A 57,671-nucleotide genomic window follows, 5' to 3' on the forward strand; every position below is an offset into this window, starting at 1 on the left:
AGGTTATATTCAAGGAATTAACGGCGATCTATAACAAACGAGACACAAGCATCAATTACATCATACTTTGCGTACAGACATTCAAAGAAAACCTTTTGCAATCCATGGTTAATCGATCTTCAGAAGAATGGCATCATATATCCGGTTTCAAACATTATCATGGAGGCTCTCTAGGATTGAATATGAATTCTCTAGCGCGTATTCAATTTACCGGCCATCTGATCTTGAAAAAGCAAGCTCTCTATAATCGTGTCTTCAAACGATTTCTTTCTAACTACAGAGCTTCTGTAGCAAATCTCATCGAATATACCCGCTGTCAAATCATAGAATCTTCTCAAGAGCTGAAGAATTCTCTATCAAGATATTTATGCGAAACTATGACGCAATTGGAGGTTCCAGAAAATGAAATCTCCTCCGTTTTATCCTCTTTATTTTACGATGAGCACTTTGAATTAAATAATACCGGAATTGCCTTTATTCTTATCATGCAAGGAATTCTAACTACAGAAGCACAGACAACTATCGGAAAAATAGCACAAAGGCTCCCCAATCTGTTTCGATGTCTTCGATAGTCACGGAGATAAAGAAATCTTAACTATTCAAATAAAAACTTACAAAATAAAACCTCTTAATACCAACTACATAGAGATGGAAGAAGTTGCAAATAATTCGGCGTTCTTTTAAACTCTTTTAGCCTTTTTTTTAAAAGGCACGAAAATGACCCCTTTAGGGAGAATTTTTCAGCATATTTTTCATTTAGGTAAACTTTATGTCGCTAGAACACAATAATTTCCATGCTGCTTTTGCACCACCACCAGCTTCTGCATTGCACGGAACTTCTTTTATAAAAACTGCGAATCAAAAGACTTCTTTTAGATCTATATTCAATGCATTAAGCACTAGACTCGGATCTTGTCTTTGTTTAAATCCAGAATTTCGCTCTGGAGCGGGATGGGGCTTTACCTTCGTTTTATCCGCCATTATCACAGTTCTTCTTTGTATTTTGCTTCTTCCTATAAAATTAATCCTCTTAGGATTAAGCTGTTGCCCCTGCGCTTCTAGACCTCCCGTAAGAGGAGAGGAAATTCAGGTAATTCCTCAACTACCTCCTCAACCTCCACAACGACCTCTATCAAGTAGACAAAGCTCCGATTCCGGAATTTCTGGAGGGTTGGATTCGGGTAGATTTTCTCCGAGCTCCTTTATACCTATCCATCCAGAACCTTTAACACCTCCGCCCTCTACGCAATCATTAGGAGTAGTTCCTGAAGAAGTTTGCCTAAGAGAATATCTAGGAGAACACTATCCCCAAAGAAACTTATCAAATATCAATCTAACAGACTTAGGAATCTCTATTTTACAACCTGAAGATTTTCCTGAAGGAACAAATATTCTTGATCTTCCCGCCTCCTTATTCTTCCCAGAAGGAGCTCCACCACCTCTTTTCTTAAATCAACAAGATATTACTGCGGCAACACCTACATCCCCTCAACCCTCCATCGCATCTCAAACGACGATTGCCCCACAAGCAGCAGATCAGACAGCCCCTCAACAAGATGATACAATAAGCCTACCAGAATCCCTGGCCGCTATTCCACCTCTCGAAACGGCTCATATCATACGGGAAGTTGATCAAACACTCACAGCTCAAGAATTTTTAAATAGCGCTTATCCAAATATGGATCATAGTGCACTTATTCATGGCGCTCTTATAAATGTACAACTTCAAGGCATTCCTCTTGAAAATAGTGAAGATATTCTTGGTCTTCCAGCTCTTATTGCTTTCCCAGATCTAGTTGCTGGACAACCCGTACGACCGACATTCTTAGATCTCGACAATATGCCAAGATCTCTTTCCGCTGATCAAGAGATAGCTCCTCCTCCCCCTACTGCAGCAGATCCCATCTCTCCAAATGATCCTAGATACATCTTTCTACAGAATCACTTCCCCGAGTTATCTCCCGAATACTATAGCCAACATATCAATCTGCTTGCTTCTTTAGCTGGAGTAGACTCTGACAACTTTGACCTTCTTCAATTACCTCTTGAAGTATTCGTTGAAGCACCAGCACCTCAACCTGACTACAGTCCTATTTCTCCAGAAGAAGCCCAACAAAGATACAATGATGTTTCTGCAGAAGAGCACGCAAGAAGAAGTAACGATTTTATCCGTTATCTTATAGAAAATTCACCACAACGTTGGACCTTCTTAAACAGACTGAAAAATAACATCTCTGCATCAACTTCAAGCTTAACCCTGCGTAGAGAATGGTTTAAAATGTTGGATGTAATATCTAACAAGACGAGCCCTGAAATCACGGATCGCGAAGTACAGGATGTTGCCCGTGCATGTCTCTTCAAAATTAATTCCATCTTAAAGGATCCTACCGTTGCTCCTGAGAGAAAAGAAGAGCTCTTAAAATACGTAGCTTCTTATTACGATAGCTCTCCAGATGTGTGGGTAGAGGCAATACAACAAGAAGTATTCCTACAAAATACGCTTAATCCACAGATAATTTCTATGGAGGAAGCAGGAGCAGCTGCAGCTGCGGCTAGCGTACCAATTAACCAAATTCTACCTCCATTTAACACTCAAGCAACAGATCAAGAAGTACAGGGTTATACACAATTATTAAGAACTACTCTATCTCGCCCAGTGTTGACAAATATGGATAACATCCATCTCGCCCCGACAAATGATGAATATTTAGAATCATTAACGAGAGGTGTTCCTAGTAGCTGGGTAGACATCCACGAACCACTACAAACTCGTATCGAGCAAATCGCCCAAAACCAAAACACACGCAATAATTGGAGAGCTATTTTAAACTGTTTAGCATCGGGCACTGTGGGGTCTATAAGCTCAAGAGAAGCTCAAGCGCTTTCCCGCTCAACCATGTACCAACTTCTTAAACTCCTAAACAATCCAAATATACCAAACGAAAGAAAATTATTGATCATCAACCACGTAGCTTTCTACAGAGATAGATGTCCTCCTACATGGGTAAGAGTTGCCGGGCAAGAATTGCAAACCATTTTCAATTCTAATGACACCTCAACAAACATTGTATTTTCTTGGGTACAAGCCTTTAAAGAAGGTCTGGTATCAGAGATCTTTAGAAATGAAGGTGAATGGCATATGATGACGGCCTTTAAGCATAATCACGGCGGCGAACTAGGTCTAGATAATACGGGAATCATTTTAGATCAATTCACCTTGGCCATAGCAGGTAGACGCTACACGCAACAACATGACAACTATCTTAGCTTATTCCGAAATGCGTATCAAAACAGTGGTAGCGGTCTAGTTGACTCTGCTTTACAACAAGTTCTCACAGGATCTGAAGATCAGATCCGAGCTATAAGAAATGGTATCCTTGCTGATTTAGAAGCCGCAGGCATTCCTGAAATACATCGCGCAGGGATTATGATGGAAGTCTTCTTCCCAGAAGAAAATGACTACAAACCATCTAGAGAAGCAATTGTCTACCTACTACTAAAAGAAGGAGTTATCACCACACAAAATAACAACTAATAAGCCTTCTGACACTTGTGCCTATCTCCCACTGACACTAAAGGGACATAACACCCTGTTATGTCCCTTTAGTCTTTTACCTCAGATAAAAAATCATCCCGTACACGTCTATACATTCCAGAAAAAGATGATCTTGTTATGCTTAACGTTCTCTTCACAGTTTCAATCTATAACGATTCCAACCTCTATACAAATCTCGGGATCCTCCTCCAACTAAAAACAATTTCAATCTTTTAGACTTCTTAATTAAAGTTAATATAAAAAACTGCATTATAACGACTTATAGAAATGATGTTTTTTAAGTTAGAATCAAACTGATATAATGATAGAATATTACAACGACAAACTAATTTCACCCCTAGAGAAATGCATTATCAATGAGCGTGTCCCTGAATCCAAATAATTCTAATCTACCGGTATCCTCCCCTCTAACTCCTTCATGTTACAAACGCGTAACTACTTTCATGAAACAACTCACCTGCTCTTATCTATTCTCTAAACTCTTTCAAGAAATAACCGATATTGTAAGGCTACATCCGAAACAATCCTGTCTAAATCAACTACTCGTTGTGCTAGTATGCGTGATTTGCCTTCTACTTTCTCTTGTGATTTACGTTCTGCTTCTCCCCATAAAATTGCTCACCCTAGCAGCCACGTGTGCCTGTGGAAGGAAAACAGAAGCTATTCCCCTTCTTCCGGAAAAGCCAAAAATCTTCAAACCATTAACAGAAACCCAAGAGGCCTTTGTTGAAGAGGTAAAAAGAGAAATACTCCAGAAAATATCTGAAGAATTTGAAATCAACATGTCACCAGATATCTTACGCCTAATTCCCCTTCCCTCGCCATTCTTAAACTCACTAGCCACAACGTCCTACTCAAAGAAATTATGCGATTACAACAAGCTTACAAGCCTAATTCATCGTCTAAATTGTTGGGATGCCGGTTGGGGAATTATTATGAAGTACCTCACCTCCACACTAAAAGAAGATGGATCCCATCCAGACACACATACATTTCCCATTATGATGCATCATCTTATCTTAGCTCTAGAGGACCCTAATATTCCTGAGAAAAGTAAACGCGCCGCCCTTCAAGAAATCTCTTCCTACGCAAATACATGCAAACCCACTTGGGGCGAGACAATTTTTAGATCTATCAACAATCTCTATAACACACGAAATTCAGGAAGAGATCAGATCCTACTGTGGGTACAAATGTTTAAAGAACATTTGCTTTCTCAACAACAACTGGTCACTCATAAAGAAGAATGGCATGAAATCAACGGTGTAAAAAATCTATACGGCGAACAACTTGGTTTAATCACCGATCATTTAAATAAGAATCTCTCAGGCCTAACCTTACGTCAGACATCAACAGTTCCTTACAATCGAGCAAGATACACAGACCTTAAAAATAACTTTGTGCAAACTTATAAAACGTCTCACTGTGAATTAGTACAGCATATCCATAACGCGTTCTTATCATCAGAACCAGGAGTACAAGCACGTGTTTATAATTTCCTACTCGATCAAGTAGCTGATGTTATCAATCTTCCTGAAACTACAGCACATATCGATTTAGTCGTGGATTGCTTCTATGACGACACTTACGAACTCAAGCCAGAAGGAATCCTCTACCTACTCTATATTATGGATATCATAATTCCTAAAACGACTACCTAAACTTTTCTAAAGAAAAAAAAGCGTCATGTGACATGCACACAACGCCTTTTTGGTTTTCAAATACGTTTTTAATACTCTCTAGAATATCAAACGTATACCTCCATTCACATCATAAGATACCGTGTGTTCTCTCCATTCATAGGTAAACCCTAAGAAAGTAGAGAAGTAGGAACTCCACTCCGTATCATTACTAAACTGTGCTTTCATAAACTTTCTAGAAAGATCAGAACCTACCCCCTCCCAAGAATAAGAAGCTGCAGGCAAATTGATAAGCACTGTAGGTGCTTTACGATAGACATCTAAAGCATAGGAGAAACTTAAGCTATTCACTTCTGAACGCTGCCCTCGAGAATAGTTATGCTCCAAAGTAATCCCAAAAGGAATCGCTATATTTTGTAAATGCCCTTCAGCAAATGTTCTCACTTCACTACCTACTTCCGCAAATGTAGGAAGATCAATGTAAACATATTCAGCTTCTACGAAAGGTACCACAGCCGAAACAATCGATGAGATAAACCTACGTGAATTCACAATATAGCGATAATCCACATGAGCATCTGCTAAGATACCGCGGCTATTCCACGATCCTTTAGATCTACCAATGTTTGGTGTAGGATATGTTGTATTCAAGTCGTTTTGAATATCACTATAGATAAACATCCCCTTGAATAACCAAGAACCCGCAAAGATACCGACATATCCCGTACCTAAGTAACCACTTTGGTCACTACGTGATGAAAATGACTGACTATCAGTGTAACCAAAGAACTGCGCAAAGCTTCCTCCTATCAAGAAATCTTCTATCAACTGTGTATCTAAACCTAAAGCATAGCCGCCAGCACGATGAGTAAAGCCGTCCACTCCAGCAATCGTTGCACAATTGGAGAATGTTCCCATTCCAGATCCCCAAATGTTTGTTGAGAAATCTAATTCCATTCTTTGTGCAGTAATATTATGAGATAAATGCTGTTGTTTTAAGGCGCGCAAATCTCCGCATTGTCCCCATAAAGTGTTCAATACGATAGAGCCTCCTTTTTCAGGATTTAACTTATAGCTGGTAGGCTTCCAGTTGATCGTTAATTTACCGTTAACAACCTGAGGATCTGACCATTTTCCCATATGCCCATAAGTGTCGTCCGTAATTTTAGGAACAGAAACGTTAATACGTAACTCTTCCAAAGCATGGTCTAAATCAGGAACATCCGAGACTGCTGAGGCACTCCTAAATGAAAGCAATGTGATATCAGTCTCTTTATTTAATAAGGCATGGTTTTCATAACCAACACCTGCAGAATCCACAAGATTCAAGTCTAAAGATCCCGAACCGATTGTTGTGCCCTTAGGAACGATAATCTGTGGAGGTAAAGGAGCAGCTTCATCCTCACTAGCAACAAAAGAAGCTAGATCTACACCAATAACACTGATGTCTGCCAAAGTCTTCTCTTCAGGATTTCTAGCAGAATCATAAGCACTATAGTAAGATCTTGCAGAAGGACTTTCAGGCTTTTCTTCAGGCTTAGCATTAGGATCGAAAATACGTAATACAGTTCCTGCTGAGAGCAAGATCTCACTACCTTTCTCTTGTTTTAAGCCACACAACCACAACTCAGCATTATCAGATAAAATAAGAGTTCCTGATTCTAATACAGCGACTTGAGGAATCTTAGATGTCGCATAGGCAAAGCGAATGTTTCCAGAATGAGAAACTTCAGAATCATCTTTAGCCTTAGAATTCAATACTAATGTAGGATCATTTAAAATATCCTCACGACCTTCTAGGCCTTGTCTTAAGGTTAAATCTTCAAAGATAATGGCATCTGAAAAATTAACCGTTTTTTCCCCAGAAGCAGATACCTCAACTAATTTCGACTCTTTTCCGGCAAAATATAATCCATTAGAGATATCTTCAGAATTTCTATTTCCTTGGAAAACAATATCTCCTCCTAGAGCCTCTAAAATCACAGTTCCCTTTTCACTAATACGGACAGCACCACCTGTAGGAGCGTAGTTATTATAAAAAGCTACAGAACCTGCATTTTTATTGATAATTAAGTCTTGGGTATAGATAGCACCACCACCGAACAAATTATGCTCAGGATGTTTTGAAGCCGTAGTGCTATTTCCTGAAAATACTACGTCTCCAATGTTCTCTGTAATAACGACTTTAGTATTATCATTCACTACCTTAGAAGCAAAACGCTCTTGATCTTCTGGGGTTAAAGAACCTGTTAAAATCGCACCACCGAAACATCCTGAAGAATTCCCTGAGAAAAGCACCTGATCTTTATTTTCACGAATAACCACTGAAGCTTTAGCAAAAATGGCACCGCCGCCACTATGATGTCCTGTAGTGTTGAGTTGACCTTCTTCAAGATTATCTACACGAGAATCGCCAAAAACTAAATTATCCTTAAATTCTACTTTCCCAAGGTTTTTAGAAATAGAAACATCACCTGCAGCACTAGCAAGCGCTCCACCAGCAGTCACAGTTCTGTTGCCAATAAAAGATACTGAAGATTCATTATTTTTAATGTTTAGAGCATCTCCTAGAGAACAAACGGCACCACCAAGGAAATTCGAATAATTGCGGAAAAATTGTACTTTTCCATTATCAGCAATAGTGACAACTTTAGATAGGACAGCACCACCGCTACTATTCTCACCAGAGACATGGTTATTAGTGAATGCAAGTTCTTTATTATTTTTCAAACCGACTTCATCTATCCCAAATAAAGCACCACCGCCTAGAGGATTCTCTTTTTGTGCCTTATTATCTCTAATTTTCATGAAATTATCTGAGAAAGATAGTACACCAGAGTTATCTGCTATCTCTATACGCTTGGCAAAAATTGCTCCACCGCCGCGAACCCCTAAATCTACAGGAGATGACTCTTTAGGAGCTTCTGGAGCACTTTCCCCTTCAGAACTTGCAGCAACTTTAGGAAATGGAAGAATTGTCCCTTTATTATAAGAGAAAGTAATCGCTCCTGAGTTATCTACTATTCTAACAGCCTCATTAGCAAAAACCGCTCCACCACCTATACAGGTACTGTCGGATTCACATTGACCAGCGGTATTCTTAGAAAAAGTAACCTCTCCAATATTGCCTGAAACTAAAACATTTGATCCGTATAGAGCACCACCACCAATATGACTATGTGTCTCTTGAGATTCCAATAGGTTCTCATTAGATGCAAAATTTACAGCCCCCGAATTATCAACAATCTTGATATCCCCAGATCCTTCCAGAGCTTCTTCAGAACTCGTATAAGGTTGCTGAGCAGATAAACAGTGAATAGCTCCACCACCCATCTTGGAAGTATTACCTTCAAAAGTGATATTTCCAAAATTCTGACCAACCTCTACTTGATTTTGAGAACTAATGGCTCCACCTACGACTTGAGCAGAGTTTTCCTTAAACAAAGAATTTCCGATGTTCTCTACAATTCTTACATCCCTAGATAAAAGAGCTCCTCCAGAGGATTTAGAGGTGTTTTTGCAACAATGGATGCCTCCATTGTTTAAGAAACTAATTCTCTCTCCAGAAGCTAAGGCCCCACCACCTAAAAATAAAGAACTTTCAGGAGAAATTAAAGCCTGGTTATCTACAAACTCTATCAATCCTACGTTTCCAACAAAATCAATAGACTTAAAAGCAGATACAGCGCCTCCAGATAGAGCGCGGTTACTTGTGTAGCGGATATCTCCACGATTTACAGAACAAACAAATGCTCCACAGGCTACAACTCCACCGTTCGCCTTGTCTGCATGATTACCATCTAGCAAAACATTCCCAGAATTGGCTGTAAAGATGATTTCTCCAGTAAAAAATCTGGATTTATGTGCTTCACCATGCACCTTATGCGCGTTAAAAGCACCTCCACCTTTGGAAAAATCTACGACTTCAGAAGATGCAAGATCTAAATCGGTCTTACAAGACACTGCAGAAACGTCATGGCAACCATTTATAGCAATACTACGTCCTGAAACAGCTCCACCACCTGCTTGAGACTCACAACCTTCAAAAAACAGTTTTTCTTTAAGGTGTTCAAAAACAACATCTTCATCAGAATAGACCGCAGATCCTGCTGAGAGCGACTTTAAATTAGAAAAAGATAGTCCTGATGTAGATCCCACTCCTACAAGAGCAACACCTAAGAATCCAGGCGTAGTTTCATCCACAACACAATCTGATGGGTTTTTATAACAAAAAGCTAAACCTTGACTGGAATCATCCACAAGATATTTTCTCTCTGCATCTTCGGCTGTAGCAGACTTCTTGGAGCTTTTAGACAACTCGCCATCTATACTCTTCCATGATAAAGAATCCGATATCTCAAACAAAGTACTGGCATTGACTAAATGCTGTCTTTGACCGCATTCTGAGCCTAAAATAGCAACAGAACATGAAGAAGCATTCTCTATAAAAGAAGTCTCTACAGGCGTATTTTCTTCTTTATTTTCTTTCTGAACCTCTTGTGTATCAGTAGATTTTACTTTTCTAAAAACACCCGCAGAAGTCGTTTCTAATTGGGTTTTCAAAGAAGAATCACTCAAAAACGCCTCTGAAACTGTCTCATAACCATATAATCTATGATTATTAGCAGTCATCCCAGTAGAAACTAATATTGCTAAAACTACGGAATGGGAAAATGTAGATTTTGGAAATCTTGATACCTTTTTTGCGACCATCGTAAACCTAATTCAGAGATATTTCAGTGTTCGTTTTCAAAAGGTTTATCACTATCAATACGATCCCGTCAATAGAGAAAGAGGTGAAATAGACAAACTTAAAGATTAAGATAAACTAGATAAAATGCGCTCACAAACACGTGCACGCGCTAAATCTATAGATCCGGAAATGCCATTAAATAAAGATTTTCCGCAAGCTTTCCCATGACACTTTATTACAAGCTTAGACAGCCCACAGACCATTGAGCCGGGATAAATTGTATAATCTAGATGACGTGTGACATCAGATTCTAATTTATCCCCTAAAATATGACGCAGAAAATCAAAAACGCCTTCTGCTGTTTTTAAGAAAATATTCCCTGTGAAGCCGTCAGCAACCACAATATCCACACTACCACCGAAGACATCACCACTTTCAATATTCCCCAGAAAGGCATCCTGAAAGGTTTCTTTAAGAATGCGGTATGTTTGTCGGTGTGCTTCTGTTCCCTTACGCTCTTCAGAACCAATATTTAGCAAACCTATAGTAGGACATTCTGCCTTCCCAAGACACTGTCGATAGGCTAAACCCATACGCGCAAAACCTAACATCTCTTCAGGATTTACAGAAACATTGGCACCAACATCCAATATAACCGCACAACCACGCATAGTGGGCACACGGACAAGCAAAGCGGGACGACGAACAGTAGGAAATACAGGAATTTTAGCTCGAGATAAGGTAATCAACGCAGCAGTATTTCCCGTGGAAATAAATGCGTCTATCTTATCTTCTTTAAGATAGTCTAAACCTAGAGCCATGGATGAAGACTTTTTTCGAATAGCAGCCAATGGAGAATCATCCATGGCAACAAAGCTTTCTGAAGCAATGATTTCAGGATATTCTTTATGTGTATAGCTACTGAGGATTTGTTCCTTCACCTCACGAGAAGCGAAGGCAATAAAAGAAATGTGCGAGTTCGAAGCTCTAGAATTGAGTACATCGATTAGCACTTCCCAAATAACAAGAGGAGAATGATCCCCTCCCATCAGATCTATGCCAATTTGCACGTTCATAACACAAATATATTGTTATTTCTTTTCTACAGTCATAACGGCTTTCCCGTTATAAAAACCACAAGAAGTACAGATTGTATGAGGAATAAAAGCTTGCTTGCAGTTGTTGCAGACAGCCGCATGACGTGCTTTTTTCGCATGATGACTTCTTCGGATATTTTTTCGCGCATTGCTATGTCGATTGCGTGGTACTGCCATATCTCTCACCTTTTATAAATTATCAAAAGGGGTTTCCCTTTTGATTCTTTTTCTATCTTCTAAAAATTGTACGATATTTCCTCTTTCAGGGCAGCTTTCTTTCTCACATTCTTGAAAATGATCGCTCTCCAAGAGGAGTTCCTGTCTAATTAAATCTTTACAATCAAACACACCCGATTTCGCATCTTCGTGACAAATCAAATGTGAAATTTCTATTGAATTCACAGAGTATAAGAATTTTTTATCACAAATACAACAACGCAATCCTAATTGCGTCGATATACTTAAAGATAAAATCCACTGTTCATTATCTATTTTCTCTAAACTTCCTGAGACTTCGATCGGATTGGAGAAAAGCTCCTCCTCTCCTAGCTCACAAATCTTTTCAGGGCTTAAAGAATATTTTATTACCTCTTTTTCTCCAGGAAACTTTAGTCTGCAAATATATAACTTTAAATCGTCAACGTTTCCCATAAGAAAATCTCAAGCTATGCTTGGATATGCTGTGCATTTTGAAAATAGGAGTTTACCAAACAAGGTAATTATAGAAAACAAAGACGTGCTTTAAATCTATTGAGACAATAAATAAAGCTATCATTTTTAATTTAAAAGAATCAATAAACCATTTCTGTAGAATTTTTTACCTATTTTTTTTATAATTTTTTCCGCAGTCAGTAGACAAATATCTAGGAAGTTTAGGACCGCTTCTACAAACAAACCTACCCGAATCATATCCAAGCAATAGCGGGAAAGACGGATTAGGCATCAAGGAAGACCATGGAAAACGACATCTTGTTAAATATAGAGTCTAAAGAAATTCGCTACGCTCATTTAAAAAACGGTCAGCTTTTTGATCTCATTATTGAAAGAAAAAAAATTCGCCAGCTCAAGGGCAACATCTATCGAGGTCGCGTAACTAATATCTTAAGAAACATTCAATCTGCTTTCATTAACATTGATGAAAGAGAAAATGGTTTCATTCACATTTCAGACGTATTAGAAAATTCTAAGAAGTTTGAACAAATGTTCGATATGGATTTCGATGTTCTCCCCAAGGAAGACAGTGAAAAACCAGAAGCACCAATAGAGGAATTATTAAAGTTAGACAGCCCTGTGTTAGTTCAGGTAGTTAAGGAACCCATAGGGACCAAAGGTGCACGTCTAACCTCAAATATTTCCATTCCCGGACGTTATTTAGTTTTACTCCCCAACTCTCCGCACCGCGGTGTGTCTAGAAAAATTGAAGACCCCCACATGAGAGATCAGCTAAAGCAGCTTATTCGCTCTTTTGAAATGCCTCAAGATATGGGTCTGATTTGTCGCACAGCCAGCGTGCTTGCTTCTACTGATGCATTGATAAATGAAGCTCATGACTTACTAGCAACTTGGAAAGGTATTTTAGAAAAATTCCACTCCACAGATCAGCCTTGTCTACTTTATGAAGAGACCGATATCCTGAAAAAGGCTGTAATCACCTGTATTGATAAGAATTATAAACGTTTACTCATTGATGATTATTCTACCTATCAAAAATGTAAGCGTATGCTCAAAAAATATTCCCCTGATTCTTCTGTAAAGATTGAATACTATCGTGATTCAATCCCTATGTTTGAACGATTCAACATTGAAAAAGAAATTGACAAGGCAACAAAGAGAAAAATCTGGCTTTCTAGTGGCGGTTATCTATTTTTCGATAAAACAGAAGCGATGCACACAATTGATGTGAACTCAGGGAGAAGTACACAATTAGAAAGTGGTGTTGAAGAGACTTTGGTTCAAATCAACCTAGAAGCAGCAGAAGAAATCGCTAGACAACTACGTCTACGCAATGTTGGAGGCTTGGTAATCATTGATTTCATAGATATGAAATCGCGTAAAAACCAACGTCGTGTTTTAGAACGTCTAAAAGAACATATGAAATACGATGCTGCACGCTGTACTATTTTAAGCATGAGTGAATTCGGTCTTGTAGAAATGACTCGTCAGAGAAATCGTGAATCTTTAATGCAGACACTATTTACAACGTGCCCCTATTGTAGCGGTAACGCAATTATCAAAACTCCAGAAAGTGTGGTTATTGAGATTGAAAGAGATCTCAAAAAAGTGATCAATCATAAAGAACACACGCATCTATGTTTAGTTGTTCATCCGGAAATTGCTGGTTATATGAAACAGGAAAAAGACGATGATGAACTCATCCGTTTGGCTAAACATTTAAAAGCTAAATTACAAATTAACACTTCAGACTCGCTTCATCTCAACCATTACCAATTCTTCTCATTAGTTACAGGAGAGAGTATTGAGTTATAGGCATGGTTATGCATTTTTCTAGATATTTACTACAATCCTTCGGCAATCAATCCCTGCCCGAACCTTTGTATCAGAAGTTTCAGATATATCATCAAAACTATCTTGATGCAGCGACAAAGAAATGTTCTTTGGAAAAAGCTGAGGAGTTATGTCTACAATGGCTGAAGATTGTCATTGAGGATCTGAAAGATCCTTTCATCTTTCCTCCTTACCATAAGAAAATTCGCTCGCCGATAGATTTATTTGATTTCGGCAAGCAATTTTTCTCAGTTCTTGTAGATGATGAGAATTCTAAAGTTCATAATCTTCATCATCTAGATCAAATTCAAGAATTTATAGATCGCAAAGACAACGTGATTTTACTTGCAAATCACCAAACAGAATGTGATCCCCAGCTGATGTACTATGCTTTAGGGAAGACTCATCCCGAACTAGTTGAGAATATGATTTTCGTAGCAGGAGACCGCGTAACTTCCGATCCCCTAGCCCGTCCATTCAGTATGGGCTGTGATTTATTATGCATCTATTCAAGACGTCATATTAATAATCCCCCTGAACAAAAAGAAGAGAAGCTACACCACAATCAAAAGAGTATGAAAACGCTGAGAACTCTACTTAATGAAGGAGGCAAGTTCATTTATGTAGCTCCTGCAGGAGGTAGAGATAGGAAAACCCCAGAAAATCTTCTTTATCCCTCAGAATTTCAACCAGAAAGTGTGGAAATGTTTCGTTTATTAACGAAGGCATCGGGAAGACCCGCTCATTTTTATCCATTCGCATTAAAAACTTACGACATTCTCCCACCACCACCAACGATAGAAGATGCTATTGGAGAATATCGAGCAATTTTCTTTGCTCCTCTTTCTTTTAGTTTTGGAGAAGAGATTTTATTAGATCACCTATGTTCTGAAGAGGAACTTTCACAATGTGACAAGCGCAGACAACGAGCATTAAGATCAAAAAAAGCATTTTCCATTTTAACGCAGCTATATGAGGAATTATAAGAATGAAATGGAGGGCTCTGTCTGTTACCCTACTCCTATCTCTACTAGTCACATCATGCAAACAGCACACGCGAACCATCCCCGATCAGTGCCCACTAAAAATCCTTACCCCATCAATAGCAGATCAAAAAACCGCCAAGGTTGTTTGTGCGAATGGTCTTCAGCTTCTCATAGTTTCTAATCCCAGTATTTCTAATTCAGGAGCGGCTCTAGCAGTAAAAACAGGAAATTCTTCTGACCCTAAAGAATTTCCTGGATTAGCGCATTTAACAGAACATTGTGTCTTCTTAGGAAATGAGAAATACCCAAATAATGAAGGTTTTTCTCATTTCCTAAGTAATAATAACGGCATTCACAACGCCTATACTAGTTCCTACACAACAAGTTATCTATTCTCTATAAAGAACTCAGCATTCCCTGAAGCTATCAATCAATTCGTACATTTATTTATCCAACCTATTTTCGATCAGGAAGACATTGATAGGGAGAAAAATGCTGTACATCAAGAATTCGTGATGCATCCAAATAATGATCTTCGTCGTGTACATCGCATTCAACAACTTATTGCTCCTCAAGGGCATCCCATCCAAAGATTTGGATGTGGGAATGCCTTTACCTTAGCAAAAGTAAAATCTCAGGATATGCATGCGTGGTTTCAGCAGCATTACCATCCTGAAAATATGATTGCTGTTATCCATACAGTGGAGCCAATAGAAAAAGCTGTAAAAATCTTTCCGAAAATCTTCTCTAAAATTCCCTCTAAGAAAAATAGTCTTAGCAAAAAAACGTTCTCCCTCCCTGAAACAGACCTCTCAGCAGGGAAGCTTTATATTAATTCTGCTGTCGAACCTACAGCAAGTATAAAGATTTACTGGCATTTATATAATACGTCCCAAGCTCCTTTTGGTTGTTATGCTGCCCTTGCCTACGTATTAAATCATGAAGCCACGGGTAGTTTAGTTTCTTTATTAAAAAAAGAAAAACTCATTACTGGATTTGATTCTGGATTTTATAAAACATCGGACAGCACAGGGAATTTTACCATATACTATCAGCTCACTGAAAAAGGCGAGAGAGAGTACTCAAAGGTATTACTTCATACTTTTAAATATCTACATCAGATCCAAGAAGAAGGAATCCCTGCATATTGTTTGAAAGACATTTCGACAATTAATACTTTAGAATATTGCTACAGTTCAAAAACAGATCTCTTTAGAACTCTTCAGGAACAAATTGCAGATCTTATAGATGAGGATTTATCAACCTTTCCGTATCAGTCACTTGTCTATCCAAAATACTCTCCTGAGGAAGAACAGAATATTCTGAAAATTCTTTCAGATCCCTATCAAGCACATTATGTATTATCAACAAAAAATCCTGAAAATTGGCAAAAGGCAATAAAGCATCACGACACCATTTTCAAAATGGACTATTATGAAGCATCTCTGCCAGATTTAGAATCTTACAAACAGGCTTTTGCTCAAGAGCGCATGGCTCTACCTCAACCGAACATCTATATTCCGAAAAATATTGAGGTTACAGGTATATCTAGAACAGAAAATAACGAATTCCCGTTCAAACCTCAATTAGCGTATAAGGATAGCGGTCTTACCCTCTACTATTGCGAAGACTATTTCTATACGATGCCCAAGCTCACTATAAACTTGCGCATGCGCTCTCCTAATATCTCTAGAAAGAATATTCGTTCCTTAATCGCTACAGATCTATGTTCTCTAGCCATTAATGAAAATCTCCTTAAGGAATACTATCTAGCAGCTCAGGCTGGTCTTTTCTTCTCTACCTCCTTACGTGGAGATGGATTGAACTTAGAAGTTTCAGGATACAACGCTACAGCGCCAATCTTATTGAAATCTATTTTATCCTCGTTAAAACCTTCTATAGAGAAAGAGAGATTCGATATACATAAGCAGCGGCTTATAGAAACGTATCAAAGAAAGATCTCAGAATGCCCTATACGCGCAGGTATGGATAGACTTTGGTCTTATACCCTAAATGATGTTTACTCTTACCAAGATAAATTAAGCGCACTTCAAACAATGGATTTTGAAGAAGTAGAAAACTTCTCAAAAATCCTATTTGAACAGCTCCATGTTGAGGCTATGGTTCTTGGCCCACCTTCAAAGAAGCAGGAACAAGAATTAGTGACTATCGTTAAAGACTTTGTCTCTGCATATCCTACATATGAAGCAGATGCTTTCTACTATCAAAGACAGGACAAAAAAATTTCGAATATAAAAATCGACTATCCTCTATCAGGGAATGCCATGCTGCTAGTTTTACAAGATACGCATTCCTCTTCTATTGAGCATATTGTCGCTACAGAAATGATGTTTAAATGGCTGCATCACATAGCTTTTTCTCATTTGCGAACAGAACAACAATTAGGCTATGTCATAGGAGCATGTTATCACGAACCTTTATTGTGTCCTTCAGGTCTATTCTATATCCGTTCTAATGCCTACACACCTCAAGAGCTTGTAGCAAAAACAAAAACATTCATTGAAGAAGTTGCTCTATCTCCAGAAAAATTTGGTATGTCTGAACAATATTTTTCTGATTTAAAAGATGCTTACATAAAAAATATTACAGACCCCACACATTCATTAGAATCCATGGGATTAGCATTATTTTCGTTAGCCTTTGAAAAAGCTTCTGTGCAGTTTTCACAGCCTAATCAAAAGATTACTGCTGCCAAAACTATGAGTTATACGACCTTCAAAACCTACTGCCAGGAATTTCTAAATCAAAAATTAGGATCAGAAATTCCTGTATACATTCATGGGAAAGACCTTTAGCTCTTTCCTATCTGAAAAAGCAGTAAATGAATTCAGGAATATCTCTGAGAAACCAAAAGGTCATCAATGATATGATTGATGGCCCTAAGGCAAATAAGAATAGCCATCCTAAAGATAGTGACGAGGATGGAAATGAAGGCCTTAAGATGAGATATCCCACAATGTTCGGCATATTCGAAACAATTGTAAGTCCCCCTGCAGACATGCATCCAGCAATAACGAGGTACAGGAAACAGTCGGTAGCTACGGGAAGATTATGAACAAGATAGTTTACCAAGGCATTATCTAAGAATATAGATAGGGTATATGAGGTAATAATATAACCAAAATCTGACATTCTATGCATGAGCTCTAAAACCCACCATTCTTGAAGTTCTCCGAAAATCACAAGCCCAGCATAAAAAAGTCCTACAAAGCATACTTTCGAAATATTAATTGAGTGCTGATAGAAAATCGTAAACTTCTGAAATCCTAAATAAAACAGAAAGATGGCAGCCATTAATAATGGGACTGATCGTGCTAGGATTACAGAGCCAACAAGAATAATATGAACGAAAATAATCCATTTAGGGACGCGTTCATTCATCATAGAAGGATTGATTACTACTTTGGGGAAATTATTAAATTCCTTTCTAAAAATAAGATAGTAAATAGTTGTCGATAGTAAGATGGCAATTATAGATTTCCAGCAAAAATATTTTAAAATAAAGCTATTGTTCCATTTTACTGAGGGTAAAATAATAAATAGAGCTCTAGAAGATAGTGCTGAGGTTAATCCTCCAATAGATATATTAGAAAATAACAATCCCATCGTTGCATAAGCAAAACGCGGGGATGGGGAAAACTTATAAAAATTTCTAACCAGTAACGTTGCAGCAATAATCATAGCTCCTGTTTCTTTAAGAAGCGCTCCGGATAATGGTGCGGCTATCATCAACGTCCACCACCAACATCGCGGAGACTGCCGACCTATTTTTGCAATATTTGAAAAAATACATTCTGAGAAATAAACAATAGGGCGCGATTCAAGCAGAATGAGCATGATAACAATAAAAAGAGAAAATACATAATTCCTGCTATTGAAATAGCTCATGGTCACTCTATACCCCTCAGAATAGAGAAACCATAGAAATAAGGGGGCTGCCCAAAGAACGAAAACTAGCTCTACCCTACTTATCAATCGATAGAATTCACTTAACCAAAGGTATTTCTTCCATCTTTCAGGAAATACCATTTTCTTATGTTGATACAGTTGACACCTGCCGAATAACCAAGGAGTAAGAAAGGTATGCAATATCGAAAAGAAAAAAAGTAAAGCCGCCCCTGTCTTCAATGATGAAGAATACTGAGGTAAAATCATAAAACAACCTAGGAGACGCTAATTCTTATAATTAGCAATAGAGATATCTTGAGTAAAAATAAAGACTCAAAAATCTTTTCCAAAAAGCGAGTTAAATAATTAAGAATTTTCTCTCTGTAAAAAATAGAAAGTGGGAAAGAAATTGTAAAAAATTTTTTATTTCTATAAGTAAAAGAGATAGATGAGGGTCTAATTATGTCACATACAATTACACTACTGACTACTGATAACAATACTGAAGAGATTAAAAAAGCTCTTCAAAAGATTACTGCTGCTTCTTCATGTGTTCTTGGATCTTCACGTGAGCAGGAAAATGCTGATCAGCCTTATGACGTTTGCCAAGCTGAGAGCACTCTTTCTGTAGAAGCAAGTAAGATCGCTTCGGTTGCTGAAGGCACCTTACTATCTTGCTGCTGTAAATAAATTATCGGAATTCAGAAACCATCCACTGCTTTGCTTGCGTAGGCTATTTACAAGCAAACCGTGACTATCTTGGATAGTAGTATGAATAGCTTTTGCTACCGAAGGATCTGTTTCCATTTCTCTGGGATAGCTTACAAATAAAGTTGCCCCAGCTCCAGACATCCCGACATGAGCATGAAAAGGACTCCACATCCTTTTTAGCATTTGTTTTTTCTCTTCAAGGTCCTTGCGGAAACGAAATACGGACTTCTCTAAATCATTATCTCTCTCGTACAAGGCTATGGCATCTTTCCGATGAGAGAAGTCTTCAGGATGCACATAAGAAAAAGCATCTTTAGTTAGTACTCCTTGATCAGAAAAATACAGGACATATCTCTCTTCACAATTGTAATCTTCATAAGGAAGAATCTCTTCACCACAGCCTACACCTATGGCAGAACCTGAAGAAAAGAATAAAGGTACATCCATACCGATCTTTTTCCCTAATTCTTGAAGCTCATCATTGGATAATTGTGTTTGGAAATGCTCATTTAAAGCATAGAGTGCTGTTGCAGCATTGCTACTACCTCCGCCTACACCAGCTCCTATAGGAATGCGTTTATGCAATCTCCAGGCTACAGGATCATTTACCTGGGTGTAGTCTCTAAAAATCTGAAGACTTTTCCATACGAGATTCTGTGGAGTACTTAATTCTGGGAGATTACAAATAAGAGTGTCTTCATTACTCCTCTCTAAGCACAGAGTATCTCCGAAATCAATAACCTGATATTGGGTAGTCATCTCATGGAAACCACGTGACGTCTTACCATGAAGCTTTAAAAAAAGATTGAGCTTTGCCGGAGAAAAAAAATCCATAAAACCAATTTTTTATAGGGGAGAAGTAAACTTCTCCCCCCTAAATGTCTAGTTTGATTCTTCAGCAGCAGGCTCTTCTTGAGTGGGCTGTTGATTAAGAACGGCGACATAAGAACTTTCAGAAGACACTTCAACAAATAAAGTTGCAGTAACATCTTCTTTCAGTTTTAAAGGCACGCTTTTCTTCCCAAGATTTTTAATCGCATAGTGGGAATGTGGGAAATTCTTACGTGTAAGAATAATGTTTTTCTTAGCTGCCTCATCGATAATATCACTAATCGTGACAGAACCGTACATATTGTTATCTGGGTCTACACGAACCTGAAACTCAAGAATAACATCTCTGAGGGCTTCTGCTAATTTTTCAGATTCCGCTCTATCTTCTGCGGCGCGTAATAACCGTTCTTCTTTCAGCTTCGCTTGTAAACGTAAAGTTCCAGCTCCCGCTATAACGGCTTTCTTTTGAGGCATAAGATAGTTTCGGACATATCCAGGACGCGCGGTTACGATATCGCCACTACGGCCTAAACCATCAACATCCTCTAGTAAAAGTAGTTGTTGTTTCATGTTGTCTCTCTTCCTCTAAATTAATCTTCTGCTACAAAAGGTAGTAACCCTATATGACGTGCTCTCTTAATAGCTAGGGTAAGTGTACCTTGGAAGCGGGAAGAGACACCTGTAATTCTTCTAGGTAAGATCTTACCTCTTTCTGTAATGAATTTTTTTAAAGTTTCCGTGTCTTTATAATCGATTGTTTTCCAACCTGCGGAAACAAAAGGGCATTTCTTATTAAAACGCTTCCTTCTGTGTTCATTATTATGAACAGGCTTATTCATGTTTGCTCCTTAAAAAATTATTCTGGCAATGATGCGAACTCTAAAACTTCTTTGACCGCATCAGCTTTAAGGGTTAAGAATCTGAGAAGATCTTCATTAAGATGATATTCTTTCCATAATTCGGCTATTACTCCAGGAACTACTGTGAAGTAGATAAGATAGTAGTAACCTTCTCTAGCTCCACGAATAGTATACGCTAATTTTTTGCGTCCCTGATCATGAATCTTTAGAATTTCACCACCATAGTTTGTGATGCCTGAAGTTACCTTCTCCAAAGCTTTGCGTCTAGCTTCCTCACTCAGAGTAACGCTAAATACATACGCCCCTTCGTAAAGTTGGGCTTTTTTTTCTTTCATTAAAAACTCCTAAACATAGCTAGAGTAGTTTATTTCCCTAAGATATCCTAGTCTATAAAAATTACTTAATAGGATCTCCTAGGCCGTTTGAGTCCCAGAACACCATTGAGAAAACAACGCACTGGCCTCGATAAATAAAGATTGTATTCCAATCTGTTCTTCTTCAGTAAACTGTCCAAGAACGAAGTCCGACAACTCTATATCTTCTCTTTGAGGTCGACCTATACCCAAACGCAATTGCCAATAATCATTCGAACCTAGGCTTTGCGTGATACTTTTTATGCCTTTATGCCCGCCACCGCCAGCATTCTGGCGAAGACGCACATTACCGAAAGGATGGTTTACGTCATCAGCGAGAACTAAAATACGGTCTATGGGAATACCATAATATTCCTTAACTGCTGAGACAGCCTTACCACTTAGATTGACGTAAGTTCTAGGTTTAATAAAAACCATAGATCCTTGAGGCGATTCTACTTTGGCAATATCAGAAAATAATTTGCGAGCTTCTTTAAATTGAGCTTCAGGAAACCCTTGAAGCAGTTTGTCCGCACAGAGGAATCCTATATTATGCCGCGTCCATGTATATTGACGCCCTGGATTCCCTATGGCAACAATCAGCATCGTCATAATTAAAATTATCTTCTAGATACTGTTACAACAACTTCCTTTAAAGGAGTAATAGGACGAAGTCCCGCAGGGATGTTAATATCAGCTAATTTTCTTGTCTGAGATAATCCCAACGACCGAACATCCAACTCTAGGCAAGGCACAATATCTTTAGGTTTACATACGACGCGCATAGCACGGATAACTTGTCTTAAAGATCCACCTAATTTTACGCCGACACAATCCACAGCATTAATGCAGCGAATTGGAATATTTAACTTCACATCACGATCTTCTATAAGTTCTTCAAAATCTAAGTGAATTACTCTGTATGAGGTAACTTGATATTGAATATCTTTAACAAGAGCCTTAATTGTACGCCCTTCGTAAGATAAAGAAAAAATTGTAGAAGATAGCGCACCACTTTCTAGGCTAGATAAAAATTTGCCAAATACGTGAGCGTCAACAACGATATTAGCCAAGCTCTTCCCACCGGAATAAATAACAGCGGGGATCCCTCCTGTTTGACGAATTTTTTTAAGCAAAGATTTTTTATCAGTCTCGCGACTTGTAACTACGAGCTCCATAATGTGCTATTCTCCATAATCTTGAGCTAAAAGAACCCCCTCTGAAACACTTCCTCTTAGAGTTAAATATGTTTTTCTAGGAGCCATCGACTGTCATGTCTAGAACATATATCTGAACAGTTTTCGAGGCAAAATTATAGCTCTATCTCGGAAAAAGTCAATCTTTTCCCTAAAATGAGATTTTCCTTAACAAAACAAAAAAAGTGACGTGGGTAATAAAAAAAAGAAATAACAAGAAACCTTGGGGTGAAAGGATTCGAACCTCCGATGCACGGTACCAAAAACCGCTGCCTTACCGCTTGGCTACACCCCAGCATTAGGCTATAGTTTATCTAATCTTCAGTTTTTGAAAATAGGAAAATCGCAAAGTCTTTAAGAATTTTGCCATAACGTCAAACTACCGGGTCAAAAACAAGGCTTTTCATCTTGTGATTTTTGTTCTCTGCTTGCTATGAGGCGCAGGTAGGCCTTGGTAAAGAGAAAGTCATGAAAATCATACAAACTGCTGTAGAATTTGCTCCTTTTATTAAAGCTGGCGGATTAGGTGATGCCGTCTATGGCTTATCAAAAGCATTGTCTGAAAGCCATGATGTTGAGGTATTACTTCCTTTCTTTCCTCTAATCACCCCCTCTTTTTCTTCTCAAGTAATTGACGAGAAGGTTTTTTCTTACGAATTCCTAGGGAGACAGCATGCGCATTCCATTTCCTATTCCTATGAAGGAATGATTCTCACAATAATTAAATTGGATTCACAATTAGATCTGTTCTCAACATCAACAATCTATACTGAAGATGATACATTACGCTTCAGCGCTTTCTCTGCTGCCGCTGCCGCCTACATTGGGGAATTAGATCATGTGGACATTGTACACATGCATGATTGGCATATGGGGCTTCTAAGCGGCCTTTTAAAAGAACCTAACCGCCCGCATTATCCAAAAAGAATTTTTACAATTCATAATTTTAGTTATCGAGGCTATTGCAGCACACAATTACTTGGGACATCAGGGATCAGCGATTTCGGGTTAAGTAATTATCAATTATATAGAGATCCTCAGATGAGTGTATTACTGAAAGGAGCTCTATATTGTTCTGATTATATTACCACTGTCTCCCCTACATATGCTCAAGAGATTCTTAATGATTATTCTGATTATGAAATGCACGATGCGATCATGGCTAGACGCCATGTTTTCTGTGGGATCTTAAATGGTATAGATGAACAGATCTGGAATCCTGAAACGGATGCTTCTTTGGCTGTCAATTACAGCAAAGATTTACTTGATGCTCCTGATGTTTTATTCACAAAGAAAGAGGAAAATAAAAATGCTCTATATGAGAAATTAGGGCTGTCCTATGAATACTCTCCTTTAATGTGCATCATTTCTCGCATTGTAGAACAAAAAGGGCCTGAATTTATGAAAGCAGCCATTCTCCATGCTATGGAAAATGGCTATGCTTTAGTCATAGTAGGCACGTGTTACGATCCAGAAATTCAAAGAAAATTTACAAATTTACAAGAGTCGTTAACGACTTCTCCGAATATCCGCATTATCTTAGATTATAACGATCCTCTAGCCCGGTTAGTGTATGGGGCTGCGGACATGATCTGTATTCCTTCTCATTTTGAGCCCTGTGGGCTCACACAACTCATTGGAATGCGTTATGGAACGGTTCCCTTAGTTAGATCTACCGGAGGCCTTGCCGATACGGTTGTAACGGGAATCAATGGGTTCACATTCTCTCAGACGGATAATTTCAATGATTTCCTTCACATGCTAACGCTAGCAATTACCACTTACAGACAAGAGCCGGACATATGGTTCCAACTTGTAGAAGAAGGTATGCTGCGATCTTCGGGTCTAACAACAATGGCGATACATTATTTAGGAGTCTATAATTCCTTATTATGATCTTTGGATTTTGCTCTCTGTAATACGTGATTTTTATTCACCCAGAAGTATTCAACTCCTGAACATACAGAGTAGATTGCAACAATACACCCTACTACAGAAGCAAAAAGTTCCAAATCCCCCTCAGAGATCATTCCTAAGGAATGAGGAATCATAGCAAGTAAAATCAATAAAAAGCTTACGCCTTGTAAAATAGCTTTTAACTTCCCACTTGCCCTAGCTGCAAGGACAACGCCTCGGAAAGCGCATACCGTACGTAGCGTACTGATTACCGAATCTCTAGCTAAAAATATGAATACAAGAATTAAAGGGAAATTTACCGGAGGCTGTGTGAATGTTAAATAGAGGGAAATTCTATAAATACTGTCTGCCATGGGATCAAGAAGCTTCCCTAAATCTGTAACTTGAGAAAATTTCCTAGCTATATAGCCGTCAATAGCATCTGTGAGCTCTGAAAGGCCTAAAAGAGCAAGTAGAACATATGGAAGAACTACAGGAGTAATTCCAAGCCACTTTCCTTTAAGATAGAGTAGCATGAAAATTGGCGTTATAAATAGCCGGGAAAAAGTTAGATAATTAGGTAGTCCCACCCCACACCTCTATCAAAAAAATTACTTAAACCGGAACCTCAGCATTAAATGAATGCCTAAAAAACAAATTAAATAGATAAGAATTAGAGCGCAAGTACCGAATGTTATAATGATGAAAAACCTAGTTTTTGAAGATCCTATTTCTATAAGATGATCTCTTGTTTTGCTCTTAGTATTGTTTGTTTTTATTTGTAGTGGTATCTTTGCCTTTATTTCTACAAAAAACCTATATTCTCAAACACCATCTAGTAGTTGAACAAACAGATTTTTCTAGATCCTATTTTTTAATCGGAGTTTTACTATGTCGCAACCTCTTACCTTACAAGCTATGATTGCTAAAATTTTGCAGTTCTGGAGTGAACAGGGGTGTGTGATTCATCAGGGGTATGATCTAGAAGTCGGAGCGGGGACATTTAATCCAGCAACATTTTTACGTGCCTTGGGTCCTGAACCCTATAAAACTGCATATGTAGAGCCTTCAAGACGTCCTCAAGATGGTCGTTATGGCATGCATCCTAACCGTTTGCAAAACTACCACCAGCTTCAAGTCATTCTTAAGCCTGTCCCTTCAAATTTTCTTTCTCTGTATAAAGAGTCTTTGCAGATTATTGGTTTGGATCTTCGTGAACACGATATTCGTTTTGTTCATGATGACTGGGAAAATCCTACGATTGGCGCGTGGGGTTTAGGTTGGGAAGTATGGTTAAATGGGATGGAAATTACCCAGCTGACTTATTTCCAAGCTATCGGAAGTAAACCTCTGGATACAATTAGTGGGGAAATTACCTATGGCATCGAAAGAATTGCCATGTACCTACAAAAGAAAAGCTCTATTTTTGATGTCTTATGGAATGATGAGCTTACCTATGGGGACATTACCCAAGCTTCTGAAAAATCTTGGAGTGAATATAACTTTGATGTCGCCAATACGCAAATGTGGTTAAAACATTTTGAAGATTTTGCTCAAGAAGCGCTCGCCACCTTAGATAAAGGACTACCAGCTCCTGCTTACGACTTTGTTATCAAAGCGTCTCACGCTTTTAATATTCTTGATGCTCGGGGAGTGATTTCTGTTACAGAACGTACGCGTTACATCACTAGAATTCGTCAATTAGCCCGTGCCGTTGCTGATGGTTATGTAGAGTGGCGAGCTTCTTTAAATTACCCCTTATTGCACAAACAAGGCGTGCATAAGGACGAAACTTCCCCGTCTCTGCCCTGTCCTAAAATTACAACAACGGAAAATTACTTATTAGAAATTGGCTCTGAAGAGCTCCCTGCGACCTTTGTTCCTATTGGCATTCAACAATTAGAGTCTTTAGCGAAAAAGCTTTTAGCTGATTACAATATTGGTTACGAAAGTTTAGAGGTTTTAGGATCTCCACGAAGACTCGCTCTATTAGTTTATAAATTGGAGCCTACAGCCATTCAAAAAGCTGTTGAGAAGAAAGGTCCTATGCTCTCCTCATTATTTAGTGATTCTGGAGATATCACTGCACAAGGAGAACAATTTTTTGCTTCTCACAACATTTCTATTCGTCATTATGACGAGCTGTCCCAGCACTCTCTATTTGAGATCCGTGAGATTGGCTCTGTAAACTATCTCTTCATTCTACATCCTGAAGTATGTAGAGATACAGTAACGATCTTAGCCAATGAATTACCTAAATTAATTCAGTCTATGAAATTCCCCAAGAAGATGGTCTATGACGATAGTGGTGTAGAATACGCACGACCTATCCGTTGGATAGTATCCTTATACGGAACATCTATTCTTCCTTTTTCTTTTGGAAAAGTCGTAGCTGGGAATACCTCTATGGGTCACCGACAGTTGGATCCTAGGGAAGTTCCTATTCCTTCTTGTGAACATTATATCGATACCCTACGTAATGCCTGTGTAGTCGTTTCGCATAAAGAACGTCGAGAAATCATTGAACAGGGATTGAAATTGCATAGTTCCGACAATGTTTCTCCCGTGGCAAATCCTCGTTTACTTGAAGAGACAGTTTTCCTTACTGAGCATCCTTTTGTTACCTGCGCGCAGTTTGATAAAAAATTCTGTGCTTTGCCTAAAGAGTTGCTGATTGCTGAAATGGTAAATCATCAAAAATACTTCCCTACACAAAATACAGCTAAAGAGATTACCAACCAGTTTATTTTAGTATGTGACAACTGTCCTAACGATATTATCATTGAGGGAAATGAAAAAGCCTTAACACCTCGCCTTACTGATGGAGATTTCCTTTTCGCTCAGGATCTGAAAACATCGTTAGCTATCTTTGTCGATAAGCTAAAGGCTGTCACTTACTTTGAAGCTCTTGGTTCTCTTTATGACAAAGTAGAAAGACTAAAAGCCCACAAGGAAGTTGTTTATCCTCTCCTGCCTATATCTTCTCAAGAAGACATAACAACAGCAATAGAGTTTTGTAAAGCGGACTTAGTCTCTGCTGTTGTTAATGAATTTGCAGAACTACAAGGCATCATGGGAGAATACTATATAAAGCATGCTGGGTTATCTCATGCAGCCGCAGTAGCTGTAGGAGAACACCTCCGGCATATTACCGATGGTCAAACCATCTCGACTACGGGAACACTATTAAGCCTAATAGATCGTTTTGATAATTTACTTTCTTGTTTCATCTTAGATCTTCGACCTACTTCATCTCACGATCCTTATGCCTTACGTCGTCAATCTTTAGAAATTCTTACATTGTTACATGCTTCAGAAGCCTCTTTGGATCTTGAAAGTCTATTACATCATTTAGCTGATAATTTCCCAGCTACTGTTCAAGGAGCTACTTGGGATAAACCTGCGGTTATCCGTGATATCTTAACCTTCATCTGGGGAAGATTAAAGACCTTCATGGCTTCATTAGGATTTAGCAAGGATGAAATCGCTACTGTACTTTCTGACACCTCTGAAAAGAATCCTGTAGAGATGTTAAAATCAGCAACAGCACTTCAGGCTATGAAAAATAGTCACAGAGCTATTCTTGAAAAAATCACAACGACGCACAATCGTTTGAAAAAGATCTTAGCCTCATTAAAACTCTCTACAAACACACTGACTCCAATTGAACTTGATCTACAAGAATCGCAACTTAAAGCAGCTCTAGATCACTTTGATGCGTCTGTACAAACAAAGGATAGTAAAAAAGACTACTTCCTCAGTCTTGGAGACCTTACTGATAGCATCAATACATTCTTAAATGAGGTACATGTCACTAGTGGAAGCGAAGAGTTGCAAAACTTACGCATTTACCTATTGCTAACAGCTCTGGAAAAGTTTTCTTCGTATCATTGGGAAGCACTAAAAGTATAGAATTACTTCTAAGCATAAAAAAAAGTGGCTCTATAGATTCTATCTACGGCCACTTTTCTCACTTTTGTCATTTCGATACACAAATCTTAAAGATAAAGTGGGGTGGTATCTAGAAGGGTTTCATCTTCTCCATCGAGTACGATAGTTACCATGAAAACACCGGGCTCTTCAGGGAACGCTGAACCAGGGAATCTATTCTTAAAATCTTCAAGTTTAGAATATTCTGCTACATTGCTATCATCGGGATGTAAAACAGCTATAGCTGCTGTATTTCTTAATGAAAATCCAAAGAAATCGCTGAGATCTAATCCTTCATCAACAAGATCTGCCAATACTTGTTGGTGGGTGCCGCTCATCAAAACAATAATTAAAGGAATGCTTTCTTCTCTAGCATATAGCAGAGCTTCTTCATAGTCTTGGAAAACATGAGCGACACAACTTTCTGAAACTACAGGAGCAGTTGTTTCTTCATCGGCGTGAACAAACTGACATGGCAATAATAAACATGATAATAAAGCTAATAAGATACGCATAAAACTACTTTTCCTAGTTAAAATGCCTATCACGATATCATGAGGCGTAGAAAAAAGATATCCCGATTTTAAAATCTAGGTCGGGATACCTGAAGAAAAAAACATTGTTTATTATGAACGTGGGGAGATGATGGGCTTTATAGCATTGTCTAAAGGCAGATCAATCGGAGCCATATCCATGATTTTTTCATCACTATCAGTAACGCAAATAGTAATCAAATAGGCTCCCTTAAGATCTTTAACCTCTGGAAATAGCGCTTTAAATGCTGCTATTTCGGCAAGCATAGGATCAGGAACCGGAGGATAGATTAATAAGTTAATCCCCGTGGGGCTCAACACAGCAAACTTTGCGTATTTACTAAGAACCGATCCTTCCATATCTATCGCCATGGTATATAACGGTTGAAACGCTATAGTGTTCTCATCACTGTATAGAACGATCATAGTATTTCTACCTTCTTGTCTTACCGCAGTTAGACAATCGTCATAAGAATGAAATATAAAAGGATGCTTCTCTGAAATATCTTCGATCTGCTGGCCGCTGTCGTCTTCTTTCAATGTAGAGGTTTCTCCTGCAATAGCTGGCAGGGCTAACAACAGTGAGAGTATAGATAACAAGATGTGCATAAGGCTCCTCCATTGCTAGTTTTATGGATATATTGGAGACAAAGATATCAAAGCCTTAGTTTTAGGAATAGTGTATTCTAATTTTAAAACAACAAGGGCTTCTACGGTCTAATTAAAATAAAAGAAAGATTAACTTCATGTTGTTAAGTACCAGGCGTATAGAAAACTAGCGCCTGATAATATCACAACATAAAACTTATGATCTTGAATACATAGAAATAAAGGTAGAGACAGGAAGAACTCTTTGCACCTTATCACGGCCCTTAGAATCTACAGTAATAAGAATCACACAGGGGTTTTGAAGATCTAACTCCCAAAAACGATCCTGAAAATCCGCCATGTATAAAATCATAGGATCCATTTTAGGATAGAAATCCGTAGGGCTAATCAGACCTGGCTGCATAACGACAATATTAAATAGACCGGCCAGCTCAGTGGGGAAACAAAAATCTTTTTTAGTGATGTCTCCCCATACTTTTTTAGAAGTCGAATTAAAGTACACAAATATACAACACTTCCCGCTATCCTTAGCGTTTTCTAAAGCACTATGGTAGGAATAATATACTCTTTCCCCATTAAGAAGTTCCACATGCTGTGGAGGAGAAAATTTATTATAAACAGGATCTTCACAACCTCTTAAAGACTGTTCTTTTCCCCAAGTAGGCAAAGATGCTAATAAAAAAAGAACAAAACAACAAAAACGCATAAAATCAATTCCCCGCCTATCAAAATTCACAAAGCATATCGAATAGGCTTCTAATCAATGACTAGTTTCTCCGATATGGCGTAGGCAAAGATAGAATAACGGGGATATAAAATCACTATTTGCAAAAAATAATCTTATAAAACGCGATTCGATATTCTAGATTTCGTTGTTTCTTGCTATCAATGTCTCTAATTCTATAGCTTGTTGATTCTGCCATTCTTGAAGTAAAGCAGAAGCTCCATAGCCAAGGCCTGCAGCCTTAGCAAGCTCACCAGCTTGACTAGATAAAGAACTACAACGGGCAGCTGCCAATCCCATGGCTTCCGAAACGATGATGCCACGGCTATGGTTCGACTCCGTTACCATCCCTCCGCAACATAGAGCCCAGGCAAGTATTGGTAAAAGAAACTTTAAAGTTTTCATAAAAAACCAATGAATTAAAAAATTAACAAGGCAACATTTTATATTAAACTTATTAATTTTTCAATCTTTACAAATAGTTAATAATCATAGACAAAGAGGAAATATAACTAACATTCCTGGGGATCTAGGAGAGTAACTATAACCCTATCTTTACGTAAACGGACATAATCTTCGAGAATGGAGAGTTTCTGTCCCTGGGGGCTTTTTGATTGACTTGCGAGTGGATGACGGTGTTCCCTCCACTGACGATCTGCGAGCTTCTGTAAAGATTGTACAAATACGTTCTCAAGACAGTCGGTATTTATACGTCGTTTTATTAAAAGCTCTATGATGATCTTATCTTCCAACAAGGATAGCGCTTTGTCAAAAGGAAGATTACTGTGATGTTTTTCGTAATATTCAATCAGATGGGAAAATAGCTTTCTACACTCAGGATGTTTGAAATCCATAGCTGTGAAGTAATTTTTTGCTGTATGAGGAATACTGATGTTATGGGGTTTGCAAAATAGCATGCAGCGCAAAATATCGGTTTCAATAATCACATCGGAATGAATTTTTGGTAACTTCTCTTTATTAGCTACAGGGGCCTTGCTCGGTGTGATTCCTGATTCTAATTTCGCTAAGGAAAATACCATACTTTCAGGGATCATCATCAAAGAAGCTAACTGCTTGAGATGCTCGTAGACAACAATAAGGTTCCCCCACTTTTTAATCTGTGTAATCGTCTCTTCAATTACCAGAGCCTTCTCTCTTGGAGAAAAATTCGGATACACACGAATTTTTTCACTAACAAGAAAAGTGAGGTAATCCTCACTTTGATCTAGTAGCTCTCCAAGAAGTCGAGCTCCTTTATGCATTAAAAAGGAATCAGGGTCTTCTCCTTTGGGAAGACGACAGACCATAACAGCGATCCCTGCCGTCTGGCACATATCTCCAACACGAATGGCAGCTTTCACTCCAGCATCATCACCATCGAAAAGTAGATAAGCTTTAAGAACACCTAGTTTACTTAATTCTTTTACGTGATCTTCAGTGAAAGAGGTTCCTTGAGCAGCAAGAGTACAGTTAAACCCTGAGTCTATCATCTGCAAGCAATCCGCCTGACCTTCAACTAGAATCACACGTTTTTCTTTCGCTATTCTTCTCCGAGATAGATGGAGTCCAAAAAGAGCTCGAGACTTTTTAAAAATAATAGTTTCAGGAGTGTTGACATACTTACTCCCCCGTGTATTTTCCAAAAATTTTCTCGATGAAAACCCTATGGTATGCCCTAAGGCATCATGGACAGGGAAAATGATTCTACGGGAAAATAAAAACCATTTATTTCCTATGAAACCTGCATCTTCAAGCTGTTTTTCAGAAATATCTTTTTCCCGCATTGCTTGGATAAACAAGGTTTGTTCGGGAGCATAGCCTAAATGAAAACGGTCTATAGTATCTGGAGAGAATCCCCGACGATACAAATATTGTAAAGCTTCCCTCCCCTCAGCAAGCTGATACAAACAGAAACGGAAAAGTTTTTCTGCCTCACTGTTAATTTGACGTAATTCATCCTTAGCGCCTGTTGAGAAAGGAGATTGTGTATCCTTAATTTTAACAATTAAATCTACATGAAATTTCTTCGATAAAGTGAGAACAGCCTCACTAAATGAATACCCGAGATGGTTCATTAAAAAACTAATAGCATCCCCGTGAGCTCCACAACCAAAACAATGGTAGTAAGCCCCTGTCGGATTGATAATAAAAGAAGGCGTTTTTTCTACATGAAAGGGACAACACGCTTTATAGGTAGCTCCACTTCTTTTTAAATGGAGGTGTTCCGAAAGCACTTCGATAATATCAATGCTGTGTCTAAGATTATCTAAACTTTCTTCTGTATACATAAGTTATAAGCTTGGCTGTTCCTTGGTTATGCCATATTCACTGCTTTAAATGAAAGACAGCTCACTTTATGAATCGGTTATCAACAAAATTCTATATGATCCCCATCTTGATACCGAAGGATAAATGTAGTAATCTAGCAGGCTAACGCATTGGAAAATTCGGCAAAATCTCTATGGTCTTTTACATGAGTTTGCTAATCTAACCAGCAGTTATTGAATTTATGGAATAGCAACATTTCTAAGCGTTGTCTTCCACTCAACTAGGTTAATCTCTAGGTAATATTTTCCTCAAAAGAAGAACTATGACATCAAAAAAACCTACACCTATGATGAAGCAATGGCATCAATGTAAGGAGCAAGCAGGAGAGTCTCTCCTTCTCTTCCGCATGGGGGATTTTTACGAGGCTTTCTATGACGATGCTGTTTTGCTCTCTCAGAATTTAGATATTAATCTCACGCAAAGACAAGGGATTCCTATGAGTGGAATTCCTGTATCTACAGTAAACGGGTATATAGACCGTTTGGTGAGTAAAGGATTCAAAGTTGCTATTGCCGAACAGATCGAAGAAGCACAAAACAATAAAGGAAAATCCGAACCTTTAGCTAGAGAACTGCAGAGATTTGTCACTCCAGGAACATTACTTTCTTCCTCACTACTTCCTGAAAAAGCGAATAATTATATTGTCTCTATCTATCGTGTTGGCTCTTTATTTGGATTTTCATGTTTAGATTTCTCCACAGGAGCATTTCTGTTAAACGAATACGACAATATGAAAGATCTTATTGATGAAATCTGTCGTTTAGCCCCTACAGAAATCTTAAGCTGTGACAAATTCTATAAAAAACACTTTGAGATCGTAGAACAAATCCAACAGCATTTAAAACTTACTTTATCTACCTACTCTGACTGGGCATTCGAGCATCAGTTTGCTACGCAGAAGTTATCCTCCCATTTCAATGTATCGTCCTTGGATGGTTTCGGCCTCAAAGGTCTCGTTCCTGCTATTAACGCAGCAGGGGCTCTACTTTCCTATCTTCAAGATAAACTTCTTTTACCTGTTGAGCACATTTCCGTACCCAAAACACACGGAAATCAAAAACACTTGCTCATAGATACTGCGTCTCAAGTAAACCTTGAGCTTTTAACCCCTATACATGATCCTCAAGGGAAGAGTTCTCTTTTACATGTTATGGAACGCACCTGCACTCCTATGGGGGGCAGACTACTACGTAATACTTTAGTCAATCCTTTTTACGATCAAAAAGAAATCTTGCTACGTCAAGATGCTGTGGAGTTTCTTTTGAATCGTTCGGAATTAAGAAAAAATCTACGATCTTTCCTGTCCCAAGTACGCGATCTAGAACGTTTAACTACGAAGATTACCACGGCATTAGCAGGTCCTAAAGATATAGGGATGCTTCGTGATTCATTAAATGCTAGTATGCATATTTGTGAGATTCTTTCTCCCCTACCTCTACCAGAATTTTTCCATGGAAAATTCACCCTAGGTCTTGGCCTAGCTTCTCTTTTAGAACTACTTTCTAAAGCTCTTTTTGGAGAACTACCTTTAAGAATCTCCGATGGAAATATTTTCTCTGATGATCACCATCCCGACCTTAAGCGCCTACGCTATACTCGTGAAAATTCCAAAGAGTGGTTGTGGCAATATCAAGATGCTATCCGCACACAAACGGGAGTTAAAAAACTTAAAGTCTGCTATTCCCAAGTTTTAGGCTATTATATAGAAGTGAGTAGCGATCTTGCTCCTCTATTACCTAAAGATTTTATCCGCAGGCAATCACGTCTACATGCTGAGCGTTTTACAACAGAGAAGCTGCAAGAATTCCAAGATGACATGCTTAATGTTTCCGATAAATTGCAGACGTTAGAGACGCAATTATTTAAGGATTTATGTGCGCAAATTCTTGAACAACGTGATGCAATTCTTTCTCTATCTCAAGTCATCGCGGATACAGACTATATTCTTTCTCTTGCTGACCTTGCTGCAGAATATGGTTATTGTCGTCCTATTGTAGATACTAGCGACTCTCTGTCTATAACGGGAGGGATGCATCCTGTCGCACAAACATTATTAGATCGGGGAACTTTTATCCCCAATGATATAAAAATGCATAGTGCACGGACACGAATGATTTTAATCACGGGTCCAAATATGGCGGGGAAATCCACCTATATCCGACAAATTGCTCTGCTTATCATTATGGCACAAATGGGTTCGTTTATCCCTGCAAGATCTGCGCATATCGGCATGATTGATAAAATCTTCACGCGTATAGGTGCTGGAGATAATCTATCTAAAGGGATGTCTACATTCATGGTGGAAATGGCAGAAACAGCTAATATTTTACATAATGCTACGGACCGCTCTTTAATCGTTCTTGATGAGGTCGGTCGAGGAACAAGTACTTATGATGGCTTAGCAATTGCACAATCCGTTGTAGAGTATCTGCTATTTACCGAAGGGAAAAAAGCTAAAACTCTATTCGCCACGCATTATAAAGAACTTACAGATCTAGAGAATCACTGTCCGCATGTAGAAAATTTCCATGCGGGGGTGAGAGAAAATGGCGGCCATCCTGTATTCTTATATGAGATTCTTAAAGGACATTCTCAGAAAAGTTTTGGAATACACGTTGCGAAACTTGCTGGCTTTCCTCTTTGTGTGATATCGAGGGCTCAACAGATCTTACGTCAATTAGAAGGCCCGGAAACGACTTCTAAGCAAACCCAAGAAAAAGTTCAGCAACTTACGTTGTTTTAAACTATGCGTGTAAAGGATTTTACTCCGAAACTGGTTCCCACATCTCCAGGCGTTTATCTCATGAAAGATGACTCAGGAGAGGTACTCTATATCGGAAAAGCAAAAAACTTACGCAATCGCATAACAACGTACTTTCAAAAACAAGGGGACTCTCGAGAAAGAATTCCCTTCCTAATGAAGAAAACGACTACTATAGAAACGATTTTAGTTTCTAATGAAACTGAAGCTCTTCTTTTAGAAAATAACTTAATAAAAAAGCACCATCCGAAATACAACGTACTTTTAAAAGATGATAAAACTTTCTTTTGTCTAGCGATATCTCTGACACACCCTTGGCCGAAAATAGACGCTATCCGCACGAAAGCGATTACATCTTCAAAAAGGCAGATCATTTTTGGCCCTTACGTAAGTGCCGAAGCCTGCAGAACTCTTTTAGAAGTTATTAGCCAATGGTTCCCACTACGCACGTGTTCCAATCGTGAATTCGCTTCGAGAAGACGTCCTTGCATCCTTTATGAGATGAAACGGTGCTTAGCACCTTGTGTGCATCTATGTACGCATGAGGAATACGAAGAGACTTTAGAAAAAGCTGTATTATTTTTAAAAGGTAAGGTCTCTGAAATCATTCAAGATTTAGAAAAATCGATCGAGAAGGCCTCTCAAGAACAAAAGTTTGAACAAGCAGGAATTTACTACCGCACATTAAAACTTATTCAACAAGCTATGGAAAAACAGCATGTAGAAAAATTCCACTTTCAAAATATTGATGCTATTGGTCTATATAGAAAATACCAAGAAACGGTCATTACTGTATTAACGGTACGTTCAGGGAAATTACTTGGAGCCCGCCATTTCCCATTTTCAGAAAATGCTCAGGAAGATACGGATTTGCTCTCTTCCTTTATTTTACAATACTACGCCAATCAACCTCAGACTCCCAAAGAAATTCTTACTCCTATTCCTCTAAACATCCCTGAACTTCCATATTTGTTAAATAAAGATACGCCACCTCAGCTGCGCTCTCCGAAAACAGGTTATGGGAAAGAACTACTTACCTTAGCTAAAAATAACGCTAAGGTACATGCGGAAACGACTACACAATCTTCATCTCTACCTTATGAAGAGATGAAGAAAATTCTGAAATCTCCGGACTATCCTTACCGCATAGAATGTTATGACAATGCTCATTTACAAGGTTCTCACGGAGTTGGTGTGTACATTGTCTATGAAAATGATGCGTTCTCTCCAAAAAGTTACAGGACATTTTCTATCTCTTCTTTAGCACATAATGATCTGGCAACATTCCATGAAGTTCTATCACGTAGATTTAGTTCTCTTACCTCTTCTCTTCCTGATATGATTGTTATAGATGGAGGGCGCGCCCAATACTCTCAGGCAAAAAAAACATTAAAAGAACTTAATCTCACGGGAATTCAGGTTGTCTCCTTAGCTAAAGAAGCAAGCAACCATAGCAGCTCATTAAGAAACGAAAAATTATTCTGTGATACCTTCCCTCAGGGGATTCAACTAGCACCAACATCAAAACTTCTACAATTTTTCCAAAAGCTTCGTGACGAAGCGCATAGATTCGCCATCAGCAAACATCGTAGAAAACGTTATAAAGATCTCTTATTCCCTCAGGAGAAAATTCCCGGAATTGGTGAGGTAAAAAGAAAACGCTTATTACAGAAATTTAAAAGTTGGAAACAAGTTATGAAAGCCTCCCAGGGAGAGCTTGAGGCTATCCCTGGGCTAACGAAAAAAGACATTCAACAATTGCTGGCTAAGCAAGTTGAAGATTCAAAGCTTACTGAAGATTAAAGAAAATATTATTCTTCTACTTCTTCTTTGATCTCCTCTAAAAAGTCCTCTGCTGAGGGTAGGTCTGCAACACATAATTCTTCTGGCTCATCTTCTGATTCAGAGCGATCCTTAGGCTGAGTTAACCCCTTAATGATCACATGAACGGAAGCTACATGAAGACCTGTATATTCGGATACTTCAGAAACTATACATCCCTGAATTTCTTCGGTTTTTTCTGGTATAGAAACACCGTAATCAACGTTTACTTCGACACGAACCTTAACTAGATGATTTTTAGAATCTTGTTCTACATAGATTCCCTTCATTCTCTCGATATCTCTACCGAATAAAGTATCAATTAAATTTCCCCCTAAAAGAGAAACCCCGTTGATTTTAGCTAAACAATGTAAAATAATTACTTGAATTACACGAGTCTCTATATCACGGCTGAATACAGTCTCTGGAAATTCAATTTCTTTCACATCTAGTTTTAAATTCTGCTTATCCATATTCCTCCTATGTGCCTATTTCGCTAGCGAGAAATGTACTCTATAGAAATAATAAGCGCTAGTGATTAGTCTAATGGTCAAGCGGTTAATATGCTACCCTCAATGCTTCCTATTTCTTTTTTTTTGATTTACATTCTGTTAGGGTTTTTAGCCGCTTACCTGGCTGTTAAAAAAAATCGTAACCCAATCGGTTGGTTTCTTGCAGGGATGTGCTTTGGATTCTTCGGAATCATTATTCTCCTCATCCTCCCGGACCTTTCCCCAAGGGATGGTGATTCTAATTCATCCGATGATAACGAACCATCCAATAATATTTTGCACTCTATTTTAGAAGATTCTTCTGTGATTTCCTCCCCATCTCCTGTGGATCAAGTCCTCAGAAATACAGAAAAATGGTTTTACTTAAACAAAGAAAAACAGAATATCGGACCAATGTCCTTAGAAGATCTTCTTGTATTTCTCAGAGATAAAGAAAAACATACCACAGAAAACATAAACCCCGAGGATGTTTGGGTATGGAAAAAAGGAATGGAAAATTGGGAAAGGGTCAGAAATATTCCGGAACTTAACGAGGCGTTAAAAATTCTTAAGTAATTCTAAAAAAATTAACGCCTTGTTTTTATCCAATAGTAGATACGCTATCGCGGGAATTCTACCAGCTAGCTTTGATAACTCCAGGAATCTCTCCCATGGAAGCCATTTCTCTGAAACAAATTCTAGAAATAGCGAACTTTCTTAGATAACCGCGAGGACGGCCTGTCAATAAGCATCTGTTGTGTAAACGAATATGAGCCGTGTCTCTTCTCATCTTATTCAATGCCACACGTGCATTTTCTTTCTCTTCTTCGCTAGCAGTTAAGCTTTTTGCAATATTGCGAAGCTCGCTTCTTTTTTTGTAGTTCGCCTCTACTAATCGTCGGCGCTTATTTTCTCTCGCTACTGCTGACTTTTTCGCCATGCGTTCTTACCTAAAACTTATTAAATTATTTCTTACGTGCAGGGCCCGCTTGACGTTGTTTACGATTAGGGTCCTTTTTGTTAATAACATAAAGACGCCCCTTACGACGAACAAGCTTATCTCCTTTAGAAGGATCTGCTTTGATAGATGAACTCACTTTCATGAAAACTATACCCTAATGGCCTTCTCTAAGCCAGAGAAAGACGCTCTAAATTATGGAATATCGCTAAAAGGAACTAATTTAATCCCTTTAGCACTTTTTGACAACAGGAGACTTAAGTAGAGGCTAAGTTACCTCATCGAAAGCAAGAATCTCTTGAGTTCTCTTGATCTTTATTAATCCAATTTTATAAACTTACGGAGAGTTTTTTCTAGTCCAATCGTTCAGTAAGCTAGAAAGACTTAGAAACCAATAGGAAGGTACTGTGAAACGGACTTATCAACCTAGCAAAAGAAAGCGTCGAAATTCTGTGGGCTTCCGTACCCGTATGGCTACAAAAAACGGAAGAAATTTACTGAATCGTCGCCGCCGTCATGGCAGACATAATCTAGTCGACCTATAAAATATTTTGTTTTGTGCATCGATCAACCTTACCCAAATATGCTCGTGTGTTAAAGAGAAAGCAGTTTCTCTACATCTCGCGAGCGGGATCTCACTGTCAAGGCAGTCAGGTTATTTTTCATGTTGCTCCATCTAGATATTCTGGATGTTGCAAGCTTGGGATAACTGTCTCAAAAAAATTTGGGAAAGCGCATAAAAGAAATTATTTTAAACGTATTGTGCGCGAGGCTTTTCGTAAAAAGCGTCACTCTCTTCCTGCTTGTCAAATTGTTGTTATGCCTAAAAACAAGCAGCAACCTAAATTTGAAGATCTGCTTCAAGACTTTGCTCAGCAAATTCCAGAAGCACTCAGTAGCAAATTAGCAAAAAATAAGCCTACGACTGGTGTCGAATATAGTCCAAAGAATGAGAAATGTGAGTCTGTACTTCCTTAGGTGCTGTTTCAAAAGCAACTTCGGCATGCTGTAAAGCACTTTTCCACTGATCAGAATCTAAGTAAAATTGAGCTATCATCATCTCAATTCTCCAAACATTTTCCTGATCTTGCTGACCGAACTCTGTTAAATAAGATTCTAGAGGAGCGATGACTTGACTAGGATCCTGGCGCACGCCTTCTTGAGATCTCTTGGCCAATTCCTGAAACTCGATCAGAGCAACAGTAAAGTGGGTATGTTGTTCATTTTTAGGATCTTTATTGAGTAATTTACGTTTTACTCTTTGACATTCTTCAGAATCCATTTTCCCGCCTTCAACAAGAAGACGATATTTTTCTGATAAGAAGAAGTAATCGTCATTACGCACACCCAACTCCAAGGCTTTTGCCATGAAATCTTTTTGCGAAAGCTCTTCAGAAAGTCGGTAATACTTCTGGAGTTCTTCCATAGATAATGTATGCATGATGGGATAGGCGTTACTTATTAAGAAATCACTCTCAATAATATGACATAGACTCTCGCCTAAGTTTTCTCCAGTCTCATTACCAAAAGAACCGATTTTATAAATCTCTCTTCCGTCATGAGAGAGTAAGAGAAGACAGGGAAACTCTTCAATTTTGAACTGAGTTTTTAGATTAGCATTTTGTGAGCGTAGTGTTTCACTTTGTGAAGAATGCTTAGGAAAATCTACTTCTAAGCATATGAAATTTCCATTGACCTTTTTGGAAAATTCTAAAGAAGTAAGCACCTCTTTACGAATTTTCATGCATGAGCCGCTCCAATCGGAACCTGAAAAAAAGATTAACATTGGCAATTCAGAATCGCGGCTTTTTTTTACAGCCTCATTATAATCTACATGCCAAACAAGCTTAGAAGAATTCTCATGAACAACGCCATGCAAACTTAAAGAACCTGCACTTAATAGAAACGTTGTTAATACCTTCAGTTGCTTCAAAGAATATTTCTTCATAACCTGTAACATGATCATGGGCTTCCTCTCCTTCTCCGAGTGAATAGGACGCAACTCGTTCTATTTAGGCGTCACAAAATGCTCTCAGGGCATTCTGTTAACCATCCTTGTCGTATAGTCTTTTTTTTATTAAAACGAAATAAAAAACACCACCTAAAAGTTTTGACCTTTTCTACAATCAAACATAATTTTCTATTGAATTAGATAATCATGTATTTCTTAGGAATATTTATGCGTAAAATCCTTAGATTTATTCTTCTTTTAAATAATCCTAATCTACTAATTCTTCTACTGTGTTCCTTAGAAAAACCATGGATCGGGAAACGATCTTATGTTAAAGTCACAAGAAAATATACTCTTCTTTCATACTGAGGCGTTAATATAGCACCTTGACACAAGCCTAATCGACGCTCTCACCGGGAAAAATCTATAACCTCTGAGAGTCTATACATGAGACAATCATCGGAAAGTAAACAGAAGCTTTATTTGTATAATACGGTATCAAGAGCAAAAGAGCTTTTTTGTTCTTCAAATGATCCTGTGAAATTGTATACATGCGGTCCTACGGTATATGACTACGCACATATTGGAAATTTCCGTACGTACGTATTTGAAGACCTACTAAAACGGACTCTTTTGTTTTTCGGCTATTCTGTAAGACACATTATGAACATTACAGATGTGGATGATAAGACTTTAGCAGGAGCTTGTAAGAAAAATATATCCCTGGATGCTTATACTGCTCCGTATATACAAGCATTTTTTGAAGATGTTGCTTCATTAAATATTCTCCCTGCGGATGTCTATCCCCATGCTACGCATTACATCCCTCAAATGATTGAAGCTATCGCAAAGCTTTTAGATGAAGGCATTGCTTATGTTGGTCAGGATAGTTCGGTATATTTTTCTATAGAGAAATTTCCCACATATGGAAAGTTATCTCAATTGAAATTACAAGATTTGCAATGTTGCTCTAGAGTATCCTCTGATGAATATGACAAAGAAAACCTTTCTGATTTCGTATTATGGAAAGCGTATGAAGAGAAGAGAGATGGTCATATTTACTGGGAAAGTCCTTTTGGTAAAGGTCGTCCAGGATGGCATCTAGAATGTTCCATTATGGCTATGGAACTTCTTGGCGCTTCTATTGATATTCATGCAGGTGGTGTGGATAATATCTTCCCCCATCATGAAAATGAAATTGCCCAATCAGAATCTCTATCGCACCAACCTTTTTCTCGTTACTGGCTCCATTCGGAACATCTTCTCGTTGATGGGAAAAAAATGTCGAAAAGCTTAGGGAATTTTTTCACACTGAGAAATTTATTAGATCGTGGGTTTTCTGGAGAAGAAATCCGCTACATGCTCTTACAGAGTCATTATAGAATGCAGTTAAACTTCACAGAAGAAGGATTACTTGCTTGCCGTCAGGCATTAAAACGTCTTCGTGATTTTATTTCCAGAATAGAAAGTGTTTATCCCGAAAGCTCGCACATTTCAGAAGATATGCAGCAGCACGGGGAAGGGTTTTTACAAGCCTTTTCAGAGGCGATTGCTAATGATTTAAACATAGCAGCAGCTCTTGCAGCTTTATTTGATTTTATCCATCAAACAAACTCAACCATCGATCAAGCTAATTTTACACAAGCTGATGCTAACTATGTTTTAGACATTATGAAGAGAATCAATACCGTACTTGGTGTGATCCCCTTCTCCGCTGACTTGGAAATTCCCGATCACGTGAAGCAACTTGTAGAAGAACGAGAAGTTGCTCGTAGTGAGAAAAATTGGAAACAAGCGGATGCTCTTCGAGATCAGGTTGCTTCTTTAGGCTATAGTATCGAGGATGCTAAATCAGGGCCTAAAGTAAAAAAACTTTAATTATTTTCTGATTCTAAACGACGCATAGCTGGAAAATACAAAACATCTCGGATAGAAGCCGCATCAGTAAGAATCATCACCAAACGATCGATCCCGATTCCAAACCCTCCTGCAGGAGGCATTCCTTGACATAGGGCTTCTAAAAACTCCTCATCAATAGGGTGGTATTCACTATCGGGGTCTAAAGCTTTTTTCTCCATTTGCTTTTCTAAAAGCATTCTTTGATGTAGTGGATCATTCAACTCTGAATAAGCATTGCAGAGTTCTTTTCCTAAGCAAAAACTTTCAAAACGTTCTACAAAATCTGCATCTCCAGAACGTAAAGACTTACATAAAGGTGTCGTCTCTATAGGATGATCTGTAATATGGTGAGGGGCGATTAGCTTATCACAGACTAACTCATCAAACAGCGCTGTGATTAATAAACCTCTGGGTGCCGTTGCGTAAGATTCCTCAGGTAACGAGGTACGCTCTTTTAAAATATTGCGCAATTCATGATCTGCATGAAGATCGACATCCACATCTCCGTATGTCTTAATACTATCTTTCATCGTCATGCGAATCCAAGGAGCTTTAAAATCAACAGTTTGCGGCCCTTGTTTCAAATGTGAGTAGGTCAAAACAGTGCTGCCATCATTTAATGCACACACTAGGTATTCAACAAGGTTTTCCACATAAGTCATAACACTATGATAATCCACGTTAGCAGCGTAGGCTTCAATCATGGTAAATTCAGGATTATGCGTCCTATCGATCCCCTCATTCCTGAATACTTTTCCGATTTCATAGACACGTGAGGTTCCGCCAACAAGAATTTTCTTTAAAGCAATCTCTAGAGAAATCCTTAAGAACACTTCTGAGTGCAAAGCATTCAAAGTAGTGACAAAGGGTGTTGCTTCAGCACCACCATATATATTTTGTAATATAGGAGTTTCTACCTCCATAAATCCCTGAGCATCCATATACTGACGGATTAATTTGATAATACGACTTCTTTTAAAAAAAGTCTGACGCACTTCATCCGAAGAAATCAGGTCTAGCCAACGTTTTCTATAACGGATTTCTTTATCACTTAATCCTGCATGTTTATCGGGGAGGGAGATCAAAGCTTTACATAGCAGGGTAACGGTCTCTACAAGGATAGTTAGTTCTCCTGAATGTGTGAAAAATAGGTACCCTTCTATTCCTAAAATATCTCCAAGATCAAGCTTCTTCTCTATAAATTTTATCGGAGAAATTTCTGCATCTTCAGGAAGACCTGCCACTGAAGAAAAATCCCTGTTAAACATGACTTGGATTTTTTGATCATTATCCAAGATTTGAGCAAAAGCGTTCTTTCCCATAGAACGGAAAAGCACCATACGTCCTGAGATTTTTACCTTAGGAGTTTTCTTATTCGTGGCGTCTTCGCTATTACCAAGAGTCTGTGAAGCATATTCTTGTTTGATTTCCTCAACACTACTTGTTCCTGGGAATTCATAAGGATAAGGATTAATACCTAGATCAGATATTTCCTGGAGCTTGTTACTTCTTTGGAGAAAATCTTCTTGTGTTAGGTATTCAGCTTCTGACATTTTTTCTAAATCCTTTTGCCTATTTCTTATTCTTCAAAGAGTGCGTTGCTTTCGAAAATGCAAACCACGATGCAAAAAACTCGATGCTATCTGAAGAAAGTGGTATTAAAAGTTCACTGTAAGATAGAGATTTTCTCAAAAACAATAAAAAAGATGAATGTTTAATTAAGAGAAAAGAGAACTTCAGAGAGGAAGATCTCCTCTCTAAAATTCTTCAAGAAGAGATTTACTATTTTTGCTTCAAAGCAGCTTGGATTTTCTTAACATAATTTGCGCCACCACCATACTCAAATCCCATTCTGGCTTTCTCAGCTCCATTAGCATCAATGAAAACTAACGTTGGGAGCCCATTGACACCATATTTGGATTTTAATGCTCGGTTTTGCTGTTGCACATCTTCAGGTTGGTTATTCACCTGTGGGAAATCCAATTCCACCATATGCAAATGTTCATTAGCATAATCTGCAAACTCAACAGTATTTAAAATCTGATCTTTCATTTTCATACACCAGATACACCAATCAGAACCTGTGAAAAATAAACCTATAGGTTTGTGATCTTTTTTAGATTGTTCAACAGCATTGGTATAGCGCTCCCATTGTACTCCTGAATCTTTCACTTGTTGAACTGTGACCTTCCCGGAGTCCTTTTGATGCTGAGAGCGTCTTTTTGCTGCACAACAAGGCAATGTAAGTAATAAACAGAGAGCTATTAAACTTCCTTGGAACCAACGTTTCATGTAAATCCTCTTAAAAAAATATTGTAGAGTTTTTCCCTAATTACCGTAGTGTATTATCCTGTGATACCTAAAAAGCAAGGAGATTCTCACATCTGGAAATAAAGAGCGTGGATGAATAAACCCTCTATATCTATAGTGAATCCGTAAATATCTTCGCCATTTTTATATTCGTATGACATATCCGAATCCTTCAATCTCTTTGATTTTACAAGAAATCATTGATCGCTATTTAGAGCCGTATTATCCACCATTAGCAAAACTTATCCCTTTAAGCCTCAAAGAAGAAATAAGCAAGCTCCCCCCTGCAAAACCTTCCCCGATTTCCAAACCAATAAGTATTCCTCAACCTGCCACTATAGATAAAAAATTAACAAATTCTTCTCCCCCTCCAACCCAGGATAATGAAGAACCTCCCTTACCTACTATTCATGAGCGTGTAAAAAAATCTTCGTGGGAATGTATTCCTCCTCCTCCCGATCTTTCCAGAGAAGAAATCCTAAGATTCCGTTATCCTGCTTTAGAAGCACACTGTGTGAAAACATCTTTGAATATCCCCTGTGGGATTTTTGTAGATGAGGAAAAAGACGAAGAAGTCTTGTTCTTCAATAGACTAGCAAAAATTCTCACCCAACAAATTTTCCCTTCACGGCTCGTCTTATCCACCGGTCATAAAAATATTTTTTATAAGAATAAGGGCTTCTCTTTATGTCTAGCGCCTTTAACGATGATGCGTTATAAAATGTCTAACATACGTTATCATCAATCGTTCGCTAAAGATGGGTGCACTTGGATTCCTATTTATTCTTCAGTATACTATGAAAATGATCCGCAATTGAAACGAGATCTATGGGTAATATTGAATCAACTACCTTTCGCCTATACGCAGAAGTCATAGTAAACTCCAATATCAATAAGGTGTTAGACTACGGGCTTCCTAAAAACCTTGAACACATTACTAAGGGTACTGGTGTTAGCGTTTCCTTACGGGGGGCAAAAAAGTACGGAATTGTCCATCAGATTAAAGCAACAACAGAATGTCGGCGTGTTCTCCCAGTCTTAGGTGTTATTGATTCTGGAATCGTCTTGCCTCAAGATCTTTTAGAACTTATGTTCTGGATGAGTCAATACTACTTCGCTCCTTTAGGAAAGACATTACGTTTAGTGCTCCCAGGAATATCCTCAAGTATCATACAACCAAAACAACACTATCGTGTGTTACTCAAGCAAAGCAAAGCGAAGACGAAAGAGATGATTCTTGCCCTTCAAAAAGAATCCCCTTCGCAAGCAGCAACTTTAAAAACATTACTGTCTTGTAGTTCTCCTCCGGGTTTTTCTGAACTTATGGAGAAGGCTAAGGTCTCCCAATCCCCTATCCATTCTTTAGAGAAACTCGGCGCTATTGAAATTGCCAACGCTGCCGATCTTGAAATTCAAGAAGACAGTTTAACATTTTTCCTCCCCGATGCGCATCCTTTACATCCTCAGCAACAATCTGCTGTAGATAAGATTTCTTCTTCTTTATCTTTGGGGAAATTTCAAACACACCTTCTTTTTGGTATAACAGGAAGTGGGAAGACAGAGGTATATTTCCAAGCTATTCGTGAGGCAAGAAAATTAGGGAAAAGCGCTATCCTTTTAGTTCCTGAAATTGCTCTTACGATACAAACAGTCACCTTATTTAAAGCCCATTTTGGAAAAGAAGTTGGTATTCTCCATCACAAACTCAGCGATAGTGATAGGAATAAAACCTGGCGAGAAGCCTCTAAGGGAAATATTAGTATCATTATAGGACCAAGATCTGCCTTATTTTGCCCTGTGCAGAATTTAGGATTGATCATCGTTGATGAAGAACATGATCCTGCATATAAACAAAGTGAAAGCCACCCCTGCTATCACGCCCGTGATGTTGCTGTCATGCGAGGGAAACTTGCTCATGCTACTGTAATCTTAGGAAGTGCCACGCCTAGTCTAGAAAGCTATTCCAATGCTCTATCGGGGAAATATATCCTTTCGGAATTATCGACACGAGCGGCGGCTGCCTCTCCAGCAAAAGTCTCCCTCATTGATATGAATATGGAGAGAGAAAAAACAAAGACAAAAACATTATTTTCACAAGCAGCGATTAGAAGTATTGAAAAGCGTCTTGCTGTTGGTGAGCAGACCCTCGTTTTTTTTAATCGTCGGGGTTACCATACAAATGTTACATGTTCCTCGTGTAAACATACGTTGAAATGTCCCCATTGCGATATGGTCTTGACTTTCCACAAGTATGCTAATGTTCTCCTCTGCCATCTTTGTAATTCCTCTCCTAAAGATCCTCAAACATCCTGTCCAAAATGTCATGGAGCCATGACTTTACAGTATCGTGGATCAGGAACTGAAAAAATAGAAAAGGTGCTTCATAGTATCTTCCCGGAAGTTCGCACTATACGTATTGATTCTGATACTACGAAATTTAAAGGAAGCCACGAATCTTTACTAAAACAGTTTGCCACAGGAAAAGCTGATATCTTGATAGGCACTCAAATGATTGCTAAAGGCATGCATTTCCCTGCTGTCACTCTAGCAGTAGTTTTAAATGGAGACTCGGGACTTTATATTCCTGATTTCAGAGCCTCTGAACAGGTATTTCAACTCATTACTCAAGTAACAGGAAGGTCAGGAAGAAGCCATCTTCCTGGTGAGGTCCTCATCCAATCTTTTCTTCCCGATCACAGCACGATCCGTTGTGCTATGCAACAAGACTATTCTGCTTTCTATAATCAAGAGGTTACTGGAAGGGAATTATGCAGTTACCCTCCGTTTATTCGTCTTGTGCGCTGTATATTCATAGGGAAATGTCCCAGGCTGACTTGGAAAGAAGCCCACCGCATTCATACAGCACTTGAGAAAAAATTAGACGCCCATACCCAGCTCATGCAAATCACTCCCTGTGGGCATTTTAAAATTAAAGATCTGTTTCGGTACCAATTCCTGATAAAGAGCAAACAAGTTCTACCTGTAAATAAAAAGCTTCATGAAGCCTTACTATCAGCAAAACTATCTCCTAAAGTAAAGTTCATGATCGATGTCGATCCCACAACAACATTTTTCTAAATAGCTGTGTAGCATAGCCACTAAAACATCGACTTCATCACGCGTATTATACGTGTGGAAATTTACTCGTATGAAAGGTTTATTGACAAAAGTCATTAATCCAACACGTAGGTTAGCCTCATCTAACATGGAAGTAAAAAGATCGATATTAAAATCTTTTAGCCATATAGGTTGCCCGCAACATTGCGAATGCAGTCCAAAATGCTCTTGGAAATAAGCCTTCAAGCTGAACATCTGTTTTCTAGAGTGCTCTCCCTCCAACAATAGATGATCGTAAGCAGAGTCTATTGTGATCAACGCATGAGGGGCTAGTGCGGTAGTATAACGTAAAGGTGGGGAGTTTAACATCAACTCTGTTTTCACTTCCGAAGAACAAAGAATCGCTGCTCCCATAGCTCCCATAGCCTTGCTATAGGTTACAAGAACAGAATAGAAATTTTCATATCCCCATTGATGACATAGACCACGACCGTCCTCACCAAAAATGCCCATAGCATGAGCCTCATCTACAATGATATGAGCATGATATTTTCTTGAAAGATCTATAAGCTCTTCAAGTGGAGCTGATGTTCCTGAAAACGAATATACCGAACAAACGAAAATAAAGATTCTTCCTGAGGAAACTGCCCTATGTGCTATCAATAAAGACTCTAAAGCATCCAAATCATTATGTGGAAATGATTGCTGTTTTCCGGAAATCATTTTTAAACTTTGCACAACAGACACGTGCACAGATTCATCCCAAAATACCTTATCAGTATCTTTAGAGATGTGATAGCAAAACCCTAAATTCGCCATATAGCCGTTATGAACCACAAAAGCAGCTTCGGCATTATGAAAATCTACTATTTTCTTTTCTAAATTCTGTAGAATTTGAGAAGGGCCTGCAATAGCGCGAGAACCTCGTGCTCCTAGTTGTGCATGAGAAAATTCTTCGCAATACGCACGATAGCGTTTCTCGACCTCTTTGACTAATGTTGTAGAACGAGAAAAACCTAAGAAATCATTAGTTACAAAATCTATTGGGTATTCACTCATTAAAGATCTTTTCCTCTAAATCTAGAATCTTTAACTATTCAAGTGTCTTTTTAGTCCCCATGAAACAGAGAAAGAGCTAGAGAATTTAAAGCTCGGTAATCAGGCTTTCCTGTGCCCAGCATCGGAATAGATTCCAGCTGATGCTGATAGGATATCTTCATTATGCTACTTGTTTTTAAGTTTTTTAGGATATCATTTACTTCATTGAGATCTGTAGAAAACGTTGTAAATAAACACAGTTTTATCTTCTCTCCAGGAAGACCACAAACGACTAATGAAATCCCCTCTTGCTCATCAGGCAACCCGAAACCTTCAGTAAGTAGGCTCTCTAAAGCTTGTAAGCTTACCATCTCACTACCGATTTTTACGAAACGACTCAGCCTACCTTTTAAAAATAGCTGATTATTTCTATCCAGGTATCCCAAATCTCCCGTCACATACCAATTATCTCCCCCAAGACAAACGAATCCTTGACTAGGATCAGCCCCTAAATAACCAGAAAAGAGTGATGTCCCACGAATAACAACTAAACCGACCTCTCCCGATGATACAGGGACATGAGTTTCCTCAGAAACAATCATGACATCCATGCCTGCAATAGGAGTCCCCACGCAACATTCATCCTTCGGGCTATCCTCATTATTAATTGCAATAACCGGAGAACACTCGGTAGTTCCATAACCTTGACGCAGAGTAATGTGTGGGTAATCTTTTTCAGATTTTGCTCTTAAAGAGTTTTTTAACGCGTCACCACCAATAACTGCAAAACTCAAAGAACTTAAAGAAGATTCTTGTTTTTTAGCTGTTTTCAAAATGTAGTCGAGAAAGATAGGCGTGCTGCCTAAAAAAGTCGCATGAGTTTTATCTATAAGTTCTACAATCTTTTTAGGTTGCAAAGGATTGTAGGAGAAAACTACACATAAACCCGCTAGCATGGGGAAAAGCGCACAGCAATTAAACCCATAAGCATGAAACGGAGGAAGAAACGACATCATAATGTCGTTTTCTGTAGGGTTGAAAAATTTTAAACAGGCTTTCTGATTCTCTATGAGATTTGCATGTGTTAATGGGACCCCTTTCGGAAGTTTTTCCGTCCCTGAGGTAAATAGAATAACAGCGGTGTCCTCTTCATCCTGACTTGAAATATTGAACAGGCGTATCAACCAGCGATAAGGTAGAGATAGATAAAACGCTATACGCATCTTATCCCAAAGAGAGAGATGTTTACGTATAGTTTCCATGTAAATTAACTGTGCTGGATACTCAATATCACTGTGAACCTGGCGTAAATGATCAACAAGTTGTTTAGAAGTTAGGATATGATTTACATGAGCGAGCTCCATACAAGCTACCATTTCACGAAATCCCTGACTCCAGTTAATCATAACGGGAATTTTACCAGATAAGAGTATAGCGAAATAAGCAATATAGGCTCCCGCAGAAGCGGGCATCATGACTCCAATATGCTCATCGGGATATTTGGATATTTTTAAAGCTAAAGCTATAACAGCCTTACGTAGATCATCATAAGATAAAACCCCGAGCTGTTCATCCCAACAGCTGGCATCCGATCCCATTTCTGAACACAGTTTTAAGAATTTCTGTAAAACAGTCCGACCGTCACGTAAACCTACACGACGTTTATTAGAATGATGCCAACGCTTATGCATACCATAACTCCGCTACATTAGGCATAAGGAATTTCTATAGGAAAACTCTCTTCTTCCTCATTGAACCACGAAGCAAGAAAAGCATTTAAATCCTGTTTTGTAGGGAATTGTTTTAAGAAGTCGTTGTCTATTTGCTGTATCGTTACTTTCACAAAGCGTTTCGGCATAAAAAATAATCCCCGACGCAATAGGGCTCGCACAGCTTCCTTAAATACTATCCCCAACTTAGGTGTAGATTGAGTTTTATAACGCGAAAAAGCGCTGCCCCATAATCCGCTAATACGTATCAAAAATACGTTACACGCCTTGGATTTATGCAATAACACGTGTGCGGAATACTGATTAACTATTTCTTCTTTACCATTCTTTGACAATCTACCCGAAGGATACAGTAAGACGCTGCCCCGATTATCCAAGACGCTAATTGTCTGATTGTAAAACTCTTCCATCTGTTCGATAGTCTTTTTACACTCTCTTCCAGGAACAATATTGGGTACAGGTATAGCCCTGACAGAATTTAAGAACCAGCGAACTACGGTATTCTTAAATAAATAACTCACAGCAAGAGGACGCACATGAAAACGTGGCCAAAATAAGTATTCAAGAATTACCGGATCAATTTCAGCTACATGATTTGATAAAAACAGGCTGCCTTGATTGGGATTGGGTTTGAGAGACTTTAAACCCTCTAGTTTTATCTTGTAGCGCAATTTTAAGGCAAAGCCAACGAGAGATGCATAGGTAGTTTCATAGATAGTGCGCCACATCTTAACTATCATAGGTAACCTTTTCCCATAACAAATTCTCTTACAACCCCTCTAGTAAGTTTAACATAATCCCGGCTTTTGATAGTATGGTTTAGCTATTACTTAGGAAAAAAATCACTATGCCGTCTCATTTGCTAGACTATCAAAGAGTTGCAGAAAGTATAGTTGAGAAAACAATCGCCGAGTTAATCCGTTACCGACAGCGCCTCCCTCTGGTTCATTTCTGGACAAAACCCGATGGATCTTTTGTCACTCCTGCAGACTACGCGGTCCAATATTGTCTGCAAAAAAAACTCTCAACAACCTTTCCACACATTCCGTTTATAGGAGAGGAAGTCCTAGACCCTGTAAATGATAATCATAAAATTAACAAAATTTTAGAATTTGTTCATAAACTAGATCCTCAAGTAACGCCTGAAGATCTTCTAGAGACATTAACGCCCTATCAAGAAACCTCCTCGTTATATTGGCTTGTTGATCCTATCGATGGTACGTCCGGATTTATCAAAAATAGGTTTTTTGCCACGGCAGTATCTCTCATTTATGAAGATAAGCCTATACTTGCGGTGATGGCTTGCCCATCGACGGACCCTCATACCTATAAAATCTATTCTGCTGCAAAAAACCACGGCGTCTCCTTATTCGGCACCGCAATTGAATCCAGACGTTATTTAAGATCTGGAACCACATTAACAGGGAGGTTTTGCGAAGCTTCTTTAGCAGCACGAAACCAACAACACCACACCACACGTTTATTAAGCTTATCCCTACCTGGGCAACCTCAGGCTTGCCGTGTTGATAGCCAATACAAATATGCTATGGTTGCTGAAGGCGCTGTAGACTTTTTTATCCGTTATCCTTTCGCTATTTCCCAAGCAAAAACTTGGGATCATGCTCCCGGAGCATTTTTAGTCGAGGAATCTGGTGGTAGTGTTTCTGATATTTTTGGAAATCCACTAAATTATCGTAGGGAGGGTTTCATTTTAGAAAACCACCCCATCATTTTAGCTTCTGGAAATGAAGAGATTCATAGAATTACTTTAGAAGCTCTACAAGAACGTTGCAACGTTGTTCCTGAGGAAAACTTACTCGCTTATTAAATATAAGCGGTAAGTTTTTCTTCTACTATACTATCAGATAGAATTACGGTATCTTTATTAGAGGCTTTACTCTGTTCATAAATTTCTCTAAGAATCAGAGGAAGTCTACTAACCTTTTGTAAGACGGCTTTCGGACAATAAGGCTTGCCGACTGCAAGTGCCACATTCAATAAGCCTCCAGCATTCGCTAGATAGTCTGGAGCATATAAGATCCCCCTAGCATGAAGAGCAGCGCCTAAAGAAGCGTTTTCTAGTTGATTATTTGCAGCTCCAACAATTGCACGACAGCGCAAATTGTCGACATTACTGTTATTAATCACCCCACCAAATGCACATGGAACAAAAATGTCACATTCTAATGTTGGGAAAGCGTCTTTAGAAACAACAGTGACGCTATAGAATTTGGTAATTTCTTGAAGGACCTCTTGATTCGTCTCGGAAACATAAAGTTCCGCACCTTCGAAAAATAGAGAGTGGAGTAATTTTCTACCCACAGCACCAAGACCTTGAATACCGATCTTTTTCCCCTTTAAAGAAGAGTCACCCCACAACTGCTCTGCTGTTTCCTTTATACATAAAAAGACTCCGTGAGCTGTGTAAATTGAAGGATCACCACTTACGCTTTCTATACCGCATACCCAAGGAGTCTCCTGATTAATGATGTTGATATCATGAACAGATACTCCCATATCTTCAGCGGCTATATAGCGACCACCAAGCGAATCTACCGCCTGACCAAAAGCACGGAGCATAGCCTCAGTAGGACGTGTCATACCTTTTGGAAGAATGATAACACTTTTTCCTCCGCCTGTTTCTGTCTCACTGAGAACTGCTTTATATGTCATCCCTTTAGACAAACGTAAAACGTCTGTTAAGGCATCATCAAAAGAATTATAAGCAAAAGCACGAACCCCACCTAATGCAGGGCCCACTAGCGTTTGATGAATAGCGATCAAAGCGTGTAGCTGTACGCTTTCACACGTTACTTCTATCACACGTTCGTAATCTTCTATATTTATATCTTTGAACACTAGGGGATATTTCATAATCTTAAAATGGAAGAATTTGCAATTATAATACGCGAGTATTGTATAGATTTAATTAAAAGTCAATTAACCAAACCCTCTCCCTTCTCTTAAAATTCCTCACGTGATACGCTAAGGGCCTCCGAAAAACTAGAAAGTAAAAAAAAGTCTATAACGAGAGTGGCTTATGTCTGAAAAACCATCTTTATCGATCATGCATCCTTGGCACGGTCCTATACTAACTCAAGATAACTACGAATCTCTATGTTGTTATATAGAAATTACCCCACAGGACTCTGTAAAGTTTGAATTAGACAAAGCTACCGGTTTATTGAAAGTAGACCGTCCTCAAAAATTTTCTAACTTCTGTCCTTGTTTATACGGATTGTTACCTAGAACATATTGTGGGGAACTCTCTGGGAAGTATAGTGGAGAACAGAGCTTGAAAGAGAATATACAAGGAGATGATGATCCCTTGGATATCTGTGTGCTGACGGAAAAGAATATTACCCACGGCAATATCTTGCTTCAAGCACGTCCTATTGGAGGATTACGTATTATTGATTCTGGAGAGGCTGACGATAAGATTATCGCTGTTCTTGAAGATGATTTAGTATTTTCAGAAATTCAAGACATTTCGGACTGCCCTTGCACAGTTCTCGATATGATCCAACACTATTTTCTGACTTATAAAGCATCCCCAGAGCATTTGATCCACGGCAAACCTGCAAAAATTGAAATCGTAGGTATCTATGGAAAGAAAGAAGCTCAAAAAGTAATCGAGCTTGCTCATCAAGATTATCTAAATAAATTTTGTAGAGAAAAAACAACGATATAAATGTTTAAGGAGAGGTTTCCCTCTCCTTACATTTTATAATTTAGGATGAGAAGAGGTAGCTGTTGATAAATTTATCAGCTTCTCCAGCAATCTCCTTAAGCTCTGGGAAATTCAATAAACGCATTCCTTCTTGAATGCTTAACCATTGAGTGTCACAAATTTCCTCTGGATCCGCGTGTACATCCCCTTGAACTTCTGCTAAAAAGTAAGTAACTTCTTTGCGAACAAACACCTCGTTATCATTAAAAGAGTAGTGTTCTACAAGAACTTTTGGGAAAAAATCGACTACACTTAAGCCTGTTTCTTCAACCAGCTCTCTTTCTGCAGCCTCCTGAGGACCTTCTTTATCTTCAGAATGACCTTTAGGAAATCCCCAATGCTTACCTTGGGTATGGCAGATAAAACAAGCTTTCAGCGTACTTCTATCTGGAGTACCAAAAAACTTTATGGGAATAATGCCAAAAGAGTATTCATACTTTGTCTTCATCATAATTAGGGTATATACCTCGAGAATAATATCGTTGAATTATGTCCACCAAAACCAAAAGAATTCGACATAGCAACGTCAATATCCCAATCTTGGGCCTTATTTGCAACCACGTCAAAATCATCAATTTCTGCAATCGGGTTCTCTAAATTAATCGTAGGATGTAATTTGCCCGTTTGAATTGCTTGAATTGTTGCAACAGCTTCGACTCCCCCAGCCGCTCCCAGGCAATGACCTATAAGAGACTTTGTGGAATTCATTCGTAAATTTTTCACATGACTACCAAAAGCTTTTTTCAATGCCAAAACTTCCGATATGTCTCCTAGAGGAGTTGATGTCCCATGAGCATTAATATAATTTACGCGTTCTTTAGGAATGCCAGAACTCTCTAGAGCTCCAAGAATACATGAAGTAATGCCCTCTCCATCATCTCTAGGAGCTGTAATATGGAAAGCATCACAGGTGGTATATGAACCAAGTATCTCCGCATATATCGGAGCTCCTCGCTTCAAAGCGTTCTCTAAAGTTTCTAAAACTAAAACTCCAGCTCCCTCTCCAATAACAAAACCATCTCTATCTCTATCCCAAGGACGAGACGCTTCTTGAGGAGCGTCATTCCTCTCCGATAAAGCACGGTTAGCAATAAAACCGGTCAATCCGACACGGTTCACTGCAGCCTCAGTTCCACCACAAACTATCATGTCAGAACGTCCGGAAACAAGATGCTGGTAAGCTGCATCAATACAATAATTCGAAGTTGCGCAAGCTGTGGAGATCGAATAATTTGGACCCATAAGTCCAAAGTCCATAGCAATAAGCGCAGGAGCCATATTAGTAATAATATAAGGGATAAAGAAAGGAGAAAGCTTCTTATTGCCTAAAATAAGACGTTCCATACCTTCATCTAAAGTCTGTAGACCTCCCATACCAGAGCCGATGATAACACCGCAACGGAGAGGATCAGCAGGAAGATTGTCTTTATCCCATCGAGACATCGCAATAGCTTTTTTAGCTGCAACTACTGCGTAAGTAATAAAAGGATCAACTCTACGTGCTTGTTTTTTATCTAAATAAGGCTCGGGATTAAATTCAGGAATCCAAGCAGCAAAACGGGTAGCATAATCTTCGCATGGAAAAGAAGTGATTGTACGAACGCCACTGATACCAGCAAGCAGGTTATCATAAAAGGTGTCTATTTCATTGCCCAAACAAGAAACAACGCCCAATCCCGTGACTACTACACGTTTTTTATTCATAAAGTTATTCTACCCCGTTAAGAAGCTAGAAGCTTGGATGTAATAATGGAACCGTCCTTCCATAACTCCTCCAGACGATAATGATCTCTGATGGATGAGATAAACAAATGGATGACGATAAATCCGTAATCTATAACTACCCAGTCACCATGGCTTAACCCCTCTACATGTAAAGGAGAAACATTATACTGTTTCAATTCCTCTACAATGGTGTCTGCCAAAGCTTTTACATGTACACCAACATTTCCTTCAGCAAAAATAAAGTAATCTGTGAGCTGAGAAATGGCACGGACATCTAAGACAACAGGGTTATTGCCTTTTTTGTTATCAATAATTTTGGCAACTACTTTTAATAAATTAAAGTAAAATAAATCCATAGAAACTAGTATGAGAATACTCGATTATCTAGGATAAGGTCGAGCTTTTTTTCTTAGGTTAAATAATATTCCAGTAATACTTTCTAGCCATTTTTCTAAGTCTTCCTTTAGGTCGTACTACGGTTTTTTCCTCACCTAGCAAAAGAAAGGGCAGATCTAAAATATGATCTGAGAAAGTATGGCTTCTTGCACGCCCTATTTTTTTAAGATGGCTAAGTATTTTCGCTTTATTATCCCCAGTTAGACATTGATTTGCAAGCATTTGCCCTCTAGAAAATTCTTGAAACCCTGAGGCATAACACATATCCGCTCCAAGTCTCTCGGCTATGGGCCGAACAATAAAATCTGGAGACGAGGAAAAAATCATGACTTCCCCTGAAGAATCCTCCAAAGCTTCATGAAATTTTTCTAAAGCAGGAGGGTAAAAATCTTTTTCTTTTAATGTTTCGGCAAACTCTAGAGCCATGGAAGAAAGATTATCAAATGAGACTGTCGAGAGCAAAGAAGAGGCGATTCGCGAATAAAATGAAGGCAAATCTAAAAAAAAAAATCGAAAACGAAGAAAAAACAAACAGCAAGAAGGGAGGGTTTTATAAGAGAATAAGCGGTGTCCTAAAGCGTATTTATAAAACCCTATACTACTATTACCTCGTAGCAATGTACCATCTAAATCAAAAGCATATATACAAGATCGTCTCATGTTAACTGCTGGATTTGTCGCTTCAGATCTAGGATCCCTTGATCCAATTCATCTAAAGCACGTTTGTCTTCTTCAACTAGAGCACTATATTGCATAGCACGATCAAAATCCAGGCCCGAAGATCCAAGAAGTTTCTTATCTTGTTCTAGTTTGTCCTTCAATTCTTTACGACGTTCCAGTCTTTGAGACAAAACCTGCCGCATATTTGTGAGTTTTTCACGAGAATCGGGAGAAGACAGTAGCTGTTCTTCAAAAAACGCTGCTATATGCTGCGAGGTTAGATTTAATCGATTGTCTAAGGCAATTCTTTCCGAAGCGGACAAGAAAGCCGCTTTGGTTAAAGATTCTTTCAATTCTTGCCATTCTGAACGCGCCTGCAGATGGATATCCCCAGAAATACACTTTTCAGAAAACAACTGGATCTTATCAGTCAGCTCTTTAATCGCTTCCTGTCTAATCTGTCTATCTCGAGCTAATTGCTCTTGATACGCTTGTTCTGCGGCCTCTTGTTTTTCGCGAAGCTTTTCAAACAGAGCTTGCAACTCTGCTTTTAAAGCAACAACATCATCATGCACTAAGTCTAGAGCGCGTATACGTTTTGTAGCTGCATCTAAATCTTTGCGAATTTTAAAAAGATCACCGCCCTCTTCCAATACTTGAGCTATATTTGTTAAGTGGTCACGAACATCTTTAGAATTTTCTGCAGATGTAACCCGTAACCGACTTTGCTCCTGACGAATTTCTTTTTCTAAACCTTTGAGCTGATCCCAACACTTACTTAGTTTCA

At 38.6% G+C, this 57,671-nt stretch carries 51 protein-coding genes and 1 tRNA gene (2 of these 52 only partly in view); 19 read left to right on the forward strand and 33 right to left on the reverse strand.

Going from position 1 to position 57,671, the window contains the following annotated elements; all coding sequences use genetic code 11:
- The 3 genes from CCA_RS04020 to CCA_RS04030 all read left to right on the forward strand — a co-directional run.
- Window positions 1–572, forward strand: the 3' portion of a protein-coding gene (locus CCA_RS04020; protein WP_041462232.1) for a DUF1548 domain-containing protein. 700 nt of this gene lie to the left of the window's left edge; only the last 572 of its 1,272 coding nucleotides appear in the window; the start codon falls outside the window, past its left edge; its stop codon occupies window positions 570–572.
- 197 nt (window positions 573–769) lie between these two features.
- On the forward strand, window positions 770–3,535 hold the full coding sequence (locus tag CCA_RS04025) for a DUF1539 domain-containing protein (protein WP_011006759.1): 2,766 nt from the start codon (window positions 770–772) through the stop codon (window positions 3,533–3,535).
- Window positions 3,536–3,912: 377 nt separating this feature from the next.
- Complete coding sequence (locus tag CCA_RS04030; RefSeq protein ID WP_011006760.1) at window positions 3,913–5,217, forward strand: DUF1548 domain-containing protein; 1,305 nt, start codon at window positions 3,913–3,915, stop codon at window positions 5,215–5,217.
- Window positions 5,218–5,295: 78 nt separating this feature from the next.
- Here CCA_RS04030 and CCA_RS04035 read toward each other — a convergent pair whose 3' ends face one another.
- The 4 genes from CCA_RS04035 to CCA_RS04050 form a co-directional block, all read right to left on the reverse strand.
- On the reverse strand, window positions 5,296–9,909 hold the full coding sequence (locus CCA_RS04035; protein WP_011006761.1) for a polymorphic outer membrane protein middle domain-containing protein: 4,614 nt from the start codon (window positions 9,907–9,909) through the stop codon (window positions 5,296–5,298).
- A gap of 105 nt (window positions 9,910–10,014) precedes the next feature.
- The gene (gene plsX, locus CCA_RS04040) at window positions 10,015–10,965 is read right to left on the reverse strand and encodes a phosphate acyltransferase PlsX (protein WP_011006762.1); all 951 of its coding nucleotides are present in this window, start codon (window positions 10,963–10,965) and stop codon (window positions 10,015–10,017) included.
- A 15-nt stretch (window positions 10,966–10,980) separates the two neighbouring features.
- On the reverse strand, window positions 10,981–11,163 hold the full coding sequence (gene rpmF, locus CCA_RS04045) for a 50S ribosomal protein L32 (protein ID WP_011006763.1): 183 nt from the start codon (window positions 11,161–11,163) through the stop codon (window positions 10,981–10,983).
- Window positions 11,164–11,175: 12 nt separating this feature from the next.
- Complete coding sequence (locus CCA_RS04050; protein ID WP_011006764.1) at window positions 11,176–11,637, reverse strand: hypothetical protein; 462 nt, start codon at window positions 11,635–11,637, stop codon at window positions 11,176–11,178.
- 303 nt (window positions 11,638–11,940) lie between these two features.
- Here CCA_RS04050 and CCA_RS04055 point away from each other — a divergent pair, with 303 nt between their 5' ends.
- From CCA_RS04055 to CCA_RS04065, 3 genes are read left to right on the forward strand one after another with little or no spacing between them, the layout of a single operon-like run.
- Window positions 11,941–13,473, forward strand: a complete 1,533-nt coding sequence (locus tag CCA_RS04055; protein ID WP_011006765.1) for an Rne/Rng family ribonuclease — start codon at window positions 11,941–11,943, stop codon at window positions 13,471–13,473.
- An 8-nt stretch (window positions 13,474–13,481) separates the two neighbouring features.
- Window positions 13,482–14,477: a 1-acyl-sn-glycerol-3-phosphate acyltransferase gene (locus CCA_RS04060; RefSeq protein ID WP_011006766.1), complete on the forward strand. Its 996-nt coding sequence runs from the start codon at window positions 13,482–13,484 to the stop codon at window positions 14,475–14,477.
- Window positions 14,478–14,479: 2 nt separating this feature from the next.
- Window positions 14,480–17,293, forward strand: a complete 2,814-nt coding sequence (locus tag CCA_RS04065) for an insulinase family protein (RefSeq protein WP_011006767.1) — start codon at window positions 14,480–14,482, stop codon at window positions 17,291–17,293.
- Window positions 17,294–17,300: 7 nt separating this feature from the next.
- Here CCA_RS04065 and CCA_RS04070 read toward each other — a convergent pair whose 3' ends face one another.
- The gene (locus tag CCA_RS04070; RefSeq protein WP_011006768.1) at window positions 17,301–18,653 is read right to left on the reverse strand and encodes a putative Na+/H+ antiporter; all 1,353 of its coding nucleotides are present in this window, start codon (window positions 18,651–18,653) and stop codon (window positions 17,301–17,303) included.
- Window positions 18,654–18,848: 195 nt separating this feature from the next.
- Here CCA_RS04070 and rbp7 point away from each other — a divergent pair, with 195 nt between their 5' ends.
- Window positions 18,849–19,076 (forward strand): reticulate body protein Rbp-7, encoded by a 228-nt coding sequence (gene rbp7 / locus CCA_RS04075; RefSeq protein WP_011006769.1) that lies wholly within the window; start codon window positions 18,849–18,851, stop codon window positions 19,074–19,076.
- On the opposite strand, the gene ispE is transcribed toward rbp7, so the two are convergent.
- The 7 genes from ispE to CCA_RS04110 all read right to left on the reverse strand — a co-directional run bounded on the left by ispE (window position 19,056) and on the right by CCA_RS04110 (window position 22,632).
- Window positions 19,056–19,931, reverse strand: a complete 876-nt coding sequence (gene ispE, locus CCA_RS04080) for a 4-(cytidine 5'-diphospho)-2-C-methyl-D-erythritol kinase (RefSeq protein ID WP_011006770.1) — start codon at window positions 19,929–19,931, stop codon at window positions 19,056–19,058. The genes rbp7 and ispE overlap by 21 nt on opposite strands.
- Before the next feature lie 48 nt (window positions 19,932–19,979).
- Complete coding sequence (rplI, locus tag CCA_RS04085; protein ID WP_011006771.1) at window positions 19,980–20,498, reverse strand: 50S ribosomal protein L9; 519 nt, start codon at window positions 20,496–20,498, stop codon at window positions 19,980–19,982.
- 20 nt (window positions 20,499–20,518) lie between these two features.
- On the reverse strand, window positions 20,519–20,767 hold the full coding sequence (gene rpsR / locus CCA_RS04090) for a 30S ribosomal protein S18 (protein WP_011006772.1): 249 nt from the start codon (window positions 20,765–20,767) through the stop codon (window positions 20,519–20,521).
- Between the two features lie 17 nt (window positions 20,768–20,784).
- The gene (gene rpsF / locus CCA_RS04095) at window positions 20,785–21,123 is read right to left on the reverse strand and encodes a 30S ribosomal protein S6 (RefSeq protein WP_011006773.1); all 339 of its coding nucleotides are present in this window, start codon (window positions 21,121–21,123) and stop codon (window positions 20,785–20,787) included.
- Between the two features lie 78 nt (window positions 21,124–21,201).
- A complete protein-coding gene (gene pth, locus CCA_RS04100) occupies window positions 21,202–21,753 on the reverse strand; it encodes an aminoacyl-tRNA hydrolase (RefSeq protein WP_011006774.1) in 552 nt (183 codons plus the stop codon).
- 8 nt (window positions 21,754–21,761) lie between these two features.
- The gene (locus CCA_RS04105; protein WP_011006775.1) at window positions 21,762–22,319 is read right to left on the reverse strand and encodes a 50S ribosomal protein L25/general stress protein Ctc; all 558 of its coding nucleotides are present in this window, start codon (window positions 22,317–22,319) and stop codon (window positions 21,762–21,764) included.
- Between the two features lie 241 nt (window positions 22,320–22,560).
- Window positions 22,561–22,632, reverse strand: a tRNA-Gln gene (locus tag CCA_RS04110).
- A 173-nt stretch (window positions 22,633–22,805) separates the two neighbouring features.
- On the opposite strand from CCA_RS04110, the gene glgA reads away from it, so the two are divergent.
- Complete coding sequence (gene glgA / locus CCA_RS04115) at window positions 22,806–24,233, forward strand: glycogen synthase GlgA (RefSeq protein ID WP_011006776.1); 1,428 nt, start codon at window positions 22,806–22,808, stop codon at window positions 24,231–24,233.
- Here the strand turns inward: glgA and pgsA are convergent.
- Window positions 24,215–24,823, reverse strand: coding sequence for a CDP-diacylglycerol--glycerol-3-phosphate 3-phosphatidyltransferase (gene pgsA / locus CCA_RS04120; RefSeq protein WP_011006777.1), 609 nt, complete (start codon window positions 24,821–24,823; stop codon window positions 24,215–24,217). The two genes, glgA and pgsA, sit on opposite strands and share 19 nt — an antisense overlap.
- Before the next feature lie 301 nt (window positions 24,824–25,124).
- Here pgsA and CCA_RS04125 point away from each other — a divergent pair, with 301 nt between their 5' ends.
- Entirely contained in the window at window positions 25,125–28,145 is a 3,021-nt protein-coding gene (locus tag CCA_RS04125; RefSeq protein WP_011006778.1) for a glycine--tRNA ligase, read from the forward strand.
- Window positions 28,146–28,231: 86 nt separating this feature from the next.
- On the opposite strand, the gene CCA_RS04130 is transcribed toward CCA_RS04125, so the two are convergent.
- The 5 genes from CCA_RS04130 to dnaG form a co-directional block, all read right to left on the reverse strand.
- Entirely contained in the window at window positions 28,232–28,678 is a 447-nt protein-coding gene (locus CCA_RS04130) for a hypothetical protein (RefSeq protein WP_011006779.1), read from the reverse strand.
- A 111-nt stretch (window positions 28,679–28,789) separates the two neighbouring features.
- Complete coding sequence (locus CCA_RS04135; protein WP_011006780.1) at window positions 28,790–29,305, reverse strand: hypothetical protein; 516 nt, start codon at window positions 29,303–29,305, stop codon at window positions 28,790–28,792.
- A gap of 196 nt (window positions 29,306–29,501) precedes the next feature.
- Entirely contained in the window at window positions 29,502–30,011 is a 510-nt protein-coding gene (locus CCA_RS04140) for a hypothetical protein (RefSeq protein WP_011006781.1), read from the reverse strand.
- Between the two features lie 156 nt (window positions 30,012–30,167).
- A complete protein-coding gene (locus CCA_RS04145; protein WP_011006782.1) occupies window positions 30,168–30,434 on the reverse strand; it encodes a hypothetical protein in 267 nt (88 codons plus the stop codon).
- A gap of 107 nt (window positions 30,435–30,541) precedes the next feature.
- Entirely contained in the window at window positions 30,542–32,317 is a 1,776-nt protein-coding gene (gene dnaG / locus CCA_RS04150; RefSeq protein ID WP_011006783.1) for a DNA primase, read from the reverse strand.
- A gap of 302 nt (window positions 32,318–32,619) precedes the next feature.
- On the opposite strand from dnaG, the gene mutS reads away from it, so the two are divergent.
- Together mutS and uvrC are read left to right on the forward strand one after the other, a co-directional pair.
- Complete coding sequence (gene mutS / locus CCA_RS04155) at window positions 32,620–35,100, forward strand: DNA mismatch repair protein MutS (protein ID WP_011006784.1); 2,481 nt, start codon at window positions 32,620–32,622, stop codon at window positions 35,098–35,100.
- Between the two features lie 3 nt (window positions 35,101–35,103).
- Window positions 35,104–36,921 (forward strand): excinuclease ABC subunit UvrC, encoded by a 1,818-nt coding sequence (gene uvrC / locus CCA_RS04160; protein WP_011006785.1) that lies wholly within the window; start codon window positions 35,104–35,106, stop codon window positions 36,919–36,921.
- Window positions 36,922–36,929: 8 nt separating this feature from the next.
- Here uvrC and CCA_RS04165 read toward each other — a convergent pair whose 3' ends face one another.
- On the reverse strand, window positions 36,930–37,412 hold the full coding sequence (locus tag CCA_RS04165; protein WP_011006786.1) for an Asp23/Gls24 family envelope stress response protein: 483 nt from the start codon (window positions 37,410–37,412) through the stop codon (window positions 36,930–36,932).
- Window positions 37,413–37,502: 90 nt separating this feature from the next.
- On the opposite strand from CCA_RS04165, the gene CCA_RS04170 reads away from it, so the two are divergent.
- Window positions 37,503–38,006 carry a DUF4339 domain-containing protein gene (locus CCA_RS04170; RefSeq protein WP_011006787.1) on the forward strand — a complete coding sequence of 168 codons (504 nt, stop codon included), beginning with the start codon at window positions 37,503–37,505 and terminating at the stop codon, window positions 38,004–38,006.
- A gap of 58 nt (window positions 38,007–38,064) precedes the next feature.
- Here the strand turns inward: CCA_RS04170 and rpsN are convergent, their stop codons facing one another.
- Together rpsN and rpmJ are read right to left on the reverse strand one after the other, a co-directional pair.
- A complete protein-coding gene (gene rpsN / locus CCA_RS04175) occupies window positions 38,065–38,370 on the reverse strand; it encodes a 30S ribosomal protein S14 (RefSeq protein WP_011006788.1) in 306 nt (101 codons plus the stop codon).
- Window positions 38,371–38,395: 25 nt separating this feature from the next.
- Window positions 38,396–38,533 carry a 50S ribosomal protein L36 gene (gene rpmJ / locus CCA_RS04180; protein WP_011006789.1) on the reverse strand — a complete coding sequence of 46 codons (138 nt, stop codon included), beginning with the start codon at window positions 38,531–38,533 and terminating at the stop codon, window positions 38,396–38,398.
- Window positions 38,534–38,795: 262 nt separating this feature from the next.
- Here rpmJ and rpmH point away from each other — a divergent pair, with 262 nt between their 5' ends.
- Together rpmH and rnpA are read left to right on the forward strand one after the other, a co-directional pair.
- Complete coding sequence (gene rpmH, locus CCA_RS05275; protein WP_020359129.1) at window positions 38,796–38,933, forward strand: 50S ribosomal protein L34; 138 nt, start codon at window positions 38,796–38,798, stop codon at window positions 38,931–38,933.
- A gap of 13 nt (window positions 38,934–38,946) precedes the next feature.
- Complete coding sequence (gene rnpA, locus CCA_RS04185) at window positions 38,947–39,366, forward strand: ribonuclease P protein component (protein ID WP_011006790.1); 420 nt, start codon at window positions 38,947–38,949, stop codon at window positions 39,364–39,366.
- Here rnpA and CCA_RS04190 read toward each other — a convergent pair.
- Window positions 39,308–40,354: a thioredoxin family protein gene (locus CCA_RS04190; protein WP_011006791.1), complete on the reverse strand. Its 1,047-nt coding sequence runs from the start codon at window positions 40,352–40,354 to the stop codon at window positions 39,308–39,310. The two genes, rnpA and CCA_RS04190, sit on opposite strands and share 59 nt — an antisense overlap.
- A gap of 432 nt (window positions 40,355–40,786) precedes the next feature.
- Here CCA_RS04190 and cysS point away from each other — a divergent pair, with 432 nt between their 5' ends.
- Complete coding sequence (gene cysS, locus CCA_RS04195) at window positions 40,787–42,217, forward strand: cysteine--tRNA ligase (RefSeq protein WP_011006793.1); 1,431 nt, start codon at window positions 40,787–40,789, stop codon at window positions 42,215–42,217.
- Here the strand turns inward: cysS and lysS are convergent.
- Entirely contained in the window at window positions 42,214–43,791 is a 1,578-nt protein-coding gene (gene lysS / locus CCA_RS04200) for a lysine--tRNA ligase (protein WP_011006794.1), read from the reverse strand. The genes cysS and lysS overlap by 4 nt on opposite strands.
- Window positions 43,792–44,020: 229 nt before the next feature.
- Window positions 44,021–44,530: a disulfide reductase DsbH gene (dsbH, locus tag CCA_RS04205; protein WP_011006797.1), complete on the reverse strand. Its 510-nt coding sequence runs from the start codon at window positions 44,528–44,530 to the stop codon at window positions 44,021–44,023.
- 172 nt (window positions 44,531–44,702) lie between these two features.
- Here dsbH and CCA_RS04210 point away from each other — a divergent pair, with 172 nt between their 5' ends.
- Window positions 44,703–45,425, forward strand: coding sequence for a hypothetical protein (locus CCA_RS04210; protein ID WP_011006799.1), 723 nt, complete (start codon window positions 44,703–44,705; stop codon window positions 45,423–45,425).
- Window positions 45,377–47,626 carry a primosomal protein N' gene (priA, locus tag CCA_RS04215; protein ID WP_011006800.1) on the forward strand — a complete coding sequence of 750 codons (2,250 nt, stop codon included), beginning with the start codon at window positions 45,377–45,379 and terminating at the stop codon, window positions 47,624–47,626. The genes CCA_RS04210 and priA overlap by 49 nt, the downstream gene beginning before the upstream one ends.
- Here the strand turns inward: priA and CCA_RS04220 are convergent.
- From CCA_RS04220 to CCA_RS04230, 3 genes are read right to left on the reverse strand one after another with little or no spacing between them, the layout of a single operon-like run.
- The gene (locus CCA_RS04220; protein WP_011006801.1) at window positions 47,570–48,664 is read right to left on the reverse strand and encodes an aminotransferase class I/II-fold pyridoxal phosphate-dependent enzyme; all 1,095 of its coding nucleotides are present in this window, start codon (window positions 48,662–48,664) and stop codon (window positions 47,570–47,572) included. The two genes, priA and CCA_RS04220, sit on opposite strands and share 57 nt — an antisense overlap.
- 50 nt (window positions 48,665–48,714) lie before the next feature.
- A complete protein-coding gene (locus tag CCA_RS04225; protein WP_011006802.1) occupies window positions 48,715–50,334 on the reverse strand; it encodes an AMP-binding protein in 1,620 nt (539 codons plus the stop codon).
- Between the two features lie 17 nt (window positions 50,335–50,351).
- A complete protein-coding gene (locus tag CCA_RS04230) occupies window positions 50,352–51,113 on the reverse strand; it encodes a lysophospholipid acyltransferase family protein (RefSeq protein WP_011006803.1) in 762 nt (253 codons plus the stop codon).
- A gap of 107 nt (window positions 51,114–51,220) precedes the next feature.
- On the opposite strand from CCA_RS04230, the gene CCA_RS04235 reads away from it, so the two are divergent.
- Window positions 51,221–52,201 (forward strand): inositol monophosphatase family protein, encoded by a 981-nt coding sequence (locus CCA_RS04235; protein ID WP_011006804.1) that lies wholly within the window; start codon window positions 51,221–51,223, stop codon window positions 52,199–52,201.
- On the opposite strand, the gene CCA_RS04240 is transcribed toward CCA_RS04235, so the two are convergent.
- Window positions 52,198–53,247, reverse strand: coding sequence for a Glu/Leu/Phe/Val dehydrogenase family protein (locus tag CCA_RS04240; protein WP_011006805.1), 1,050 nt, complete (start codon window positions 53,245–53,247; stop codon window positions 52,198–52,200). The two genes, CCA_RS04235 and CCA_RS04240, sit on opposite strands and share 4 nt — an antisense overlap.
- 166 nt (window positions 53,248–53,413) lie before the next feature.
- Here CCA_RS04240 and CCA_RS04245 point away from each other — a divergent pair, with 166 nt between their 5' ends.
- On the forward strand, window positions 53,414–54,064 hold the full coding sequence (locus tag CCA_RS04245) for an inorganic pyrophosphatase (RefSeq protein WP_011006806.1): 651 nt from the start codon (window positions 53,414–53,416) through the stop codon (window positions 54,062–54,064).
- 40 nt (window positions 54,065–54,104) lie between these two features.
- Here the strand turns inward: CCA_RS04245 and CCA_RS04250 are convergent, their stop codons facing one another.
- The 5 genes in view from CCA_RS04250 to CCA_RS04270 are tightly spaced (at most 58 nt apart) and all read right to left on the reverse strand, a layout consistent with a single transcriptional unit that may run on beyond the window.
- Window positions 54,105–54,554, reverse strand: coding sequence for a bis(5'-nucleosyl)-tetraphosphatase (locus CCA_RS04250; RefSeq protein WP_011006807.1), 450 nt, complete (start codon window positions 54,552–54,554; stop codon window positions 54,105–54,107).
- 2 nt (window positions 54,555–54,556) lie between these two features.
- A complete protein-coding gene (gene fabF, locus CCA_RS04255) occupies window positions 54,557–55,807 on the reverse strand; it encodes a beta-ketoacyl-ACP synthase II (protein WP_011006808.1) in 1,251 nt (416 codons plus the stop codon).
- Between the two features lie 17 nt (window positions 55,808–55,824).
- Window positions 55,825–56,184, reverse strand: a complete 360-nt coding sequence (rsfS, locus tag CCA_RS04260; RefSeq protein ID WP_011006809.1) for a ribosome silencing factor — start codon at window positions 56,182–56,184, stop codon at window positions 55,825–55,827.
- Window positions 56,185–56,242: 58 nt separating this feature from the next.
- Window positions 56,243–56,884: an HAD-IB family phosphatase gene (locus CCA_RS04265; protein ID WP_011006810.1), complete on the reverse strand. Its 642-nt coding sequence runs from the start codon at window positions 56,882–56,884 to the stop codon at window positions 56,243–56,245.
- Window positions 56,881–57,671 carry the 3' end of a hypothetical protein gene (locus CCA_RS04270; RefSeq protein WP_011006811.1) on the reverse strand. The gene runs 874 nt beyond the window's last position, so 791 of the gene's 1,665 nt are visible here — the last part of the coding sequence; the start codon falls outside the window, past its right edge — the gene reads right to left on this strand; its stop codon occupies window positions 56,881–56,883. Before CCA_RS04270 ends, CCA_RS04265 begins: the two co-directional genes overlap by 4 nt.

The organism is Chlamydia caviae GPIC (assembly GCF_000007605.1).
Taxonomy (GTDB): domain Bacteria; phylum Chlamydiota; class Chlamydiia; order Chlamydiales; family Chlamydiaceae; genus Chlamydia; species Chlamydia caviae.

Excerpts from the sequence above, each read along its gene's own strand:
- CCA_RS04025 (WP_011006759.1), top strand. The coding sequence starts at position 770 with ATGTCGCTAGAACACAATAATTTCCATGCTGCTTTTGCACCACCACCA.
- CCA_RS04030 (WP_011006760.1), top strand. The coding sequence starts at position 3,913 with ATGAGCGTGTCCCTGAATCCAAATAATTCTAATCTACCGGTATCCTCC.
- CCA_RS04035 (WP_011006761.1), bottom strand. The coding sequence starts at position 9,909 with ATGGTCGCAAAAAAGGTATCAAGATTTCCAAAATCTACATTTTCCCAT.
- plsX (WP_011006762.1), bottom strand. The coding sequence starts at position 10,965 with ATGAACGTGCAAATTGGCATAGATCTGATGGGAGGGGATCATTCTCCT.
- rpmF (WP_011006763.1), bottom strand. The coding sequence starts at position 11,163 with ATGGCAGTACCACGCAATCGACATAGCAATGCGCGAAAAAATATCCGA.
- CCA_RS04050 (WP_011006764.1), bottom strand. The coding sequence starts at position 11,637 with ATGGGAAACGTTGACGATTTAAAGTTATATATTTGCAGACTAAAGTTT.
- CCA_RS04055 (WP_011006765.1), top strand. The coding sequence starts at position 11,941 with ATGGAAAACGACATCTTGTTAAATATAGAGTCTAAAGAAATTCGCTAC.
- CCA_RS04060 (WP_011006766.1), top strand. The coding sequence starts at position 13,482 with ATGCATTTTTCTAGATATTTACTACAATCCTTCGGCAATCAATCCCTG.
- CCA_RS04065 (WP_011006767.1), top strand. The coding sequence starts at position 14,480 with ATGAAATGGAGGGCTCTGTCTGTTACCCTACTCCTATCTCTACTAGTC.
- CCA_RS04070 (WP_011006768.1), bottom strand. The coding sequence starts at position 18,653 with ATGATTTTACCTCAGTATTCTTCATCATTGAAGACAGGGGCGGCTTTA.
- rbp7 (WP_011006769.1), top strand. The coding sequence starts at position 18,849 with ATGTCACATACAATTACACTACTGACTACTGATAACAATACTGAAGAG.
- ispE (WP_011006770.1), bottom strand. The coding sequence starts at position 19,931 with ATGGATTTTTTTTCTCCGGCAAAGCTCAATCTTTTTTTAAAGCTTCAT.
- rplI (WP_011006771.1), bottom strand. The coding sequence starts at position 20,498 with ATGAAACAACAACTACTTTTACTAGAGGATGTTGATGGTTTAGGCCGT.
- rpsR (WP_011006772.1), bottom strand. The coding sequence starts at position 20,767 with ATGAATAAGCCTGTTCATAATAATGAACACAGAAGGAAGCGTTTTAAT.
- rpsF (WP_011006773.1), bottom strand. The coding sequence starts at position 21,123 with ATGAAAGAAAAAAAAGCCCAACTTTACGAAGGGGCGTATGTATTTAGC.
- pth (WP_011006774.1), bottom strand. The coding sequence starts at position 21,753 with ATGACGATGCTGATTGTTGCCATAGGGAATCCAGGGCGTCAATATACA.
- CCA_RS04105 (WP_011006775.1), bottom strand. The coding sequence starts at position 22,319 with ATGGAGCTCGTAGTTACAAGTCGCGAGACTGATAAAAAATCTTTGCTT.
- glgA (WP_011006776.1), top strand. The coding sequence starts at position 22,806 with ATGAAAATCATACAAACTGCTGTAGAATTTGCTCCTTTTATTAAAGCT.
- CCA_RS04125 (WP_011006778.1), top strand. The coding sequence starts at position 25,125 with ATGTCGCAACCTCTTACCTTACAAGCTATGATTGCTAAAATTTTGCAG.
- CCA_RS04130 (WP_011006779.1), bottom strand. The coding sequence starts at position 28,678 with ATGCGTATCTTATTAGCTTTATTATCATGTTTATTATTGCCATGTCAG.
- CCA_RS04135 (WP_011006780.1), bottom strand. The coding sequence starts at position 29,305 with ATGCACATCTTGTTATCTATACTCTCACTGTTGTTAGCCCTGCCAGCT.
- CCA_RS04140 (WP_011006781.1), bottom strand. The coding sequence starts at position 30,011 with ATGCGTTTTTGTTGTTTTGTTCTTTTTTTATTAGCATCTTTGCCTACT.
- CCA_RS04145 (WP_011006782.1), bottom strand. The coding sequence starts at position 30,434 with ATGAAAACTTTAAAGTTTCTTTTACCAATACTTGCCTGGGCTCTATGT.
- dnaG (WP_011006783.1), bottom strand. The coding sequence starts at position 32,317 with ATGTATACAGAAGAAAGTTTAGATAATCTTAGACACAGCATTGATATT.
- mutS (WP_011006784.1), top strand. The coding sequence starts at position 32,620 with ATGACATCAAAAAAACCTACACCTATGATGAAGCAATGGCATCAATGT.
- uvrC (WP_011006785.1), top strand. The coding sequence starts at position 35,104 with ATGCGTGTAAAGGATTTTACTCCGAAACTGGTTCCCACATCTCCAGGC.
- CCA_RS04165 (WP_011006786.1), bottom strand. The coding sequence starts at position 37,412 with ATGGATAAGCAGAATTTAAAACTAGATGTGAAAGAAATTGAATTTCCA.
- CCA_RS04170 (WP_011006787.1), top strand. The coding sequence starts at position 37,503 with ATGCTACCCTCAATGCTTCCTATTTCTTTTTTTTTGATTTACATTCTG.
- rpsN (WP_011006788.1), bottom strand. The coding sequence starts at position 38,370 with ATGGCGAAAAAGTCAGCAGTAGCGAGAGAAAATAAGCGCCGACGATTA.
- rpmJ (WP_011006789.1), bottom strand. The coding sequence starts at position 38,533 with ATGAAAGTGAGTTCATCTATCAAAGCAGATCCTTCTAAAGGAGATAAG.
- CCA_RS04190 (WP_011006791.1), bottom strand. The coding sequence starts at position 40,354 with ATGATCATGTTACAGGTTATGAAGAAATATTCTTTGAAGCAACTGAAG.
- cysS (WP_011006793.1), top strand. The coding sequence starts at position 40,787 with ATGAGACAATCATCGGAAAGTAAACAGAAGCTTTATTTGTATAATACG.
- lysS (WP_011006794.1), bottom strand. The coding sequence starts at position 43,791 with ATGTCAGAAGCTGAATACCTAACACAAGAAGATTTTCTCCAAAGAAGT.
- dsbH (WP_011006797.1), bottom strand. The coding sequence starts at position 44,530 with ATGAAACGTTGGTTCCAAGGAAGTTTAATAGCTCTCTGTTTATTACTT.
- CCA_RS04210 (WP_011006799.1), top strand. The coding sequence starts at position 44,703 with ATGACATATCCGAATCCTTCAATCTCTTTGATTTTACAAGAAATCATT.
- priA (WP_011006800.1), top strand. The coding sequence starts at position 45,377 with ATGGGTAATATTGAATCAACTACCTTTCGCCTATACGCAGAAGTCATA.
- CCA_RS04220 (WP_011006801.1), bottom strand. The coding sequence starts at position 48,664 with ATGAGTGAATACCCAATAGATTTTGTAACTAATGATTTCTTAGGTTTT.
- CCA_RS04225 (WP_011006802.1), bottom strand. The coding sequence starts at position 50,334 with ATGCATAAGCGTTGGCATCATTCTAATAAACGTCGTGTAGGTTTACGT.
- CCA_RS04230 (WP_011006803.1), bottom strand. The coding sequence starts at position 51,113 with ATGATAGTTAAGATGTGGCGCACTATCTATGAAACTACCTATGCATCT.
- CCA_RS04235 (WP_011006804.1), top strand. The coding sequence starts at position 51,221 with ATGCCGTCTCATTTGCTAGACTATCAAAGAGTTGCAGAAAGTATAGTT.
- CCA_RS04240 (WP_011006805.1), bottom strand. The coding sequence starts at position 53,247 with ATGAAATATCCCCTAGTGTTCAAAGATATAAATATAGAAGATTACGAA.
- CCA_RS04245 (WP_011006806.1), top strand. The coding sequence starts at position 53,414 with ATGTCTGAAAAACCATCTTTATCGATCATGCATCCTTGGCACGGTCCT.
- CCA_RS04250 (WP_011006807.1), bottom strand. The coding sequence starts at position 54,554 with ATGATGAAGACAAAGTATGAATACTCTTTTGGCATTATTCCCATAAAG.
- fabF (WP_011006808.1), bottom strand. The coding sequence starts at position 55,807 with ATGAATAAAAAACGTGTAGTAGTCACGGGATTGGGCGTTGTTTCTTGT.
- rsfS (WP_011006809.1), bottom strand. The coding sequence starts at position 56,184 with ATGGATTTATTTTACTTTAATTTATTAAAAGTAGTTGCCAAAATTATT.
- CCA_RS04265 (WP_011006810.1), bottom strand. The coding sequence starts at position 56,884 with ATGAGACGATCTTGTATATATGCTTTTGATTTAGATGGTACATTGCTA.